Source organism: Gordonia liuliyuniae, from assembly GCF_021739025.1.
Lineage (GTDB): Bacteria > Actinomycetota > Actinomycetes > Mycobacteriales > Mycobacteriaceae > Gordonia > Gordonia liuliyuniae.
In genome coordinates, this window is sequence record NZ_JAKKOT010000008.1 from 1 (window position 1) to 55,187 (window position 55,187).

Consider the following 55,187-nt stretch of genomic DNA (forward strand, 5'->3'; position numbering starts at 1 on the left):
GCCCTCCAGCGCCGATGGTACTGCACCCTAACCAGTGTGGGAGAGTAGGACACCGCCGAACTAAACCCGAGTTAGAGCCCCCAACACCACGTGTTGGGGGCTCTAACCCTATCTCGGCGCTTACCTCCACCTCGGCGCTACCTCTATCCATATGCCTGGAGGCGGTGGCACGACGAGAGGCCCGCCTTCCGGCGGGCCTCTCGTGTTTGTGAGTGTCGACGCGGGTCAGGTGAGAGCTGACAGCGCCGCCAGTCGTTCGTGCGCCTGGGTCATGATCGACTGCATCAGGTCGGCGCACGACGGTAGATCGTCGATCATGCCGACGACCTGACCCGACGCGAGGACGCCCGCGTCCGTGTTTCCCTCGACGAGGCCGGCCTTCAACAACATCGGCGTATTTCCTGCCATGATGATCTGCTGCCAGGTCCGCTCGCCGGACTTGCGCATCGACACACCGTCGCGGAGCATCGTCGTCCAGCGCATGCCGGTCATCTGCTTGAACTCGTTGGCGTTGCGGGCTGCGGCGACCAACGCTTTGGCCCGGGACCCGCTCTCAAGTGCATCCACCAGCTGGGTGCGGAGCACACGGTGCGGCATACCGTCGACCTTGGTGGAGACGACCGTGTCGTTCAACGTGCGTTCCAAGTACTCCTGCTTGACGCTGTCCGGAACAGCCGAGTCGGACGTCAGCAGGAAACGCGTGCCCATCGCGACCCCGTCTGCGCCGTAGCCCAGTGCCGCGACGAGACCGCGCCCGTCGAAGAACCCACCCGCCGCGATGACCGGTATCGACGTGTTTCCGGCGCCGCCGAGAGCATCGACGACGGACGGCAGCAGAAGCGTCGTCGCGACCGGCCCCGTGTGGCCGCCGCCTTCGCCACCCTGCACGATGACCGCGTCGGCGCCCCACGACGCGACCTTGACCGCGTGCTTGGCTGCGCCGATCGATGGCACCACGACGAGACCGTGGTCCTTGAGCTTGGCGATGAGCTCCTGTTTCGGAGCGAGAGCGAACGACGCGACCTTGACGCCTTCACGAATCAACAGGTCTACTCGCTCTGCGGCGTCGGTGGCGTCTGCACGGAGATTGACCCCGAACGGCCTGTCGGTCAACGACTTCGTCTTCTTGATCGCGAACTCGAGCTCGTCGTAGGTCATCGTCGCCGACGCGAGGATTCCGAGCCCGCCGGCGTTCGCGGTCGCCGCGGTCAGCGACGGCCCCGACACCCAGCCCATACCGGTCTGCACGATCGGGTACTGGACGCCGACCATCTCGGTGAAGCGGGTGCTCAAGGTCGGAGCGGTCACGACTTCACCTCGCGGTCACGGGCGCATTTCGGATCGATGACCTCGCGGATGATCTGGAGTTGCTCGGTGGTGGGCTCTGCGGTGACCGGCGCGGAGTCCAGTTCCGCGACGGGGAAGCTCGTGTTCTCGGTGACTTCGTCGGCCGTGACGCCGGGGTGCAGCGAGAGGGCGCGCATCGTGTGCTCGGGGCCGCCGAAGTCGAAGACTCCGAGGTTGGTGACCACGCGGTGGATGTTCAGCGAATCGAATGCAGGGTTGGCGCTGTCGACCTTATCGAAACCGACCCCGCACACGATGTCGACGGCGTCGACGAACACGCGCTTCGAGTGACGAGCGACCCAGTAGCTGGTCGGATGACCGAGCGTGTTGCCCGGTGCTCCGCGTAGGCCGAACATCTGTCGGGTCGGCTTCTGGAGCGGGCCGAACGCCGACAGGTTCTGATTGCCGAAACGGTCGATCTGGTTGGCCCCCATGACGACGTGGCGGCGTCCGCCGCCGATGACGTCGAAGACCTTCCGGAACGGCATCCAACCCTCCGCCGGTCCCGTCTTCCCGACCGCGGGGGTGTCCGCGAGGATGACGGCTTCACCGTCGGTGATGAGAAGATCGGGTTCGGTCGTCAACCGGGCCAGACGCGCACCGATCAACGGAGTCGTGGCCATCGGTGACGCCATGATCTCACCGGCACCGGTGAAGATGTCGGCGCACGAGGTGACGCAGTACTCGGCGCGGGTGATGTCGGTGATGCTCACTTGTTCTCCTCTTGCTCGGCGTGCCAGCGGCTCACTTCGTTCTGGTACGTCGCCTCGTCGACGTCGAGGAAGCGCTTGCGGAACGCCGTCCACGGCTCGTCGTCGGCGGCGGACTCGGCGTAGAAGCGCTGGAACGACTCGTCCCGCCCGTACTCTCCGGCGAAGGTGAAGTGGGCGCCGTTCGGGGCATGCACCACGCGGTCGACGTCCATCCGATTCAGCAGCAGACGCTCGTTGGGCACCTCGGCGACCAACTCTTCGGTCGAGACGATGCGGTCGGTCTCCAAGTAGCGGCGTTGCGCGGCAGCCATGTACATGTCGTCGAAGTACGGGTCGATTCCGGTGTAGCCTGCGTTGCCGTGCGCATCGGCGACGTCGAGGTGCACGAACGCGGCGTCCAAAGTCAGCGCGGGCATCGCGACCAACGTCTGAATGCGGCCGTCCGCGTCCGGGTACGGCGATTCGACGGTCTTGAGTTCGCCCTCCCAGAAGTCGAAGACCGCCGATCCGAGCCCGGCTCGGATCGGCATGAACGGCAGCCGGGCGGCCGCGGCCTGCAGGCCGCACTTGACCATGCCCTCGTCCATCTCGCGCGATTCGATCGCGCCCGCGGTGCGGGCCTTCGCGAACCACGGGTCGTAGAACGGTGCCGAATCGAGGGAGACGAAACCGTAGTAGGCGCGGCGGACCTTGTTCGCCGCGCAGAGCAGTCCGAGATCGGCTCCTCCGTACGTGACGATCGTGAGATCCTTGACTTCACTGCGTGCGAGCGCCCGGACCAGAGCCATCGGCTTACGCCGAGAACCCCATCCGCCGATGCCGATGGTCATTCCATCGCTGAGCTCAGCGACGACGTCGTCGAGTGAGCTCGTCTTGTCTCGAAAACCCATTCCTCAGTTCCCTTTCGGCTTGCCGGTGTCGACGAACGCATCGCGATGCTCGTCGGCCACGCCGGCCAGATTCAGTTCGTAGGTGTACCGCTGTTCGAGCAGGTAGCTGGTTTTCACATCGACCGGGTCGATGCCGTTGATCGCGGCCTTCGCGGCCCGGATCACCCGGGTGTCCTTGGCCGCGATCATGTCGGCGACTTCGAGCGCCGCGTCGAGCAGTTCATCGCGGGGGACGGCCCGATACACGGAGCCGAAGTGGACGAGTTGCTGCGCCGTGACGTTCTGCGCGGTGTAGTACAGCGTGCGCATCATGTGCTGTGGAACCAGACGGGAGAGGTGGGTGGCCGCCCCGAGCGCTCCGCGGTCGACCTCGGGAAGCCCGAACACCGCGTCGTCGGACGCGACGATCACATCGGCGTTGCCGACGAGACCGATGCCGCCGCCCACACAGAAGCCGTTGACCGCGACGATCACCGGGACCGCGCAGTCGTAGACGGCGGAGAACGCGGCCGCGCACCCCTTGTTGGCGGCGACGAGAGCGTCGAATCCCGACGTGGCCTGCATCTCCTTGATGTCGACGCCCGCGTTGAATCCCCGGCCTTCGGCGCGGAGGATCACGACGGTCGTCTCCGGATCGTCGCCGGCAGCGAGGATCTCGTCCGCCAGTTGGAACCAGGCAGCGCTCGGCAGCGCGTTGACCGGCGGGAAGTCGACGGTGACGGTGACGATGCCTGACTCGGTGCGGTTGGTGGTGATCGGCACACCTGCTCCTTACGTTCCGCAGTACCCAAGCAAATGCTTGCTTGTCCGGTAGACTAGCACCCATGAGTGAAACATTGCATGTGCCTGCCGATCTGGGGATCGCCGGCTCGACGATCCTGGTGACCGGAGGCGCTCGAGGTGTCGGAGCGGGAATCTCGGACGTGTTGGAGAGCCTGGGTGCGACGGTCGTGGTCTGTGCCCGCCGTGAGCCGGACGAGGCGGTCGACGGCCGCAGTTTCTATTCGTGCGACGTCCGTGACTCCGACGCGGTCGCGCAGATGATGGCGCAGATCGTCGACGAGCACGGCCGGATCGACGGGCTGGTCAACAATGCGGGCGGATCGCCGTTCGCCCTCGCTGCCGAGGCGTCGGATCGCTTCACACAGAAGATCCTCGAACTGAACCTTCTGGCCCCGATGATCGTCGCGCGCGCGGCGCGTACGGCGATGACCGCGCGCGGCGAGGGCGGCGCGATCGTCAACGTGTCGAGCGTCAGCGGACACCGGCCGTCGCCGGGAACCGCGGCCTACGGCGCGGCGAAGGCCGGCCTGGACAACCTGACGCGATCGTTGGCCGTCGAATGGGCGCCGTCCGTCCGGGTCAACTCGGTCGTCTGCGGGCCGGTCCAGACCGAACTGTCTCACCTGCACTACGGCGACGACGCTGGCCTCGACGCCGTCGGTCAGACCATCCCGATGGGACGGCTGGCGCTTCCGGCCGATGTGGGACGCGCGGTCGCGTTCCTTCTGTCGCCATTGGCGTCGTACGTCACCGGATCGACCCTCACGGTCGACGGTGGCGGTGAGAAGCCCGCGTTCCTCGCGGCGGCGAACGCCGCCAACGCGACGTGACCGAGATCGATGTGACTGGACCTCTGAGAAGAAAGTGATGGAACAAGTGAGCAAGACGAATGAAGGCCGCGTCGTCATCGTGACCGGCGCAGGCCAGGGGATCGGACGCGCGCACGCGTTGGCGTTCGCCGCCGACGGGGCGAAGGTCGTCGTGAACGACTACGCGGCCGACTCGGCCTCGGCGGTGGTCGACGAGATCGTCGCGGCAGGCGGCGAGGCCGTCGTAGCGGCAGGCGACGTCGCCGACTGGGAGACCGGTGCGGCGATCGTGCAGACCGCGGTCGACTCGTTCGGGCGCCTCGACGCGCTCGTCAACAACGCGGGCTTCCTCCGTGACCGCATGCTGGTGTCGTTCAGCGAAGAGGAATGGGACTCAGTGGTGCGCGTGCACCTCAAGGGGCATTTCGTGATGCTCCGCCACGCGGCCGCCTACTGGCGCGGTGAAGCGAAGGCCGGTCGGACTCCGCGTGCGTGCATCGTCAACACCTCGTCGGGTGCGGGAATCTTCGGGTCGGTCGGCCAGGGCAACTATGCGGCAGCGAAGGCGGCGATCGCCGAACTGACGATTCAGGCCGCCGCCGAACTCGGCGGATACGGGATCGTCGTGAACGCGATCGCGCCCTCGGCCCGGACTCAGATGACGATGGGCGCGGGCGATGCGATGGCCGCGCAGATGGCCGCACCCGACGACGGTTCGTTCGACGCGATGGATCCGGCCAACATCTCGCCGCTCGTCGTATGGCTGGCATCCGCCGAAGCCGGCGATGTCACCGGGCGGCTCTTCGAGGTGGAGGGCGGCACAGTCACGGTGCTCGACGCCTGGCAGCGCGCCGCCAGCACCGACAAGGGCGCCCGCTGGGAGCCGAGTGAACTCGGCCCGGTGGTGCGCGGGCTCCTCGCCGACTCGCCCGAGCAGGTCAAGGCGTACGGGGCGCGCTGAGCCAGGCGTGATGCCCGACTAGGGGCCGAACCTCAGGCGGTCGCGCCGGGGGCTCGGACAACCATCGGAACGCCGGGGAAGTACGCGGCGATCTCCGAGCGTGAACGGCGGAGTGCGGCGACGCCGTATCCGTGCTTCCGGTTCTCGGGCCGGATCCAGATGCGGACGTCCACTTCGCCGCCCGTGAGTTCACCGAAGACGATGCCGACCTTCTCGTCGTTCTCGACAGCGACCAGCCAGACCGCGTCCTCGTTGTCGACGCGGCCGACTCCCTGGGCGATCTCGTCGCCGATCTCGCCTGCAGGGGCACCCGAGCCGTCACCTGCGACGCCCTGCTCGGCGGTGCGCTCGGCGAAGATGTCGGCGTCGTCGTCCGCGGAGAAGGGGCGCAGGTCGAGCGTCTCGCCGGTGCTGGCCGGCCGTTCGGCAAGGGTGAATGTGATGGCCTTGTTGAGGTCGTCGAGTTCGCCCTGGTTCTTGCGGCGTTCGGCCTTGGTCAATTGATGCAGGGACATGTTGAGGACGGCTTCGGCTCCGAGCTTCGATTTGCCGAGCAGCTCGGCGATCGCGGTGGCGGCGGAGTCGCGGTCGTCGGCATCGACGATCGTGTCCAGAACCTCGTGTCGCCGCTCGAGAGCGGTGAGCAGTGCGTCAGTGATGTCACGGCGGGTGGTGGCCTGGTCCAAATCAGTCATGAACCGATCGTGGCACGACTTTCCGGTTACCGGCAGGTCTACCGATCGGTAATCTTCTGCGCCCGTTCCTACCGTGCGCGACAACGGGTTTCACGGAGCCCCTTCCACAAATCTAGAACACGTTCTAGTGTTGTCGTATGAGTGGAGATGAGACTGTCCTGTCCGCCGAACGACTGCTGCACAACCCAGTGCACCTCGGTGATCTGATGGTCGCGGCGCTCAAGCGTCACGCGAACAGCCCGGTGCTGCAGATCGGTGGAACTGAACTGACCGGCCGCGAGATGGCCGATGCCATCACGCGTTATGTGCAGGCGTGCGAAGGTCTGGGGTCGGGCACCGGGACGGCCGTCGGATTGCTCGCCCTGAATCGTCCCGAAGTGTTGTTCGTCGTCGGTGCCGGCCAGACCCAGGGGTGGCGCCGGACGGCGTTGCATCCGCTCGGTTCGGCCGACGACCACGCGTACGTCTTGTCCGACGCCGGTGTCAGCACGCTGATCATCGACCCGGTTCCGATGTTCGTCGAGCGGGCCGTCACGTTGCTGGAGAAGGTCGACTGCCTCACCCAGGTCCTCACGCTCGGTCCGGTGCCGCCCGAGTTGGCCGACGTCGGAGTCGACCTGATCGCGGCCGCCGACCGCTGTGCGCCGCGGCCGCTGTCGGCGAAGGTGCTCGACCCCGAGCATGTCGTCTCGATCACGTACACCGGCGGCACGACAGGCAAGCCGAAGGGCGTGATCGGCACCGCGCGCGCGATGTCGACGATGACGCAGATCCAGCTCGCCGAGTGGGAATGGCCCGAGCGTCCCCGCTTTCTCATGTGCACGCCGCTCTCGCACGCGGGCGCGGCGTTCTTCGTGCCGACGCTGATCAAGGGCGGCACCATGCTGGTGCTCGGCAAGTTCGATCCGGCAGAAGTGCTCGAGACCATCGAACGCGAGAGGATCACCGCGACCATGCTGGTTCCGTCGATGATCTACGCGCTCATGGACCACCCGGACTCACGTACGCGTGACCTGTCGTCGCTGGAGACCGTCTACTACGGTGCGTCCGCGATCAACCCGGTCCGGCTCGCCGAGGCGATCGACCGGTTCGGGCCGATCTTCGCGCAGTACTACGGCCAGTCCGAGTCGCCGATGGTGATCTCCTACCTCCGAAAGGACGAGCACGACGCGGCCAGGCTCGGCAGTTGCGGCAGGCCGTCGGCGTTCCTGCGGACCAAACTCGCCGGACCGGACGGCGAGCCCGTCGCCCAGGGCGAACCCGGAGAGATCTGCGTGTCCGGGCCGCTCCTGGCCGGTGGCTATCTCGGGCTGCCCGAGCAGACCGCCGAGACGTTCGCGGACGGATGGCTGCATACCGGCGACGTCGCGCGGGAGGACGAGGACGGATTCTGGTTCATCGTCGACCGCACCAAGGACATGATCGTGACCGGTGGGTTCAACGTGTTTCCCCGTGAGGTCGAGGACGTCGTCGCCGAGCATCCGGCCGTCGCTCAGGTCGGTGTGATCGGGGTGCCCGACGAGAAGTGGGGCGAAGCGGTCACCGCCGTCGTCGTGCTGCGGTCCGACACCGGTGAGTCCGACGACACCAGGGATCGGATCATCGAGGAGATCCAAGCGTCGGTCAAGGAGCGCAAGGGCGGCGTACAGTCGCCGAAGCGAGTCGTCTTCGTCGATTCGCTGCCGCTCACGGCTCTCGGTAAGCCGGACAAGAAAGCTCTGCGCGCTCAGTTCTGGGAGGGTCTCGAGCGCTCAGTGGGGTGATCGCGAGATCACAAGAAGAATCGTGTTGCACAACGGTCGCCTCACGGCCGTTGTGCAACACGATTCGTCTGTCAGGCGGGGTCGCAGATGACGACCGGGATGGTTCGCTCCGTCCAGGCCGCGTAGGTGTCGAAATCCGCATAGAGTTCGACGAGGCTCGGCCACAGCTTGGTCCGCTCGGCATCGTCCGCGATCCGGGCCGCGTAGTCTCCCTCGTCCGAATCGATCTGGATCCTCACCGACGGGTCGGCCTTCAGATTGTGGTACCAGGCGGGATTCGCAGGCAGGCCGCCCTGCGACGCGACGAGCACGATGGACTCGCCGTGTCGCAGGTACAGCAGCGGAACGGTGCGCGCCTCGCCGGACTTGCGTCCAGTGGTCGTCAAGAGGCAGACCGGCACGGGTTTGCGCATGGCTGCACCGACCCTCCACCGGTTGCCCAGGCGTCCGCCGGTCAGTCGATACAGCCTCGTGTTCAGCCGCGACCCGTACTTGATGACTCGCCCGACGGCCGACGAATCGAGTTGCGACGGCCGGTTGTTCGGATCCATCGGGTCAGATCCGCTCGAGGATGGTCGCCGTCGACAAGGCGCCTCCCGCGCACATCGTGACCAGAGCGTGCTGAGAGTCGGTGCGCTCGAGTTCGTGCAACGCGGTCGTGATCAGCCGCGAACCGGTGCTGCCCACCGGGTGGCCGAGTGCGATCGCGCCGCCGTTGACGTTCACCTTGTCCATGTCTGCGCCGTGCACCTGCGCCCAGCTGAGTACCACGGATGCGAACGCCTCATTGATCTCGACGACGTCGATGTCGCTCAGGCTCATCCCGGTCTTGGCGAGCACACGCTCGGTGGACTGCACCGGACCGTCCAGATGGTAGTACGGCTCGGCCCCGACGAGTGCCTGGCTCTTGATGCGCGCGCGCGGACGAAGGCCGAGTTCGCGCGCCTTGTCCTCGTCCATGATCAGCACGGCAGCGGCACCGTCGGAGACCTGCGACGAAGTCCCGGCCGTGTGGATGCCGCCCTCGATGACAGGTTTGAGTCCCGCAAGCGACTCCAGCGTCGTGTCGCGCAGGCCCTGGTCACGGTTCACGTCGAGGGTCTGCCCGGTCAGCTCGCCCTCGCGGGTGCGTTCGGGCGCCTTGACCGAGAGGACCTCGCGGTCGAAGCGGCCCTCCTCCCACGCGCGCTTCGCGTTTGCCTGCGACCGCACACCGAGCGCGTCGACGTCGGCGCGGGTGATGCCGCGCCGCTTCGCGATGCGTTCGGCCGCCTCGAACTGGTTGGGCATGTCGATGTCCCACGACTCGGGCCGGCGGGGTCCCGCGTCGGTGCCGACGTTCGCGCCGAGGGGCACATGAGACATCGCCTCGATGCCGCACGCGATGCCGATGTCGATCGCGCCCGACGAGATCAGTCCCGCCACAAGATGGTTCGCTTGCTGCGCGGACCCGCACTGGCAGTCGATGGTGGTCGCGCCGGTCTGCCACGGCAGTCCCGCGTGCAGCCATGCGGTGCGTGTGACGTTGTTGCTCTGTTCGCCGACCTGCATCACCGCGCCGCCGACCACCTGCTCGACGAGAGTCGGATCGATGCCTGCCCGTTCGAGCACCCCTACCTGGGCGGCGCCCAGGATCTCGGCCGCGTGCAGACCCGACAGCCACCCGTTCCGCTTGCCGATCGGCGTGCGAGCCGCTTCGACGATTACCGGTACACCCATGCCACAGTCCTCTCGATGATAATTTTCATTGAAACTAGAACAAGTTCTTGTTCACGTCTATCCAGTGTGGCAGAGTGTGATCTACGACAAATTGTAACGGGTTCTCGTTTTGAGACGAAGCCCGCGACCTTTGAAATGAGGTGATGACGTGACCCAAGCGCAGAGCGTTGAGGCAGGTGCGTCGCAGGAATCTGCGGGCAGTTGCCCGTTCATGCATCAGGAGGGCTGGGATTTCACGAGCCCAGACCTGTTGGTGCATGGAATCCCGATGAAGGAGTTCGCCGAACTCCGCAAGACCGCTCCTGTCTGGTGGAACGCACAGCTCCCCGGCAAGGGTGGCGGCTTCCATGACGGCGGCTACTGGGTGGTGTCGAAGCTCGACGACATCCGTGAGATCTCGAAGAACGCCGACGACTGGTCGGCGAACGAGAACGGCGTCATCATGCGGTTCGAAGACGACATGAACCAGGAGCAGCTCGACGTCACCAAGGCGCTCCTGATCAACCACGATCCGCCGGAGCACACGCGTATGCGCAAGATCGTCTCGCGGGCGTTCACCCCGAAGGCGGTCCACGCTCTGGAGGAGAAGCTCGACGAGGCGGCACGCCGCATCGTCTCCGAGGCCGCCGCAGCGGGCAAGGGCGACTTCGTCGAACAGGTCGCCGTCGACCTGCCTCTGCTCGCGATCGCCGACCTGCTCGGCGTCCCCGAGGAGGATCGCGCCAAACTGTTCCACTGGTCCAACGCGATGATGAACTACGACGACCCGGACTTCGAGCCGGACCCGCTGACCGCCAACATGGAGATCCTCGGCTATGGGTACAACATCGCCGAACAGCGTCGTAAGTGCCCGGCCGACGACATCATCACCACGCTCACCGAAGCCGACATCGACGGCCAGGCCCTTGACGAGACCGAGTTCGGGTTCTTCTTCATCCTGCTAACCGTCGCGGGCAACGAGACCACCCGGAACGCGATCTCGCACGGCATGAACGCCTTCCTCGACAACCCCGACCAGTGGGAACTGTTCAAGAAGGAGCGGCCTGCAACGGCCGTCGACGAGATCGTCCGCTGGGCGACTCCCGTCAACTGCTTCCAGCGGACCGCCAAGCGAGACACCACTATCGGCGGCGTCGAGATCAAGCAGGGGCAGCGGGTCGGCATGTTCTACGGCTCAGCCAACTACGACGAAGACATCTTCGACGACCCGTACTCGTTCAACATCATGCGCGACCCCAACCCGCACGTCGGATTCGGCGGAAACGGCACGCACTTCTGCATCGGCGCCAACCTGGCCCGCATGGAGATCAATCTGATGTTCAACGCCATTGCGGACCTCGTGCCGGACATCACCAAGCTGGGCGCCCCCGACCGTCTCCGCCACGGCTGGATCAACGGCATCAAGGAACTTCAGGTCGACTACGGAACGAAGTGAGGGACGATGGCTGACGAGGTACCGTCGTATCTCGACCTCGACCGGGAGAATCATCCGGCAGTACTCGCCGGACGGCGTTCCCGCGACGCTGTGCAAGCGCGCGACAAACAAGCGTGGCTCGCCAACTTCGCTGCCGACGCCGTAGTCGAAGACCCGGTCGGTCCATCGATGTTCGACGAAGAGGGTGTCGGACACCGCGGAGCCGAAGGGCTGTCCGCATTCTGGGACAAGACCATCGGTACCACGGAGAAGCTCGACTTCGTGTTCGACAAAGAGATCATCTGCGGCAACGAAGTGGCGTATGTGGGCAAGATCGTCACCCACATCGCAGGGCACATCTCCGAAGCGAACGGGGTCTTCACGTACAAGGCCGACAGCAACGGCGACCTGGTGGCGTTGCGGGCATTCTGGGAGGTCGGGGAGACGGTGGCATCTCTCCGCCCCGCGTGAGATCCGCTCTACGACAACGAGCCCGGCGACCTTCCAGGTCGCCGGGCTCGTTGTCGTTGGTCTACTTCTTGAAGCGTTTGGCGACGTGAGAGTCGACAGAGGCCACGCCCTGGTCGGCGATGGCGATGGCGATCAAGCCCGCGATGAGGGCGAGGGGGAGTTCGTAGCCGCCGTCAGACGCCCAGAATCCGGCATCGATGTGGGCGATGAAGATCGCTCCGATCATGTCGAAGATCAACAGCAGCGCGACGAGCGGGACGGCGATGCCCGCGATCAAGGCGATACCGCCCGCGAACTCGAGGATCGCGGCGACCCAGGCCGACAGGGTCGGAGCCGGAGCGCCCATCATCTCGAAGCCCGCGGACGTCGCGTCCATGCCGTTGACGAACAACTTCTGGCAGCCGTGCGCGAGAAAGATGATGCCGAGAATGATGCGGGCGACGGTCGTCGACAAGCCCTGCGCGTGCTTGAGCGGGTTCATGTGCGGCTCCTGGAGGATGGGCGTTCGGCGTAGAACGCTCGGGTGAACGGACTACATGATCGAACCACTTACCTTTCGTAAGTGCAAGCGGGGGCGTACATTGATGCTGTGTCCGAATCCTCCGTGCTGCCCTACGACGTGTTCGCCAAGAAGTGCCCGTCGCGGCAGGTCTTCGAGCACGTCACCGGCAAGTGGGGCGCGCTCGTGCTCGGAACGCTCGGCACCGGCCCGCAGCGTTTCGGCGAGATCCGGGCGCAGGTCGAGGGCATCAGCGACCGAATGCTCACCCAGACCCTGCGCACTCTGTGCGACGACGGACTCGCCGTGCGGGCCACGGCGTCGCCCGCACACCCCGTCTACCAACTGACCGACGCGGGGCAAGTCGTCGCCGACGCCGTTCGGACGCTGATCGTCGCGGTAGAAGCCGCGATGACCAGCGGTGCGGGCGCCTAGAAGCCCAGACGAGAAGAGCCCAGACGAGAAGAGCGGAGGCGAGACCAGGTCTGCGCTCCGCTCTCCTCGTATGAAGGGGCCTTACGGCTTGTCGGACCCCACGACCCACATCGAGAAGTACTGCGAACCGCCACCGTAGGCGTGGCCGAACGCCTTGCGGGCGTCCGGGACCTGGTGGTCTCCAGCCTTGCCCATCACCTGGATCGCGGCCTCGGCGCAGCGAATCATGCCAGAGGCGCCGATCGGGTTGGACGAGAGCACGCCGCCGGAGGCATTGACCGGCAGCTTGCCGCCGATCGCGGTCTCGCCTGCCTCGGTGAGCTTCCAGCCCTCGTATTCGGGCATGAAGCCGAGGTTCTCCAGCCACATCGGCTCGAACCAGGAGAACGGGACGTAGATTTCGGCGGTGTCGATCTCCTCGAGCGGATTCGTGATGCCTGCGGCCTTCCAGAGTGCCGCGGACGCGTCGCGACCTGCCTCCGGACTCACAACGTTGCGGTGCGAGTACGAGAGCGGTTCGGTGCGCATCGCCGTCGCATGAATCCACGCGACCGGGCGGCCGTCGGCGACGGCGTCGTCGGCCGCGGCCTCGTCGCCGATCACGACTGCGCAGGCCCCGTCCGACGACGGACACGTCTCGTCGAACCGGATCGGATCCCACAGCATCTGCGAGGCGAGGACCTTGTCGACGGTGATGTCGGGCTGCTGCAAGTGCGCCAACGGGTTGCGTGAGCCGTTGAGACGATCCTTGGTAGCGACCATCGCGCCGATGTGGTCCGGCGCCTGCGAGTTGTTGATGTATGCGCGGACGTGTGGAGCGAAGAATCCACCCGCGCCCGCTCCGACCGGCATCGTGAACGGAACCGGGATCGACAGCGCCCACATGGCGTTCGACTCGGACTGCTTCTCCCACGACAGCGCCAACACTCGTCGGTGCACGCCGCTGGTGACCAGCGATGACCCGACGACGGCTGTGGACGCGCCGACCGATCCGGCGGTGTGCACGCGGATGAGTCGCTTCCCGACGGCTCCGATCGCCTCGGCCATCGCGAGTTCGGGCATCATCGACCCCTCGAACAGGTCGGGAGCCTTGCCGATGACGATCGCGTCGATGTCGTCCAGACTGACTTGTGCGTCGTCGAGCGCCCGGTCGATCGCTTCGCGGCACATCCCGGCCATCGTGACGTCGTGTCGTTTGGCGACGTACTTCGTCTGCCCCGTGCCCAGCACGGCGGCGCGATTGCGGCCCATCAGTTCTCGCCTTCCAATGTGAGCACCATGTTCTGTTGCAGCAGTGGCCCGCTCGTCGCGTGCGCCAGCGCTGTGCGCGCCTGCCCGGTGAGGATCGAGTGCGCGGCGTAGCCGATGCGCTGCAGTCCTGCGGAGAACAGTGCGTGGCCGCCCATCACTCCGCCGGACGGGTTGATCTGCGTGTCCTCGCCGATGCCGAGTTCGCGGCGCACGATCAGCTCCTGATGCGTGTACGGCGCGTGGATCTCGGCGACGTCGACGTTGCGGTCGCGGTCGCCGAATGCGGTGTCTGCCGCCAGCTTCGTGGACGGGGACCGAGTCAGGTCGCGCGAGCCGAAGTTGGGGGTGTCGATGCGGTGATCCCACCCGGTGACCCACGCGGGATTCTCGACGAGCTCACGTGCGCGTTCCTCGCTGGCGAGGACGACTGCGGCTCCGGCGTCGGCGTACGGGGCGATGTCGCTCTGGCGCAGCGGATCACGGACGTAGTCGGCGGCCAGTAGATCGTCGACCGACGACCCGCCCGCGCGTGCCGCGACGGCGGCCATGTCCGCTTCGGTCCATGCACCGGAGTCGATCCCGGCGCGGGCTTGGAGGCCGGCGAGCGACGGCGCGTCCGGCCAGAGGGGCGCCACCGTGTACGGGTCGGTCTGGAGCGCGAGGACCTGGTCCATGTCGCCTGCGGACGACTTGCCGAAACCGTAGGCGAGCGCGATGTCGACCTCGCCGGTCGCGATCTTGACCCAGGCCTCGTACAGGGCCCACGCCGCGTCCATCTCGACGTGCGACTCGTGGATCGGGGGGACTGCGCCGATGGCGTCGATCGCCGAGATGAACGAGAACGCTCGTCCGGCGAGATAATCGGACGACCCGCTGCACCAGAAATCGACGTCGGTGCGGGTGAGGCCGAGGTCGGCGTACACCTTCTGGAAGCAGGGGATCAGCATCTCGACGCCGTTTGTGGTGCCGGTGCTTTCGGGGACGTTCGCGCTGTGGGCGAACCCGACCACGGCGATCCGCGGAAGACTCGTGCTCATGTGTCGACTCCTCTCTCTGGTCACAGGTGGTTTCGGTACGACTCGAAGTCGGCGTCGGCCTCGCCGCTCGGAGCGAAATGGCTGACGTTGCGCAGGGTGTGGTCCCATTCGGCTTCCGGCCGCCAGACCGCCTTGACGCGCATGCCCATTCGAACGTCCTCGGCGGGGGTGTCGAGGATCAGATGCAGGAACGGGATGTCGGAGCCGTCGAGGAGGATGTAGGCGGCGACGTACGGGGGTTTGATCTGCTGCCCGAGGAATGGCACGTTGACGATGCAGAACGTCGTGATGGTGCCGGTGTCGGCGAGTTCGACGCGCTCGACCGTTCGCGAACCGTCGGCGGGGCTCACGACGCGCGGCGGGAAGTAGACTTCGCCGGTCTCGACCCGGCCGCCGTACAGCTTGCCCGCCTTGAGTCCCTCCAAGTACCAGGACTCGTTCTCGGTGGCGACGTGCACGACGGTCATGCCGATCGGGGTGGTGATGACGACGTTGCCTGTCTCGTCGGCGATCGACTCCCCGTCGGCCGGGGACGCCGCGACGGGGGTGTCGCCGAGCGCGAAGTGATCGATGTCGTCGATCCGTCCGGTGCGGACCTCGCGCCAGACGGCGTGTACCCGGGCGCCGGTGCTCACCTGGTCGGGGGAGTCGGCCGCGACCGCGTGCAGCATCGCGGTGTCGGCGCCGTCGAGGCGGACCAACGCCCATGCGAACGGTTCGTCGAGTGGTTGGGTCTGGGCCGGATGCGGCTGCCACGACCAGGTCTCGATCGTGCCGACCGACGCGACCTCGACGATGTCGGTCGTGGCGGCGCCGGTGGTCGGGTCGTACTCGGCGGGTGGCACCGTCACCCGGCCGTCGGATCCGCGGCTGCCGACGATGCGGCCGTCGCGCAACGCGAGGGCGAACTGGGACAGCACGGGGCCGAGGGACCGCGTGTAGTCGAAGGAATTGGTCAGGTCCGCGGAGAGGATTGGCGACTCCGGAACGGGCACCGACACTTCGGGGCTCGAATGTTGGGCACTAATAGTCACCCATCAAATAGAACACGTTCTAGTATTGACGGCAAGGGTTCTGACGAAAGGTGCGCGAATGAGACTCGGACTACAGCTCGGCTATTGGGGAGCCGGTCCCATCGAGAACGCTGCCGAACTCGTGGTCGCAGCCGAGCGTGCGGGCTTCGACTCCGTGTTCACTGCGGAGTCGTGGGGCTCGGACTGCTACACCCCGCTGGCCTGGTGGGGTTCACAGACTTCGCGTGTGCGGCTCGGCACCGCGGTGGCCCAACTGTCGGCGCGGCCTCCGACGTCGTTGGCGATGGCCGCGTTGACGATCGACCACCTCTCCGGCGGACGCCATGTGATCGGCCTCGGCGTCTCGGGTCCGCAGGTGGTCGAAGGCTGGTACGGCCAGCCCTTTGGGAAGCCCCTCGCCCGCACGCGCGAGTACGTTCGCGTAGTGCGTGAGGTTCTGGCCCGGGAAGCGCCGGTGACCAGTGACGGGCCGCATTATCGGCTCCCGCTCGTCGGCGGGGACGGCGTCACCGGTCTGGGCAAGGCGTTGAAGCCGATCACGCACCCGCTGCGCGCCGACATCCCGATCTGGTTGGGCGCCGAGGGGCCGCGCAACGTCGCGCAGACCGCCGAGATCGCCGACGGGTGGCTCGCAGTCTTCTACACGCCGCGTCTGGCCGACATGTTCAACGGCTGGCTCGACGAAGGGTTCGCGCGGGCGGGCGCTCGCCGGAGGAGGGGAGACTTCGAGATCGCCGCCAACGCGCAGTGCGTCATCACCGACGACGTCCCGGCCGCCATCGAACGGTACCGGCCGTCGACCGCGCTGTACGTCGGCGGCATGGGTGCGGCGGAGAAGAACTTCCACGCAGATCTATACCGCCGCATGGGATACGGCGATGTCGTCGACGAGGTCGGTCGTCTGTTCCGATCCGGCCGGAAGGCCGAGGCGGTGGCCGCGGTGCCCGACGAGATGGTCCGCGAGACCATGCTCGTCGGCACCCGGGAGGAGGTCCGAGACCAGATTCGCGTGTGGGAGGCCGCAGGCGTCACGACCCTGATGGTCACCGCCCGGGACGTGGACACGATCGGCGAGCTGGCCTTGCTCGTCTGACCCGTCAGCGGGGCTCCGGCGGCGAGATCACCTCCCGTGCGGTCGCGGCGACCGAATCACGCAGCCACCGCCGTGGCGTCCCGCCGGGCAGATGCCTGCGCACTGCCCCGTATGGCAGATCGACCAACGCGTACATCGCGCGGTCGAACTGTTCTCGGCCCGCCTCGCCGAAGTGGCGCCGAGTCCAGTCGGCCAGTGCGGCCCGCGCTGCGGCGTTGTGCTCACGAAGTTCATCGATGACGGGTTGTGTTGCACGGCGGCCGATCTCGCCCTCGTTGAAGGTCAGCAGCAGTCGTGCCCTGTCGGGGTTCGCGGCGCACCAATCGAAGATGTACGCGATCGCATCGTCGGCTGCGGCAGTGGTGTCGTCGTGTGCCAGGGCGTCGACAAGGCCCGACTGGAACTCGACGATCGTGCGGAGCCAGAGTCGTGCGAGGATCTCGTCGCTGCCCGCGAAACGGTGGTACACCGAGCCGGACGGTGCCCCGCTGGCTCGCGCGACGGCGGTGGCGGTGACTGCGGCCGGGCCGTCGTCGAGTGCGATCTGCATGGCGGTGTCGAGCAGGTCGTCGGTGGAGAACTTCGGGCGGCGCCCCATTTCAGCCTCTCCGCTCGGTCAGGAGGTCGGCTCGGTGGCCAGGACGGTGCCCTGTGCGACCGCGCACAGCTTCACTGTGCCTTCGTCATCGACCATTTCGATGCGGCAGCGGGTCGTCGCCTTGCGGCGACTCGAGTGGACGAGTTCGGCCGTCGACCGTACGACCGCGCCGTCACGGCCTGCTGATACGTAATCGATGCTGAATCCGCTGGTCAGTACGTTCGGGCCGAGACCGAGCGCGGCCGCGTACGTGAGGCTGTTGTCGGCGAGGTAGGCCAGCACGCCTCCGTGGATGAGGCCGAACTGCTGGCGCAAGCGATCGTTCACCGGCACCTCGAGGACGGCGATGCCGTCCCCGAAGGATGCCAACCGTGCGTCGAGCAGTGCGCTGAACGGTTGGGCCTCGAGGACCTGACGGGCGAGTTCGAACTCCATGTAATAGAGGTTTGTCTCTAATAATTCTGGAGTCAAGGGTCGATGCTCAGCCGGCGGGGGCCGACCTCGTGGGTCTCGCTATCATTCGCCGGTGAACTGGGGCTTCTCCTTGTTGGCGAACGCACGCGGTCCGATCTTCGCGTCGGCCGATTTGAAGACGGACGCACCGAGATCGGCGTCGATCTTGAATGCCTCCTCCTCGTGCAGTCCTTCGGAGTCGCGGATGGTCTTGAGGATCGCCTGGACGGCGAGCGGTCCGTTCGCCGCGATCTGCTCGGCGATCTCGAGGGCCTTCTCGAGTGCGGTGCCGTCGGGCACCACGTAGCCGACCAGTCCGTACCGTTCGGCTTCGGTCGCGGTGATGTGGCGGCCGGTCAGCAGGATGTCGGCGGCGACGGTGTACGGGATCTGTCGGACCAGGCGCACTGCGCTGCCGCCCAGCGGGAACAGGCCCCACTTGGCTTCTGACACACCGAACTTCGCGCTCTCGGCGGCCACTCGAATGTCGGTGCCCTGCAGGATCTCGGTGCCCCCTGCGATAGCGGGGCCCTCGACCGCGGCGATCAGCGGTTTGGTGAGGCGGCGGCCCTTGAGGAGTGCGGGCAGCCGTGTCAGGTCCCAGCCGCCTTCGGCGAACTTGTCGCCGGGGGCCTTCTTGTTCATCGACTTGAGGTCGGCGCCCGCGCAGAAGTAGCCGCCCGCGCCGGTCAGAATCGCGACGCGGATGTCCGGATCGGCGTCCACCTGATCCCACGCCTGCTCCATGATCGACATCATCTCCGTGGAGAGCGCATTGCGTGCCTCGGGACGGTTCATTGTGACGATCAGGACGTGGCCGCGTTTCTCGACGAGGCACTCCGGTGCGGCGGTGTCGACTGTGCTCTGTTCGGGCATGTTTCCTCCGGTCTGGCGAATCCCTTGCCACGAACAGTAACACGTTCTAGTTTTGACGTATGGCCTTCACAATAGCCGACCTCATCGAGCATGCGGTCGACCTGATGCCCGACCGAATCGCTCTCGAATCGGGAGACGAGAGTCGGACCTACGCGCAGATGGAGGAGCGATCCAACGCGATCGCTCACACACTCGCCGAACTCGGCGTTCGACCGGGTGACAGAGTGGGTCTGTACAGCAGGAACACCATCGAGTCCGTCGAGGCCATGATCGCGATCTTCAAGATTCGCGCGGTCATGGTCAACGTCAACTACCGGTACGTGGAATCCGAGCTGGAACACATCATCGCCGACTCCGGGATGAAGGTCCTCATTCACGAGGAGCGGTACACCGGCCGGGTGTGCAACGTGTTATCGAAATCGGCATTCGACGTCACGGCTCGGATAGTGATCTCGACCCCGTTCGACCAGCAGGCGGCCGCGGTCGACCAGCCAGGTACACCGGCGCCCGGTGTCGCCGTCGTCGACTACGAGGACGCGATCGCCGACTCGTCGCACGAGCGAGACTTCGATCAACGCAGCGACGACGATCTCTACATCGTCTACACCGGCGGGACCACCGGAAAGCCGAAAGGCGTCGTCTGGCGTCAAGAGGACGTGTGGCGCGTCCTCGGCGGCGGCATCGACTGGTACACGGGCACACCCGTCGCCGACGAGTGGGAGCACGCCAAGACCGGAGCCGAAGGCGGACAACTCGTCCGCTTCCCGATCCCACCGTTCATCCACGGCGGCAGCCAGTGGGCCATCTTCCAATCGTTGTTCGCCGGCGGAAAGTCCGTCGTCTATCCGGACTTCGACCCCGCAGCCGTGTGGGAGGCCGTCGACAAGCACAAGGTGAACGTCATCTTCATCACCGGCGACGCCATGGGGCGACCGATGATCGAAGCGCTCGAAGCCGGTGAGTACGACACCTCGTCGATCGTGTCCGTGGCCTCGTCGGCCGCGCTGTTCTCGCCCGCGGTCAAAGAGCGGTACCTGGAGAAGTTCCCGAACGCGGTCGTTGTCGATGCCATCGGCTCCTCCGAGACCGGATTCGGCGGGATGGGCATGGCGGTCAAGGGCCAGAGCCGAGTGGGAGCGCCCACCGTGAAAGCGGACCCGAATACCCACGTGCTGCGTGCGGACGGCACCCGGATCCAGCCGGGCGACGACGAGACCGGCCGGCTCGCCCGCAGCGGCCACATTCCGCTGCGCTATCACAATGCGCCGGCCAAGAGCGCCGAGACGTTCGTCGAGTACGACGGAGTTAGGTACTCGCTGCCCGGCGACTTCGCGCGCCTCGAGCCGGACGGGACCATCACCATGCTCGGTCGCGGGTCGATGTCGATCAACACGGGCGGCGAGAAGGTGTTCCCGGAAGAGGTCGAGGCCGCGTTGAAGTCGCATCCCGACGTCTTCGACGTGAGTGTCGTCGGCGTGCCCGACGAGCGGTTCGGCCAACGTGTCGCCGCCGTCGTGGCCGCTCGCAACGGCGCGCGGCCGACGCTGCCTGAGCTAGGCGAGGTCGTCCGCGTCGTCCTGGCCGGATACAAGGCTCCGCGCAGCATCTGGTTCGTCGACGAGTTGAAGCGTTCACCCGCCGGGAAGCCGGACTACCGCTGGGCGGCAGACGTCGCGTCCTCGCGCGAGCCAGACGAATCCCTCTAAACCCTGCAGACGCAGCCCAAGAACGGACAAGGACAGAAATGAAGACGGATCTCAGTGAGAAGTTCGGTATCGAATACCCGATCTTCGGGTTCACTCCGAGTCAGCATGTAGCCGCCGCGATCAGCCGCGCAGGTGGCCTCGGGGTGCTCGGGTGCGTGCGGTTCAACGAAGCCGACGAGCTCGACGAAGTCCTCGAATGGATGCACGAGAACACCGATGGCAAGCCGTTCGGTGTCGATGTCGTGATGCCTGCCAAGATCCCGACCGAAGGCTCCAAAGTCGACCTGGACTCGATGATTCCGCCCGAGCATCGCGCGTTCGTGGAGCGGACGCTCGACGATCTCGGGGTGCCGCCCCTCCCCGGCGGGGGCGACCGCGTCAACACGGGGGTTCTCGGCTGGTTGCACTCGGTCGCGCGCTCGCACGTCGACATCGCGATGGAGCACGCCCGTAAGTACGGACAGATCAAGTTGATCGCGAACGCGCTCGGGTCGCCGCCGGACGACGTCATCGCGATCGCGCACGACAACGGTGTGCAGGTCGCGGCGCTGGCGGGTGCGAAGGAGCATGCACTCAGTCATGTGAACGCGGGCGTCGACATCGTGATCGCGCAGGGCTACGAGGGCGGCGGCCACACCGGGGAGGTCACGTCGATGATCCTGTGGCCCGACCTCGTCGACGCGCTCGGTGATCGGGCGCCGGTCCTCGCTGCGGGCGGCGTCGGCAGCGGGAGGCAGATGGCCGCTGCCATCGCGCTCGGCGCGCAGGGCGTGTGGATGGGCACCTACTGGCTGACGGCGGCCGAGTACGACTTGGGTGCGACCGGCGACGGCCCGTCGACGGTTCAACAGGCGCTGCTCGCCGCGACCTCGCGCGACACCGTTCGACGTCGCATCTACTCGGGGAAGCCCGCACGTCTCCTCAAGACCAAGTGGACCGATGCGTGGGACGCGGCGAACGCGCCCGAGCCGCTGCCGATGCCGCTGCAGAACCTGCTCGTGGGAGAGGCGCACGCCCGCATCTCTCTCGCCGACGATCCCGGTGTCGTCGCGATGCCCGCCGGCCAGATCGTCGGGCGGTGCAATGCGATCACACCGGTCGACGAACTGATCGACGGGCTGGTCTCCGAGTACAAGGAGGCGGCGGCTAGGATCGCGGCGACGCTGTCCGACGGTTGAGCGAACTCGACTACTGCATGCCGTAGCGGCGCCTGAACCGCTCGACGCGGCCCTCCGAGTCCATGACGCGCTGCGCGCCTGTCCAGAACGGGTGCGAATCGCTCGTCACATCGACGACGATGAGCGGATGGCTGTTTCCATCCGACCAGTCGACGGTGTTCTCGGAGGTCGCCGTCGACCGCGTCAGGAACTCTTTGCCGGTCGCCGCGTCACGGAAGACGACCGGGTGGTAATCGGGGTGGATTCCGGATTTCATAGTTGCTCTCCTTCTGGTCTCGACTCCGCTCGAGAGGCGGATGACGATTCGGTTCGGTCGGTCGGGGATTCCATGTCGTCGCACGGGTCGCGGTGGGCGTGCCCGAACGGCGAGGGCAGTGACGTGATGTAGGCCTGGCCGCGTGCGAGTTCGTCGTCGGTCACCAGCGCATCTGCGAGTGCGCGACGAACGTCGCCAGGATCGGCGCGGTGGCACAGGACGGTCAGCGCGGTGTGTCGGTCGCCGTGCTCACGATCCCATCGCAGCGAGGCCAGGACCCGGTGCTCGGGGTCGATGTTCGAATGGTCGTCGACGCACGCCAACCAGGTGCCGACGTGCCGGATCGACAGTCCGCCGCCCGCTGACTCGAGCCACATGACGTCGTCCGGGTCGGACGCGAACCACATCCGTCCGCGGGCGGTCACCACGCCCTCGAGCAGTACGTCGAGGCTGTCGTGGAGCCGTTCGGGATGGAACGGGCGGTCGGCCTCGAACGACACGAGCTGTACGCCGCAGTCCTCGTCGAGGTCGGGTCCGCCGGCGAGCAACGGGTCGAAAGGCTGCGTCGGACGACCATGCGGCGTGCCCGGGGTCATGGCGTCGATCGATCCGTCGACGACCGCCCGTGTGAGCGCCTGCTGGCTGTTGAGTGTGCGCATGCCCGCCGCAGGTGCGAGCCGCAGCAGCACGGCGTGCAGACGCGCGAGATCGTATGCGCTCTCGACTCCGTCGGCGCCGTCGATGACGATCGCGTCCGCGAAGCGGACCTGTGCGACGGCGATCTGGGACAGCGTCCGCTCATCGTCGGGTTCGGTCGCACCCTCCTCGATCACACCCGCTTCGGCGAGTGTCGCGTCGCCGGTCGCGTCGTCGAGCCAACTCCTCGCGTCGATCCCGCACAGCGTCGCAGATATCTCTACGTCCGCAGACGCCGGGCCGGGGGCGACGTCGGGCGCCTCGACGACGGTACTGCCGATCTCGACGGCCAACCGCTCGGGTTCGACCATGGGATCGAGCAGGACGACGATCTGTCGAACGTCGGGGTCGCGGTGCAGGGTGCGCAACATCGGCAGCAGATCCAAGCGCAGCGTGCACGACACACAACCGTGCTCGAGATCGATGTCGTCGATGCTGAGCGTGTCGACGCCGTCGAGCGACATGCGGTGCTCGACGCGTGTCACTCGCCCCGCGGCGACGTCACGCAAGTCGTGCGAGACGACCGTCGTACCTGCGCTCAACATCGTGTAGGCGATGCGTGCGCTGATGGTCCGGTCCAGGCCTGCGACCAGCGTCACCGGGGTGCGGTGCGTCGCGTCGGACATGTGGACTCCTTCGTCTCGATCCCGTACTAATGAACACGATTTCCGTTTGAATAATTCCGACTGTAGCGTGGCGAACGCATTTAATGCGAATCGTTTTCGATAAGAAGGAGTGCATGTGTCCGCCGAATGCCAAGTCACCGGGAGGGTTCCCGGGTTCGGGAAGCAGGTCTCGCACTCGCATCGACGCACGTCACGGCAGTGGCGGCCGAACATCCAGCGCAAGACGTACTGGGTTCCGTCGCTCGGACGGCGCGTCACGCTGCGAGTGTCCGCGGCCGGAATCAAGACGATCGACCGCGATGGGATCGACGCCGTCGTCGCACGCGTCAAAGCTGCGGGGCACTAGATGAGCAAGAGCACCGACATACGGCCCATCGTGAAGCTCAAGTCCACTGCCGGGACCGGCTACACGTATGTGACTCGCAAGAACCGTCGGAACGACCCGGACCGACTCGTGTTGCGCAAGTACGACCCGGTGGTCCGCCGCCACGTCGAATTCAAGGAGGAGCGCTGATGGCCAAGAAGTCCAAGATCGTGAAGGAGCAACGACGCCGCGGAGTCTCCCGTGTTCGATTCCGGTCCATGGCCCACCGCGGCGAACTCCCCGGCATCACGAAGGCGAGCTGGTGATGGCGAAACCGAAGAAGCCGAACAGGACTGGTAATCCGAACAGGGTTGGAGTCAAGCGTCGCACGGCCGATCCGACTCTGACGTTCGACTACAAAGACACCGCGACGCTGCGCCGCTTCCTCACTGAACGCGGCCGCATCCGTGCGCGTGCCCTCACCGGGCTGACACCGCAGCAGCAACGGCAGCTCGCGACGGCCGTCCGGAATGCGCGGGAGATGGCTCTGCTCCCATTCTGATCGAGCGGTGCGACGCGGCTCGTCAGGCGTGCCAGGTCGGATCGCCCAGCGATGTGACCAGGGCTGAACGGGCGGTCTTGAAGGTCGCGGTCTGCGGGAGGGTGGCGACGAGCCAGACGCGGGTCGGCCGCTGTTTGGGGCTGAGATCGGTCTGAGCGTCGAGGAACGACTCGAACTCGGCACGGTCGAGTCCGTCGGCGACGAGGACGGCTCCGACGGCGTCGCCGATCTCCGTGGGGACACCGATCACGACGGCATCGCAGACGCACGGATGCCTGCGGAGGATCGTTTCGATCGGACGCGTGCCGAGATTCTCGCCGTCGACGCGCAGCCAGTCGCCGATGCGTCCGGCGAAGTGAACGTAGTCGGCGTCGTCCACCCAGCCGAGGTCTCCGGTGCGGTACACGCCGCCGCGCATGCGTTCGGCGGTCGCCGCATCGTCACCGTAGTAGCCGTCGAACAGGCCGGGCCCCGACGTGTTCACGATCTCGCCGACCACGCCGGGGGCGACCGGGTCGAGCGTGTCGGGGTCGACCACCGCGACCGGAGCGGTCAGCGGGCCGAGCGCATCGTCCGGGGTGTCCGGTGTCCGCGAGATCGAGACACCGGATTCCGTCGACCCGAAGCCGTCGACGACGCGCGCACCGAAACGGCGCGCGAACTCGGCGCGGTCGACGGCCGACGCCTCGTTGCCGTACATGATGCGCAGCGACGTCGTCGCGTCGTCGGGGCGCTCGGCAGTGGCGAGAATGTAGTGCAGCGGCTGGCCGACATAGTTGGCGAAGGTGACACAGTAGCGGCGGACGTCGTCGCCGAACCCGCGTGCGGAGAAGCGCGGCGCTATCGCGAGCGAGCATCGCGCCGCCGCGGCGACCGACCATCCGGCGATCAGTGCGTTCGAGTGGAACATCGGCATCGACACATAGGCGACGTCCTCGGGGCCCATCGTGAACCGGTGGGCGAGCATGGCGCCTGGTGCCGCGAACTTCCGTTGACTGCATCGGACCGCCTTCGGGTCGCCGGTGGTGCCCGAAGTGAAGATGAGCATCACCAGGTCCTGCGGGTGGGTCTCGACCGGTACGAAGTCGTCCGGTGCGGCAGCAGCAACCGCGGACGTCCATTCGGCCGAGGACACGTCGATCACGCGGGCGTCGGGAACATCGCCCAGCAGTGGCGCGGTCTCGGGAGAGACCAGGATCAGTTGGCAGTCGGCACGCACCGCGTCCGCGACGAGAGGCTCGCCTCGTCGCGTCGAGTTGAGGCCGACGAGTACGAATCCGCCGAGCGCGGCCGCGGCGAACAGCCTCGAGAAGTCGATGCCGTTGCCCAGCAGGACGCCGACGTGGCGCGGCCGCTCATCGTCGAGCATCGAATCGGCGACCGCGGCGTACCGGCGGGCGTCGGCGAGATGGTCACGCCATGACGTGAACTCGCCGTGAAACCAGACGCCCTGGTCGTCGACCTCCGCCAACGGCGCGAGCAACCGGCCGAGCGTGACCGCATCGGTGACCGTCGGCGCAGTCACCGCGCGGCCAGCATTGCGCCGAGCTCGCCGAGAACCACCGGAGCAGCGCCGTAGGTGAACTCGTTCTGCTTGGCGCGCAGGAAGAATCGGTGCACAGGGTGGGAGGTGTCGAGTCCGACGCCGCCATGCACGTGCACCGTCGTATGTGCGACGCGGTGGCCCGCGTCCGCGGTCCAGAAGGCTGCCGTGTCGACCGCTGCGGTCGCCTCGGCGTCGTCCGTCTCGGCTGCGCCGGACAGCAGCCACGCGGCCTGGGTGACGGTCAACGAGAGTGCCTGCACGTCGATGTAGTCGTCGGCCAGGCGTTGCGCGACCGCCTGGAACGAACCGATCTTGCGTCCGAACTGTTCGCGTTCGCGGGCGTACTCGGCGGTCGCGGCGAGTGCACCCGCCACCACACCAGCCTGGTCTGCCGCCAGCCCGAGGCGCAGCAGGTCCCGAGCACGCGCCGCGGTGGTCGAACCACCGTCGAGGACGGTGCCTGCCGCGCCGTCGAAGACCACCGTGTACACCGGGGTCAGACCGCTCGTCGGGGTCTCGGTGACAGTGACGCCTGCCGTGCCGTCGACCACGACCACGACCGTGCCGTCCGCGCCCGCCGCGGTCACCAGGAGAGCATCGGCGGCCTCCGCGTACGGCACGTTGAGCTTGGTTCCGGTCACCGCGCCATCCGCGGACACGGTGGTCGACGGTGCGAGCAGGTCGAAGCCCAGATCCTCTTCGACGGCCGCTGAGATCACCGCGTCGCCGGTGACCGCCTTGCCGAGCAGATCGCGCACGGCGTCGCCGCCGTACGCGGCCAGCAGCGGCACCGCTGCCACCGCGTGCTGCGGGTACGGCACCCGGGCCAGGGCGCGGCCGAGAGCGGTGGCGACCGCGGTGGTCTCCATCGTCGTCAGATCGGCTCCGCCGTCTCCGACGAGGTCGGACGGCGCCGCCAGTCCGAGCAGGCCCGCATTCGCGATCTCACGCCACAGGTCGGCGTCGATCGCCGCGTGAGCGGTCTCGAGTTCTGCGGTGCGCTCGCCGGTCGCGAGTCGTGTGGTGATGTCGGTGGTGAGGCCGGTCAGGTCGCTCGCGGCCTCGGTGAGAGTGAAGTCCATGTCGATGTTCCTTTGAGGGTCAGCGTCGGGCGGGCGGAAGGCCGAGGGCGAGCATGCCGATGATGTCGCGTTGGATCTCGTTGGTTCCGCCGCCGAACGTGAGGATCAGCGACGTCCGCGCGAAGCGTTCCAGGCGGCCTTGCAGATGTGCGCCGACCGAGCCCTGGCGCAGAGTCGCCGCCGGGCCGGTCACCTCCATCAGCAGGCGGTACGCCTCGGTGGCGAACTCCGTGCCGAACACCTTCGTTGCCGATGCGTCCGCGGGCGAGGGCGAGCCGCCCTGCGCGGCGATCGAAGCGATCTTCCAGTTGACGAGCTTGAGGAACTCGACCTTCGCATGCACGCGCGCCAGGTTCGACTGAACCCAACTGACGTCGATGAGCTTGCCGCCGCCGTACGGTTGCTGCCGCGCGAACGCCAGGGTCTCGTTGAGCGCGGTCTGGATCGGAGCGGCGCTGCACAGTGCGACCCGCTCGTGGTTGAGCTGGTTGGTGATGAGCGACCAGCCTCCGCCTTCCTCGCCGACGATCGAACTCGTCGGAACGCGCACGTCCTGGTAGTAGGTAGCGCTCGTGTCGACACCGGACATCGTGTGGACCGGGGTGTACGAGAACCCCTGTGCCGCAGTCGGGACCACCAGCATCGAGATGCTCTTGTGCTTGCTCGGGCGCTTCCCCGACTCGCTGTCCGCGTTCGCATCGGCGCCCGAATCGGTTCGGCAGGCCAGCCACACGTAGTCGGCGTAGGGAATGAGGCTCGTCCACATCTTCTGGCCGTTGATGACGTACTCGTCACCGTCGCGCACCGCGGTGGTGCGCAGTGACGCGAGATCGGTGCCCGCGCCCGGCTCCGAGTATCCGATCGAGAAGTGCAGTTCCCCCGCAGCGATCTTCGGCAGGAAGAACTCCTTCTGCTCGGGCGTCCCGTAGTGCATGATCGTCGGCGCCACCGAATTGATCGTGAGGAACGGGACCGGCGCACCCGCGATCGCCGCTTCGTCGGTGAAGATCAACTGGTCCATCATCGACCGGTTCGCGCCGCCGAACTCGGTCGGCCAGCCGAGCGCGAGCCACCCGTCGGCGCCCATCTGGCGGACGACGTCGCGGTAGGCGTCTCCTTCGCCGATCTCCCCGTCTCCGCCGGTCAGGGCCGCACGGCGTTCCGGAGTCATGAGGTCGCTAAAGTAGGAGCGCAACTCGCGGCGCAGCTCCTCCTGCTCGGCTGTGTACGCGATGCGCATGGGTAGTTCTCCTGCGATCCTCGAGACGCTTGCGCGCCGGTATGGTTGGCTACTTCTGTAACACGTTCTAACGTGAAAGTGCCGAGCCCGTCAACCAGCGGGCAGGGGACCTCGAGGAGGATGCAATGCGAGTCAAGTGCGATTTCGACCTGTGCGAGTCGAACGCGGTGTGTGTGGGCATGGCGCCCGACGTGTTCGACCTGGACGATCAGGATTACCTGGTGATTCTCGATGAGGATCTGCCTGAGTCCCGAGCGGAGGAGATGCGGCAGGTTGTCGCGTCGTGTCCGCGCTCGGCGCTGTCGATCGAGTGATCGAAGTCCGGTCTGCGTCAAGGTATTTCAAGAGATGCTGGCCGATTTGTTAGAACATGTTCTAGTGTGAGTCGCGGTGTAAGACGATCGGCGCCGTCAGGCGCGACGCGGAGAAGGGTTTGCAGAGTGGGCGGAACGTTAGAGGGCAAGGTGGCTGTCGTCACCGGTGCCGGAGGTGGTCTCGGGCGGGCCGAAGCCATCGGGTTGGCGGCGGACGGGGCGACGGTCATCGTCAATGACCTCGACCGCGCACTGGATGCGAGCGACGTCTTCGACGTCATCTCGTCGGCGGGCGGCTCGGCCGTCCGTGTGGCGGGTGATATCTCCGACGCGGCGACAGCGCGGGAGATCATGCGTACCGCCACTGAGGATCTCGGTGGGCTCGACGTCGTGATGAGCAATGCCGGGATCACGCGCGACACGATGCTCTTCAATATGTCCGACGACGAGTGGGACCTCGTACTGAACGTCCATCTGCGCGGTCACTTCCTGCTCAACCGGAACGCAGCCGCGCATTGGCGTGCGACGTCGAAGGCCGCGGGTGCGCCCGTCTACGGGCGACTCGTCAACACGTCATCGGAGGCTGGTCTTCTCGGCCCGGCCGGCCAGGCGAACTACGGTGCGGCTAAAGCGGGTATCACCGCGTTGACTCTGTCGGCCTCGCGGGCGCTGTCGCGGTACGGGGTCACGGCCAACGCGATCTGCCCGCGCGCGCGTACCGCCATGACGGCGAGCGTCTTCGGTGACGCGCCAGACGGGGGAGTCGATCCGCTGTCGCCCGAGCATGTCGTCGCACTGGTGCGATACCTTGCGAGCCCGGAAGCGCAGAACGTCTCAGGACAGGTCTTCGTCGTCTACGGACCGAAAGTCACTCTGATGGCCGCGCCGACGATCCGCGAAGTGTTCGAGGCCGACGGTGACGAGTGGACTCCCGAGGCGCTCGCCGGATCGTTGTCGCCGTACTTCGCCTCGCCCGCAGGGAAAGAGACATTCTCGGCGTCCGAGTTGATGGATTAGGGCGGATAGTCCGGTGAATCGTCGATGTCGAATAGTGCCACTGAAGTGTCGGCCGCCCATGATAGGTTGCCTTCACCGGTGGGAGGAGGGGACTTGCTAACCAGGCTGGCTGCTCCGATGAACGGCGTCGGCGACTTCGTGGCACTGGCTGTCGAAGCTGCTAGAGAGCTCTTCCGCCGACCATTCCAATTCCGCGAGACGGTCGAGCAGTCGTGGGCGATCGCCCGGGTCTCGTTGGTGCCGACACTTCTTGTTGCCATCCCGTTCACCGTTCTTGTCAGTTTCACGTTGAACATCCTGCTTCGCGAAATCGGGGCCCAAGACTTGTCCGGCGCGGGCGCAGCACTCGGCACCATCACGCAGATCGGGCCGATCGTGACGGTGCTCATCGTTGCCGGCGCCGGCGCCACCGCGATCTGCGCCGACCTCGGTGCGCGGACCATTCGCGAAGAGATCGACGCGATGCGCGTACTCGGCATCAATCCGATCCACCGGCTCGTCGTGCCACGTGTGGTCGCTTCGACCGGTGTCGCGCTGCTGCTCAACGGCCTGGTCTGCACGATCGGCATCGCGGGCGGCTTCGTGTTCTCGGTGTATCTGCAAGACGTGAACCCGGGTGCGTTCATCGCCAACTTGACTCTGCTCACCGGACTCGGCGAACTCGTCATCTCAATGATCAAAGCCGCGCTGTTCGGCCTGTTCGCGGGCCTCGTGGGCTGCTATCGCGGACTGAATGTGAAGGGCGGAGCCAAGGGTGTCGGCGACGCGGTGAACGAGACGGTCGTCTACTCGTTCATGGCGTTGTTCGTCGTCAACGTGGTTGTGACCGCGGTCGGACTGAAAGTGACGATGGGCTGAGATGGTACTTCCGGGAACTACACGACTCCTCACCGCTCGTGTCGCGATCAAGCGTGCGGGCGAGGACTGGAACAAGATCGGCGACCAGGCCCTCTTCTACTGGGATTCGATCATCTCGATCCCGCGGGCACTGCGCCTGTATAAGAAGGAGACGCTGCGCCTGATCGCCGAGATCTCGATGGGCACCGGCGCGCTCGCCATGATCGGCGGCACCGTCGTCGTCGTCGGCTTCCTGACGCTGTTCACCGGCGGCACCATCGCCGTCCAGGGCTACAGCTCGCTCGCCAACATTGGCGTGGAGGCGTTGACCGGCTTCTTCTCCGCGTTCATCAACGTCCGCATCGCGGTTCCCGTGATCGCGGGCATCGGGTTGGCGGCGACCATCGGCGCCGGTGCCACAGCGCAGCTGGGCGCGATGAGAGTGAGCGAGGAGATCGACGCGCTGGAAGTGATGGCCATATCGTCCATCCCGTTCCTGGTCAGTACGCGAATCGTCGCGGGCCTCGTCGCGATCATCCCGCTCTACTCGCTCGCCGCCCTCGCGTCGTTCATCGCGAGCCGGTTCGCGACCGTGTTCCTGTACGGACAGTCCGGCGGCGTCTACGACCACTACTTCTCGACGTTCTTGATCCCGTCGGACATCCTCTGGTCGTTCGTACAGGCCATCTGTATGGCGGTCGCGGTCATGCTGATCCACACGTACTACGGCTTCAACGCGTCCGGCGGCCCCGTCGGTGTCGGCGTAGCTGTGGGCAACGCGGTCCGGGCGTCGCTGGTCGTGGTCGTCGTCATCACCCTCCTCACGTCGCTCGCCATCTACGGCTCCGACGGCAACTTCAACTTGGCCGGGTGAGTGGACATGGCCTATAAAGCTCGTGGAAACGGTGTGCGCAAGCTAGCCGCGACGATCATGGTCGGTTCTCTCGTCGTCATCGTCGCGCTCGCCGCCGGACAGTTCCTCGGCTGGTTCCAGGACACGAAATCGGTGACGTTGTTCGCGCCGCGCGCCGGGCTCGTGATGAACCCCGACGCTAAAGTGAAACTTCGGGGCGTCACCGTGGGGCGCGTCGCGAGTGTCCGAGAGGTCGGCGACCAGGCCGAGCTCAAACTCGACATGGACGCGGGGCAGTTGTCGTCGATTCCCGCGAACGTTCGCGCCGACATCAAATCGAACACCGTCTTCGGGGCCAAAGCGGTCAACCTGGTGGTTCCCGCGGACGGCGCGCGCGGCGCCCTCACCGCAGGCACCGAGATCAAAGCCGACCACGTCGTGGTCGAACTCAACACCGTGTACCAGCAGCTCGTCGGACTGCTCGCGAAGACCGAGCCCGACAAGATGAATGTGGTCCTCGGTGCGGTCGACGACGCTCTGTCCGGACGCGGCAAGCAGATCGGCGACGCACTCGTCCAGCTGAACCAGGTCCTCGGCAAGACCAACCAGAATCTGCCCGAACTGAACCGCCTGTTCGACGAGGCGGCCGGCGTGACGAACGTGTACGCAGACGTGATGCCCGACCTGATGCGGACCGTCGACAACGCGACCGTAGTCGGTAACACCCTGGTGGAGAATTCGTCGAACCTGGACAGTCTGCTGATCAACGTCACCGGTATGGCTCGCAGCGGCAACGGTGTGCTCAGCAAGAGCAAGAAGGATTTGATGAGCACGCTCAGCGACCTGAACCCGGTCACCAAGCTGCTCGGCTATCAGGCTCCGGGTCTGCGGTGCTTCATCACCGCAGCCAGCGATGCCGCCGATGTGGCGGTACCGTTCCTCGGCGGCCGTAACGGGATGCTCCTGCTCGACGCGGCGATCATTCCCGGCCAGGACCCGTACCGGTATCCGCAGGATCTGCCCGAAGTCGGCGGCAACGGGCCGCCGACCTGCCAGGGCGGACTCTCCGACATCACCTCCAAGGAGAAGGTCCCGTTCTACGTGATCGACAACGCCGAGCAGCCCTACCAGCCGCGCACCACTCCCAAGGTGCAGTCGGCGAAGCTTTTCGACCTGCTGTTCGGGGGTACACCTCGTGGATAAACGCGCACGCGCGTTCCGCGCGACAATCATCAAACTCGGTACGTTCGTCGTGGTCATGCTGCTGGTGATGGCCGGCCTGGTGATCGTGTTCAGCAAGTACCAGAGCGGTGGAAGCAATACGTATTCGGCGATGTTCGCGAGTGCGTCAGCGATGAAGTCGGGCAGTGCTGTGAAGATCGCGGGCATAGACGTCGGCACGGTGCAGGGCATCGACCTGACCGAGGACAACCTGGCTCATGTCGAGTTCACCGTGAACGAGAACTACCGGCTCCCCGAATCGGCGCGGGCACTCGTCCGCTACGAGAACCTCACCGGCGACCGATACCTTGAGGTTCAGCCGGGCGACGGCGACCTCAACTCGGCGATGGCCCCCGGGGGCGAGATCCCGATCGAACGGACCCAGCCGGCGCTCGACCTTGACAAACTGCTGGGTGGCTTCAAACCACTGTTCCGCACGATGAACGCAGACGAGGTCAACAAGCTCTCCTCGGCTCTCATCGCGGTGTTCCAAGGGCAGGGCGGCTCGCTCAACACACTGCTTGCGAACACGGCGTCGTTCACGAACGAGATCGCCGACCGCGACAAGCTGATCGGCAGTGTCATCGACAACTTGAACACGACGCTCGGCACGCTCGAGGCCGACCACCAGGGGCTCGACGAGAGCGTCGACCGGATGCAGCAGCTGATCAGCGGGCTGGCGGACGACAAGAGTGTGATCGGCCGGGCGATCGACGAGAGCGCCTCCGCCACCACCGGTCTCGCCGATCTGATGGGGGCGATCCGGCCCGACACGAAGAAGGCGCTGAGCGCACTCGGCACGACGTCCGGAAACGCGATGAAGGCCGAACCGTTCATCCGGGACCTGCTGTCCCGTCTGCCCGGCGACTTCAAGAAGCTGTCGAACCTCGGCAGTTACGGTTCGTGGCTGCAGATCTACTTCTGCCGGATCCGACTGCTGATGCCCGGGCCCGGCAATACCCAGTATTACTTCACCGCCATCGACGCGATGGGCGATAAGTCGCAGGGCGGGAGGTGTTCGGTATGAGTGAAGCGCAGACTCCGGATCGCCGGACCAAGCGGTCGAAGGCGTCGGTCGGCGTGATCGGTGTGCTGGTCGCCGCGATGCTCGTCATCAGCGCGCTCCAACTGGACCGCCTGCCGTTTCTGTCGCAGATCAGCACCTACGACGTGTACTTCGAGGATGCCGGCGGGCTGGGCTCCGGCGACGTGGTGATGGTCGCGGGCATCGAGGTCGGCAAGGTCGAGGGGCTGTCCCTGGAACACACCGACGAGGGCATGCGCGCGCGCATCAAGTTCCGTCTCAACGACACCGTGGTGCTCGGTGAGCGATCGCGCGCTGCGATCAAGACCGAGACGGTGCTGGGACGTCGCAACCTGACCTTGACCCCGCTCGGCGAGGGGCGCATCGAACCGGGCGAGTCGATCCCAGTGGAGGCCACCGAGTCGCCATACACGCTGACCGACGCGCTCGACGAGGCGACGAGCACCCTGCAGGAGACCGACACCGACCAGCTCAACAAGGCGCTGTCGACCATGTCGGACACGTTCGCCAAAACTCCCGACAACGTGCAGGGCGCAGTCGAGGGGGTCGGCCGACTGTCCAAGGCGATGGCCGATCGCGATAATGCGCTCAACGAACTGCTCGATCGGGCTCGCGGCGTCACCGACATCGTCGGCAAACGAAGCAAGGAGATCCGACAGATGCTCCTCGACGCCAACTCGCTGCTCGGCGAACTGCAGATGCGGCGAGCAGCGATCCGGGAACTGATCAGCGGCACCCGGGACGTCGCGGCCGAGATCACCGGGTTCGTCAACGACAACGAGGAGCAATTGAGCCCGGTCCTCGACAAGTTCAACGGTGTACTCGACATCCTCAACGACAACGAGGACAACTTCAGCAAGGCCATCGACAACCTGGGGCCGTACGCGAACATCCTCGGTGAGGCAGTCAGCTCCGGGCCGTACTTCTCGTCGCTGGTCGGCCTGCCGACGTTCGGCGACTACATGGGCACGTTCATGAAGGTGATGCAGCGCAAGTACCCGGAAGCCGCCAAGTACTTCTACGACTTCTCTGGAAACCCGATCTTCTTGAAGAACTGGAAGCAGGGGCCGAACGCGGGAGCGCCCGACATCCCGCGCGAGACGCCCAAGCGCACATATCCGACTCCGGCGGCGCCGACGACGTCGACGCCGAAGCCGAACGGAGGACGCTGACATGAGTAACACCCGTCGTGTATGGGCGATCGTCGCCGCGATCGTCGTCCTGGTCCTAATCGCGGGCGGCGTCTGGTTCGGTGTGCAGCGCGCGACCACGCGCACCGTGACCGCCTACTTCCAGACGGTGTCCAGCCTGTTCGAGGGCGACTCGGTGCGTGTCATCGGCGTCCCGATCGGAAAGGTCTCCTCCATCGAACCGCGGGAAGGTGACGTCAAGGTCGTGATGCGCTTGGACAACGACGTGCCGCTCCCGGAAGATGTGCGTGCGGTCATCGTCGCGCAGTCGTTGGTGTCGGGGCGCTTCGTCCAACTCAGCCCCGGATACTCGACGGGACCCGAGTTGAACGGCGACGCAGACATCCCGATGGAGCGGACCGCTGTCCCGATGGAATGGGACGATGTGAAGAAGCAACTGTCTGAGCTGACTGAGGCGATCGGCCCGGAGGGCGCCGACAAGGGGACTGCGGCGCGTGCCGTCGACGTGATCGGAGACAATCTCGACGGCAACGGCGCGGCCATCGCAGAGTCGATCAAGCAGATGTCCTCGGTGATGGGCACCCTGTCGGAGAACCGGGGCGACGTGTTCAGCGCGGTCAAGAGCTTGCAGAAGTTGACTGAGGAACTGTCGACGAGCCACGAGCAGATCGTGCAGTTCAACGGCCGCATGGAATCGGTGAGCCAGGTGATCGCGGGCAGCAGCCGTGCGATGGGCGACGCGATGACCAACCTCAATGAAGCCATCGGTGAACTCGAAGGCTTCCTCGGCGAGAACAGCTCGACCGTCGTCTCGACCGTGGACCGGCTGTCCCAGCTGACCGCGACCCTCAAGAAGAAGGACGAGCAGGTACAGGGGCTGCTGCATTCGGCTCCGACCCAGTTGGCGAACTTCTTCAACATCTACAACCCGTTGACCGGTGCGCTCGACGGCGTGTTCGGCCTCGGCATGGGCAACAACCTGATCTCTCTGCTGTGCGGCAGCCTGGAGGCGACCAAGCGTCCTGGTGACACCGCGGCCGACGTCGAGGAGTGTGTCGATCTCGTCGCGCCGATCATGAAGGAGGTCGTCGTCAACTTTCCTCCGTTCATGGCCAACCCGGTGATCGGTCGGGCCGCGATGCCGGACCAGATCACCTATCAGAACGCGAGTGTCCGGGCCAGAGCACGGCAGGGCGTCGTCGAACGCGACGAGATCAGCCGCAAGGCTGCTCCCGACCCGCTCGCGAATCTGCTCGTACCGTTCGGAGGCGAACGATGACGCGCTCTCGCACACGGGTCACTGCGCTCGTCGCAGGCGTCCTCCTGCTCGCCCCCGTCACCGCGTGTGGGATGGAGCCGATCTCGACGCTCTCGTCGATCGGCGCCGCGGGCACCGGCGACGGCGCCTACACGATCACCGCGCTGATTCCGACGGCGGCGGGGCTCGTCCGTAATGCGCCCGTCATGATCAAGGATGCGACAGTCGGCAGTGTCAGCGACATCGAGATCAAGGACTGGAGCGCCGAGATCACGCTGCGGCTGGAGAAGGGCGTCAAAGTCCAGACGGGTTCGCACGCGATGATCGGGATGACGAGCGTGCTCGGTTCCTCGCACATCGCGATCGTCGAGCCAGACGAGCCGACTGGCAAGTATCTCTCGGCGGGCGGACGTCTCTCGTTGCCGAACTGTCCCGAGCAGGACAACATCGCCGCGCCGAAGGGCAAGCCGGTCGCCGACATCAACTCGGCTCAGCAGGTCGATCCCTGCATGTACCCGACCACCGAGCAGGTGCTGAGTTCGCTGTCGGTCGTCCTCAACGGCGGCGGCCTCTCTCAGGTCGGCGACGTGGTGCACGAGCTGAGCCAGGTTTTCGGCGACAACGACGACGAATTGCGAACCCTGGTCCCGAGGTTGAACACTCTGGTCAAGGATTTGAACGGGCAGACCGGAAACATCATCTCGGCCATGGAGGGCATGGATCGGTTGACAGCTGCGATCAACGATCAGACTCCAACGGTGGAGCGCGCTCTCGATTCGGCGCCGGAGATCCTTCAACTCCTCGTAGACCAGCGGAAGAATCTGACGACGGCACTCGACAACGTCGGAAACCTCTCGTCGACGGTCAACAGCATCCTCGACGAGAACAGCAAGGACATCAAGACGATCGTGCCGAATCTGCGCAAGGTGCTCGAGCAGTTGGCGCAGACTGGCCCCGCGCTGACGAACTCGCTGCGGATACTGCTGACGTTCCCGTTCGTGGAAGAGAAGATTCCGCAGATCGTCAAGGGTGACTACGTCAACTCCGACCTCGTCCTCGACCTGACCTGGAGCCGACTCAACAAGACGATGGTCGCGTCGGTGACCACCGGCCCCGAAGGCGTCGTCGGCAAGCCTGCGGCGGGTGCGAAGCGGGGAACGAACCCGTTCACGTCGCCGTTGACGCCGGGGATCATGACGCCCAAGCGCAAGGATCCCGACAACCCGACGCCAGCTGAACTCAACCGGGGCACGACCAAGAAGACGCCGAGCAGCACGACGAAGAAGACGCCGAGCAGCACGACGAAGAAGAGTGGGGCCAACTGATGAAGATCACCGGCTTCGTCCGCATGCAGCTCATCATCTTCAGCATCGTCTCCATCGTCTCGCTGGTCGCTGTCGCGGTGTTCTACATCCGCATTCCGCAGATGTTCGGCCTCGGCTCGTTCGACGTGTCAGTGGCGATGCCGACGACGGGCGGGCTGTACCAGAACGCGAACGTCAGCTTCCGCGGCGTCAACGTCGGCAAGGTCAGCAGCGTGAAGCTGACCAGCGACGGTGTCGTCGCTGACCTGACGATCGACTCGGGTACCGAGATCCCGGAGAATTCGGCTGCCGCCATCCGCAGTGTGTCCGCGATCGGCGAGCAGTTCGTCGAATTCACCCCGCCGGAGGATCCGTCGGGCACCGTGTTGACGGGCGGCTCGAAGGTGAAGACCGACGACGTGCCGGTCGAGATCTCGACGATGCTCGATCAGGCCGACGCATTGCTCGCCGAGGTCGGGGACACCCGGATCCGCGAAGTCATGGACGAAGCGTTCACCGCGTTCAACGGAACCGCCGACGATCTGTCTCGACTGATGGACTCGATGGTCTTGTTCGTCGGTGCGTTCCACAAGAATATCGATGTCGCCGTCGACCTGGTGAAGCAGGCCGGCCCGCTGCTCGCGACGCAGAACCGGACCGCGTCGCAGATCCGTGGCTGGACGACCGACCTCACGACGGTCACCGACCAGTTGCGGGCCAGCAAGCCGGATATCACCGACATTCTCGCCAAGGGGCCCGGCGTCGCGAACCAAGCGCAGGACCTGTTCGACGACATGGGCCCGAGCTTCATCTCCGGCATGGCGAATCTGAAGGTCTCCGCGCAGACGCTGCGCATCTATCTGCCGAATCTGCGACAGACCGTTGTGTTGTATCCGCGTGTGTTGTCGGCGCTGATCACGGCGGTCAACACCGGTTCCAGCAGGCATGGTGCGAATGTCAGTTTCGGGCTCGGATTCCAGGATCCGCCGACGTGCACCGTCGGTTTCGTGCCGCCGTCCGAATGGCGTTTCCCCTCGGCGACGACGGCGCAGGATCTGCCGCCGGGCATGCTCTGCCGGTTGCCGCAGGACGCGCAGTCCTCGGTCCGTGGTGCTCGAAACTTTCCGTGCGTGGAGTTCCCCGGTCGTCGTGCGCCGACGCCGGAAGAGTGTCGGACGGGGTATGTGCCGTCCGATCGCGACAACGTCGCACTTCCGAACGGCTTCCCGGGGACGGATCTGCCGAAGCAGCCGGCCGGCCACGTCGTCCCCGGCACCCCTGCCGATCATGACCCGACGCCCGCCACCTACGGCACGACGTACGATCCGGAGACGGGCAAGTTCATCGGACCCGACGGTAAGCAGTACTCGACGCAGTACGGCACCGACAACAGCAACCAGAAGAAGAAATGGTACGAACTGATCACGAAGACGGTGGAGTCCTGAGGTCCCCGGGCTCAGGTCCAGACGAGGGCTCAGGTCCAGACGCGGGCCCAGGCCCAGACGACGACGCGCAGAAGGCCGCGGTCAAACGGACGAGTCCACTCGCTCGTCGGCGGAAGCCCGGCAAGAAGGACGCTGCCGAACCCGACGAGACGGCGCGCGCCGACGAGACGCAGGCAGACGCTGAGGCGTCCGAGGCCGATCCGGCGCCGAAACCGGCAGATGCCGCAGATGAACCCGCAGTGTCGGCCGATGACCGGACTCGGGGAGTCTCTTACCGGGACCGCCGTCCGTCCGTCAAGGCTCCGGTCGGGTCGGGGAGGTCATCGTCGAGCACGGTGATGATTGCCGTCGCCGGCGCGCTCGGGGTGATCGTTCTCGTCGCGGCCGTCGTCTTGAGCGCGGTCTTCGCGACGGCGTCGGCGAGTATCGACGACAAGCGTGAGCTACGTGCCGAGTACGACCAGTTCGCACAGCAGGTGGTCGTCAAACTGACCACGCTCAACAAAGACAATGCCGACGACATGCTCGACTTCATGAACAAGCACACGAGTGGTCGTGCGCTGCAGGAGATGCGCGAGTCGATGAAACAAGCGACCGACCTGATCCGGGAAGACGATATGAAGACGAAGACCACGGTCGTCGCGTCGGCAGTGGAGAAGGCCGACGAGGACACGGGGTCGGTACTCGTCGTGTTCGTGTGGGAGAGCACTGCGCCCGAAGCTCCGGACAAGCCCGTCATCGAGACGTTCCGATCGCGCATCGACATCACGCGGATCAACGACGACATGAAACTGACGAACTACGAGTGGGTGGGCTGATGAGCGGGAAGTTGCGTTTGCTTCTGGCCGGTGCCGGGGTGCTGCTCGTGGCGGCCGTCGCAGCAGCCGTCTTCACCGGTGTCCGCTACTGGACCATGAACGCCGAGGAGGATGCGCGCGAGTCCGCGCTCGCGTCCGCGCAGGAATACACCGTCACGATGTTTGGCCGCAATCCGAAGACGGTGTCGGACAACATCAACGAGACGATGGGATTCCTGACGGGTTCGGCCAAGCAGGAGATGCAGAAGAACGTCACCGAGTACAAGATCGTCGACGGCGTGAAGAAGGACAAGATCGTCGCCGTCGCCAAGGTCGAGGGCGCGGGCGTAATGGAGAACACACGCGACACGGCGAAGGTCTTGGTCTATCTGAACCTGTCGACGTCGCGGAACACGAACGAGGAAGAAGTCCAGATCGACCAGAGCCGGATCGTCTACGACATGGTCAAACGGGACGGCAAGTGGTTGATCTCGGCCATCGACATCCTCACGGACGACTCGCTGTCCTCCCGGGTGCAGCAGTCCGACGGGGCGGCCCCGTCAGGGGCGGTTCCGATTCCGGCGCCGTCCAGCCCGGCGCCCCAGACTCAGGCGCCAGAGACTCAGGCCCCAGGGACCCAGGACCCAGGGAGCCCGTGAGTCGACAGCCCACGGGCTGAGGCAGTAGGGCGGTGGGCGCACGTAGAAAAGGAGCGTATCGAGACCGATGGTCTCGATACGCTCCCGGTGTCTTCCGGCCCGGAGGTGTTCTCTGGCCGAGAGGCTAACTGCTCGTGTAGCCCATCGGCATGACGACGGCCTTGTGCTCGAGGTAGCTCTCGAGGCCTTCCTTGCCGTTCTCGCGTCCGATGCCGGACTTCTTGTAGCCGCCGAACGGCGACGCCGGGTCGATCGAGTACCAGTTGATGCCGAAGGTGCCGGTACGCACCTGTCGGGCGACGTCGAGGCCCTTGTCGATGTCCTGCGTCCACACTGAACCGGCGAGACCGTAATCGGAGTCGTTGGCGATGGCGATCGCCTCATCGACGTCGTCGTAGGCGATGACGCTGATGACCGGCCCGAAGATCTCTTCGCGAGCGATCGTCATGTCGTTGGTGACTCCGGTGAAGATCGTCGGTCCGATGAAGTTGCCTGTGGGTGCGGGGACTTCGAGGACCGCGGTGGCGCCTTCCGCTTTCCCCTTGGCGATGTACCCGGACACCTTCTCGTGCTGCTTGTCGTTGATGATCGGGCCGACCTTGGTCTCCGGATCGTCCGGCATGCCGGGGGTGAAGGTGGACGCGACGGCGACCATGGCGTCCACGATCTCGTCATGGCGCGAGCGGGGGACGAGCACGCGAGTCTGAGCGACGCACGCCTGTCCCGCGTTGAGCAGACCGGAGAAGATCAACATGGGGGCACTGGCTTCGATGTCGGCGTCGTCGAGGACGATGGCCGCCGACTTGCCGCCGAGTTCCAGCGAGTACCGCTTGAGCTGTTCGCCGCAGCGCGACGCGATCTGCTGGCCCGCCCTTGTCGATCCGGTGAACGTGATCTTGTCGACCTCCGGATGCTCGACGAGTGCCTGCCCGGTCTCGACACCGCCCGGAACGATCGAGATGACGCCTTCGGGGACGCCCGCCTCGGTGAAGATCTCGGCGAGCACGTTCGCGTTGAGCGGTGTCTCGGGTGCCGGCTTGAGGACGATGGAGCAGCCGGCGGCGAGAGCGGGGCCGAACTTGTTACAGAAAAGGAAGAGGGGAACGTTCCAGGCGATGATGGCGCCGACGACCCCGACGGGCTCGTGGATGACCCGGGTCTCGCCGAAGATCCCCGTCCGGGTCTCCTCCCACGTGTACTGGTCGGCAGCGTCCGCGTATGCCGACAGGCACGCGGTGCCCGCGAACTGCTGGATGGTCGCTACATCACCCGGGGTGGCGCCCATCTCGGCGGAGAGGAGCGTCGCCAGCTCGGTGCCGCGCTCGTTGATCAACTCGACGGCGCGCCGGATAACCGCAGCTCGTTGCGCTGGCGGAGTGTTGCGCCACACCCCGGAATCGAAGGATTCGCGGGCGGCGCGGACGGCGCTGTCGACGTCGGTCGCGTCGGAGTTCGGAACCGACCCGACCTTATCCCCCGTTGCGGGCGAGAAGACGTCGAGCACTTCCGTGGAGTGCGGGTCCACCCACTTCCCGCCGATGTACAGCTTGGTGGTCTCGATCGGGTCGGTCATGCGTGCTCCTGAGGTATCGAGGGTTTTCCTCGATACTAGAGCACGATGTAGAACACGTTCTAGAAGTTGTCGCTACGGATTGCCTCAGGCACTCGGTTTGACGTCGATCACGACGTCGAACTCGAGAAGGTCGGCACCCGTCGCGACGGGCTTCTTCTCACTCTTGTGGGCAGCACGTGCATCGCCGCCGGCCCACGCGTTGAAGCTCTCCTCGTCCTCCCACTGGGTGACGACGAAGTACCGGTCGTCGCCCTTCGTCGGACGTAGAAGCTGGAAGCCGAGGAATCCTGCGGCGCCGTCGACGGTGCCCGCGCGAGCACCGAAGCGCTTCTCGAGCTCGGCGCCTGCGCCTTCGGGGACACTGATTGCGTTGATCTTCACAATTGCCATGAACCCGAGGCTACGCGCGCACGGCGGGAAGCCGATAGGGTCGTTCGTTGTGACTCCGGACCCGACCGCCTCGTCGCCGACCTCAGACGTCGGGCTTCTCGATCACGGCGGCCTCGATGTCGCGGACGGTGGATTCGGCGCGATCGTCCTGGTGCACGGGCTGATGGGTCGCGGACGCACGTGGCGGCGACAGGTGCCGTGGCTGCGTCGATACGGCCGCGTGTTCACTTTCGACGCGGCGAACCATCAGGGGGCCGACGCGGTCGATCCCTCCGACGTGTCGACCGAGCGCTTCGTCGCCGACCTCGCCGAGACGATCACCTGGATCGACCGGGGACCCGCAGTCCTCATCGGGCACTCGATGGGCGGGCTGCATTCGTGGTGCACGGCGGCGGCGTATCCGGAACTGGTGTCGGCTCTCGTCGTCGAAGACATGGCTCCGGACTTCCGTGGTCGGACGACGGGCGCGTGGACGCCGTGGTTCAGTACGTGGCCCGACCAGTTCCCCGATGAGTCCGCCGCGGTGGAGATGTTCGGCGAGATCGCCGGCCGCTACTTCTACGAGGCGTTCGACGACGGCCGTCTGCACGGTTCGATCCCCGTGTGGGCAGACATCGCCGAAGAGTGGGGTGGCCGCCACTTCTGGGACGAATGGGATGCCGTCGAGGTGCCTGCGCTGCTGCTGGAGGCCGGTTTCTCGGTGACGCCGCCCGGGCAGATGGCCGAGATGGCCCGTCGTCGACCGGGGTCGGTGCACCTTCGGGTGGACGGTGCCGGGCATCTCCTGCACGACGACGCCCCGGGCGTCTTCCGTGGCGCCGTCGAAGCCTTCCTCAGCGAGTATGTCTAGTGCGGGCTCGTCCGGGCCGAGTCCTCAGTTCGCCTCTCCCGCAAGGCAGAACAGCCCATCGTCGGTCACTTCGACGAGTCCGTCGACCAGCAGTGAGTCGAGGGCGCGGGCCCGCTGGCCGGGATCGCGTTCCCACGCCAGGTCGAGAGCGGTGCGTTCGACCGGTCCGTGCCTGCCGCGGAGCACATCGAGCAGTCGGCCGCGCGCTTGACGATCGGTGCCTTCGAACTTCTGGACACGGCGGGCGGGGCCGTCCTGCTGCGGCTTGTCGAGCCGCACCCACTCGCACGTCGACTCCAGCGGGCAGACGTCGCAGCGCGCTTCGCGAGCAGTGCAGACGAGGGCGCCCAGTTCCATCAACGCGGCGCTGAACGTCGGCGTCTCGGGCGCGGGCGAGCCGTCGGGGGCGAGGGGGAACAACGCCTGCGTCTCGTCGAGGTCTCGACGTGCCGGATTGCCCGGATGTTGGCGGCCGTGGACGGCGCGCGCGACGACGCGACGCACGTTGACGTCCACCACGGGCACGGACTGCCCGTACGCGAAGCATGCGACGGCGCGAGCGGTGTAATCGCCGATTCCGGGCAGTGTCAGGAGGGTGTCGACGTTCTGCGGGACGATGTCGTCGAACTGTTCGGCGAGCACCTTGGAGCATTCGTGCAAGCGCATCGCACGTCGCGGATAGCCGAGCTTTCCCCAGGCTCGGACCACTTCGCCCGCCGACTCCGCGGCCATCGTCGACGGCACCGGCCAACGCTCCACCCAGCGGGTCCACGGCTCGACGACACGCGAGACAGGCGTCTGCTGCAGCATGATCTCGCTGATCAGAATCTGCCATCCGCTGATGCCGGGTTCGCGCCACGGCAACTCTCTGTGGTTGACCCCGAACCAGGTGAGCACTGTGTCCGGTGGCACAATATCAGTCATGGAAAATCTCACCCCGGCTCAAGCGTGGACAGTTCTCAAGGAAGGCAATCAGCGTTTCGTTGACAGCCAGCCCATTCACCCGAGCCAGGGTATCGCCGACCGTGAGGCACTCGTCGACGGGCAGACACCCCACGTCGTCCTGTTCGGTTGCGGCGACTCACGACTGGCCGCCGAGATCATCTTCGACCAGGGGCTCGGCGACATGTTCGTCGTCCGCACCGCGGGCCACGTCCTCGACTCGGCCGTCATGGGCACCATCGAATACGGTGCCGACCTCCTCAGCGTCCCGTTGATCGTCGTCCTCGGGCACGACCAGTGCGGAGCCGTCGGTGCGACGCTCGACGCGCTCGACAATCTCAACCTGCCCGGCGGCTACGTGCGTGACATCGTCGAGAAGGTCACGCCTAGTGTCCTCGCCGGCCGCAGCGAAGGGCTCACCGAGTACTTCGAGTTCGTCACCCGCCACGTGCAGGAGACGGTGCACGTCCTCATGCAGCGCAGCCGGATCATCGCCAACCGAGTCAACGCGGGCGAGCTCGCGATCGTCGGCCTCAGTTACCGCCTGGACGACGGGCGGGTGAACGTCGTCGAGGTGGTGGGCGACATCGGCGAGCAGCCGCAGAGCTGACGTCGCACCTCGGCGGGCGAGCACAATAGCTCGGTTCCCGCGAGAATAAACTTCCGACACGCCGACGACGTCGTCGTCCATCCCGTGGTGGCGGCGATACCGTTGCACCTGTGATCGAACCACAGGGTCCTCTGCCCCCCGAGGTGTATTGGCGACGTCGACTCGTCGCGATCGTCGGCGGGGTCGTAGCCGTCGCTGTGGTGATCGCGCTCATCGTGTGGGCGGGGAATTCGTCCGACGACGAAGGCAATCCGGCGAACGCCGCCGCGACCTCGTCGGCGTCGACGACCCCGAAGGCTCCGGCACCCGCCGAGTCGTCGACGAGTGCCGCACCGAGCAGTGAAGCGCCCAGCGGGGGCGGCGAACACGGCGCAGGCGGCGACCCCAGCGCCCCGGCGTCCGAGCCCGCACCGACCAGCGATGCGACCGCGCCGATCGAGAACCCCTGTTCGGACCAGGGGCTCTCCGTGGTTCTGTACACGGACAAGCCGACGTACACGCAGGGCGACCAGCCAGTGTTCACCATCGTGACCACCAACGGCAGCCTCGCCGCCTGCAACCGCGACGTCGGAAAGAATGCGCAGAACGTGATCGTTCGCTCGCTCGACGGAGCCCGCACTCTCTGGTCGGCCCAGGACTGCGCACCGGACAAGGCCGTCAACGTCCAGCTGCTCGCACCGGGCCAGCAGGTCAGCGACGACACGACGTGGTCGGGCACCACGAGCAGCCCCGGCTGTAAGAAGCCGCGTGTGCAGATCCCGGCAGGGGCCTACCAGGCGGTCGCCAAGGTCGGCGAGAAAGAGTCCGCGCCCATCACGTTCAACGTGGTGAAACCCGCGCAACAGTAACGACCGACGTACCCGCCGACCGACGTACTCGCAGACAGGGGGGATCTCAGTCGAAGCGCTCGAGGCTGCTCTCGGCCAGCCTCGACAGTCCTTCACGGATGTGACGAGCCCAGATGCTGCCGATGCCTTCGACCGATTCCAGGTCGGCGGCGCTGCTGGCCAACAGCGACTGCAGGGTCCCGAAGTGCCGGACCAGGCGGTCGACGTGTGCGAACTGCAGACGCGAGATCCGGGCGAGCAGACGGTAGCCGCGCGGACTCATCGACGTGTCCTGGGCCTCAAGAGTCGTCGGATAACCGAACGCTCCGGCGAGCATGGTCAGATCGAGAAGATCTGCGTCCGACAGCGATTCGACGGTCTCCAGGATCTGACGGACCTGTTCGGGCCCCGCGGGCTCGGGACTCGCGTGATAGTCGCGGACGAGCAGTTCCCGCATCGTGTCGTTGTCGCTGATCAACTCTTCCAACTGCAGCGCCACCTGGCGGCCGTTCACGCCGAGTTCGAGCACGTACTCCTCGATCTCCACGGACACTCGGCGCACCATCTCCATGCGCTGCGCGGCACTCATCGCGTCACGCAACAGCACGTAGTCTTCGATCTCGGCGCGCGAGAGTTGGGCGCTCACTTCATCCAATCTCGACTTGTACCGCTCCAACGTCGACAACGCGACGTTCGCGCGCGAGAGGATCGCGTCGGGATTCTCGACCACTCGGCGCTGACCGTCCGCGTAGACGCTCACGATGGACATCGACGCGCTCACGGCGATCACCGGCACCCTCATCTGGATCGCGGTGCGCTCGGCCGCGCGGTGCCTCGTGCCCGACTCCTCGGTCGGGATCGACGGGTCAGAGACCAGCTGGACGTTGGCCCGGACGATCCGTCGACCGTCGGCGGAGAGCACGACGGCGCCGTCCATCTTCGCGAGCTCACGCAAGCGGGTCGGCGCAAACTCGACGTCCAGGTCGAAGCCGCCGTCACAGATCCGCTCCATGTCGTCGTCGTAACCGAGGACTACGAGGGCACCCGTGCCGCCGCGCAGGATCCGCTCTAGGCCGTCACGGAGTGCCGTTCCCGGTGCGACGCGACGCAACGTCTCCCGCGTCATGTCGGCACGGACTGCATCGTTTGCCGATGTGTCGTTCATCGCACCTCGCATCTGTCGGCGGAAGTCGGCTACCGGTGGGCACCGGACCACGACTAGCGTAGCTGTGCGTGAAGCACGCTTTCGTCCCGCCCGCAGACCTCGAGCCGTTGACTCGCCACCCGAAGGCCGCGGCGCCCGGGCGTCACATCGCTCTGCACCACAGCACCTGCTTCGGGTGTGGTGACGACGTCCCGCTCGGATTGCACCTTAAGGTCATGGCGGGCGAAGGACTCACCGTCGACGCGCAGATGCCCGTCCAAGACTGGATGCAGGGCGGCCCGGGCGTCATCCACGGCGGCGTGCTGTCGGCGGCGTTCGACGAGGTGATGGGCACGTCCCCGCTTCTCGTCGGCGCGCCGGTCGTCACCGTCCACCTCGAAGTCGACTTCGCGAAACCGATCCCACTCGGTTCCGACCTTCAGTTCCACGCGCGAATCCTCGGCCGTCAGCGTCGCAAGATCTACATCGACGCGATCGCCCACCTCGGAGACCCGAACGCGCCGGTTGCCGGCGCGCACTCGGTGTTCGTCGTCATCGACGTCGAGAAGCATTTCGCGGAGCATTTCGACAAGCGCGTGGTGTTGTAAGGGGCCCGACCTGGGGCTGCGGATCAGAAGGGGGCGTCGACGGGTTGCAGGCGTCGGCGTTCGAGGGCGTCGACGGCGTCGGCGAGGTTGGACACCTTCGTGATGCGGATGCCCGTGGGCAGTTCCTCGTCTGTGCCAGCCGGAATGATCGCGTGCCGGAAACCGAGCCGCTTCGCCTCAGCGACGCGGCGCGCCGTCGACGAGACGCGACGGATCTCGCCGGCCAACCCGACCTCACCGATCGCGACCGTCGTGGATGCGACAGGGCGGTCCGACGCCGATGAGCCGATAGCGAGGAAGATCGCCAGGTCGGCGGCGGGTTCGGTCACTTTCATGCCGCCGACAGTGGAGGCGTAGACCTCGTGTTTGCCGGTCGAGATCTTCGCATGCTTCTCCGCTACCGCCAGCATCATCGCGACGCGGGCGCCGTCGAGGCCGGATACGGCTCGGCGCGGCGACGGCATCTCGCTCTTGTTGAGCAGCGCTTGAATCTGTCCGACCATCGCGCGGCGACCGTCCATCGCTACCAGCGCCACGCTGCCCGCGACATCGGTCGGATGCTCGTGGACGAAGATGCCGGACGGATCGGACACCTCGTGGATTCCGTCGGAGCGTTGCTCGAAGCAGCCGACCTCGTCGGACGGTCCGAAGCGATTCTTGATTCCGCGCACCATGCGCAGGGACGAGTGCCTGTCGCCCTCGAAGGCGAGGACCACGTCAACCAGATGCTCCAACGAACGGGGACCGGCGACATTCCCGTCCTTCGTCACGTGACCGACCAGGATCACCGCGACGCCGCTCGTCTTCGCAAGCGAGACCAGCGCGGTGGTGACCGCACGGATCTGGGTTACGCCGCCGGTCACTCCGTCGACCCCGGTCGCGACGAGCGTCTGCACCGAATCGACGATCAGCAGGCTGGGACGGACCTCGTCGACGTGCCCGAGGACGGTCGCCAGATCGGTCTCCGCCGCGAGGAAGACGTTCTGGTGCACCGCTCCCGTGCGTTCGGCCCGCAACCGGACCTGCCCCGCTGACTCCTCGCCGGTCACGTACAGCGCGGTGCGCCCCTGGGCAGCCCACTGTTTCACGGTCTCCAACAACAGCGTCGACTTGCCGACACCCGGTTCGCCCGCGAGCAGGACGACCGACCCCGGGACGATGCCTCGCCCGAGTACCCGGTCGAATTCAGCGATGCCGATGGGCGTCGCGCTCGACGTACCCGCATCGACCTCGGTGATACGCCGTGCCGGACTTCGCGGGACGACCGATGTGGTGCCTGCGGCGGCGGGCGCCGGAGCACCCTCCTCGATGGAACCCCACTCGCCGCACTCCGGGCAACGACCGACCCACTTGGACACCTGGTGCCCGCAAGCCGTACACCGGAAGACCGCCTTCGCTTTCGCCACGCCCCGACTCTATGTGCAGCCCCTGACAATCAATACCCACGGTCAATCAATACCGACGGTCAGTCTCAGCCCGTGGATGAAGAACGAGCGCCTCCCCGAGAAGACGGGGAGGCGCTCGTGGTGGTCGAGATGGGAGGTCAGTGACCCCCGCCTTCGCCCTCGGCGTCGGCGACGACGTCGGCGCGCTGCTTGAGCCCTCCGGCATCGACCGGGGTGGTGATCGTCAGGCTCTTCTCGCCGATCTTCTTCCCGCCCAAGTCGAGCACGTCGAACTTGAACGTCAGCGGCGTGGTCAGGCCTGCGCGCACTGCCTTCGCGTTGGTCAGCGTGACGGTGAAGCGTTCGATGTCGGCGGCCTGTGCTGCCGAGGTGTCGACGTTCGCGGGAACGCCTGCGAGCAGGTTCGCGCCGGGAGCGAGCACGCGCGGATCGGCCTTGGTCCCGGCGGTCTGAGGCTTCGGGTCGGTGAGCGACACCGACGACCCATCGGGTCCGATGATTTCGACGAACTTGACCTTGCGGGTCACGCTGTCGTTGGAGATCAGGAACGAGATGTCGAACGGGCCGCCGTCGGCGAACGTCTTGTCAGTGTTCTCGACCGGGTACACGATCTGCGCGTTGCGCACCGTGATCTGCCCATTGCGCAGTTCATCGCCGTCGAGCACGTCCGGGTCGAGAGCCACTGAACCGCCCGCGCCGTTCACTGCGGGCAGCTGGTTGGTGGTCTGCGAGATCTTGCCTGCGCCGCAGGCCGTGGAGCCGAGGGCGATCGCGGCGCCGAGCGCACCGACGACGGCAGCCTTGGCCAGACGGCCGGTGGTCCGATTGAGCACTGACACCTTTTCCTCCGGGTGGTCGTCGCGCTGTCCGCCGGATGCGAACGCTCACTACGCAGCGTAGTGGTGCCGACCCGGAAAAGTTCCCCCGGGTCCGCAGATAATCTTCCGAATTATAGCGCGACCGCCGCGAATAGGTGTTGACCTGCACCGTTGGAAAAGCTGTCAGTGGGTGGGTGTTACACTGGTAACACTCGGAAGGGGCATGGAACATTGAATTTCAAAGTTGGCGACACCGTTGTGTACCCCCATCATGGTGCTGCTCGGATTGACGACATCGTCGTTCGGACCATCAAGGGTGAAGAAGTAGAATACCTGGTCCTGAAAGTCGCAGATGGCGACATGACGGTGCAGATCCCCTCCAGCAAGCTCGACTACGTCGGAGTTCGTGACGTAGTGGGCGAGGAGGGGCTCGGTGAGGTATTCCAGGTTCTGCGTGCTCCGAACGTCGAAGAGCCCACGAACTGGGCCCGTCGTTTCAAGGCGAACCAGGAGAAGTTGAACTCCGGCGACATCATCAAGGTCGCGGAGATCGTCCGTGACCTGTGGCGTCGTGAACAGGATCGCGGATTGTCGGCAGGTGAGAAGCGGATGCTGACCCGTGCGCGACGCGTACTGGTCGACGAACTCTCGCTCGCTCGGAACACCGACGACAAGAAGGCGGACAGCATCCTCGACGAGATCTTGGCTGCAGCGTCCTGACAGAGCACGGGCGGCCACGCGTGGCCGCATTGATTCCCGCCGCAGGCATGGGCACCCGCTTGGGTGAAGACCAGCCCAAGGCGTTCGTAGAGGTCGGCGGAGTGACGCTGCTGGAACGCAGCGTCGCCGCCGCCCGCGAATCCGGGGCGGTCGACGACATCGTCGTCGCCGTCCCCGAAGCACTCGTAGACAGCGCGCAACGGCTCGTCCCGGATGCGCGTGTAGTGGTGGGCGGGACGCAGCGCAGCGATTCGGTACGGGCTGCGCTCGCGGTCGCCGACGCCGAATTGATTCTCGTACACGACGCGGCCCGCGCGTTGACCCCGCCTGCGCTGTTCGCTGCGGTCGCAGCGGAATTGCACAGTGGGGCGCGCGCAGTAGTGCCCGGCACACCGGTCGCCGACACGCTCAAACGGGTCGATTCCGGCGACTGCGTTGTCGACACTCCCGATCGAAACGTGTTGCGCGCCATCCAGACCCCGCAGGGGTTCACCGCAGACGTGCTGCGGGCCGCGCACGCGGAGTCCGCCGACGCGACCGACGACGCCGGACTCGTCGAAGCCGCGGGCGTCACCGTGAAGGTGATTCCCGGCGACGCGATGGCGTTCAAGGTCACCACACCGTTCGACCTGCGGTTGGCGCGGCTGCTCGCCTGAGTGGCGGGCACGAGCAGGGGAACTGACACGAGACAGCAGTTGGCAGAAGAACGAAGAGGAGGCGCAACTCATGCGCGTGGGTATCGGCACCGACGTCCACCCGATAGAACCGGGCCGTGACTGTTGGATGGTCGGGCTCCTCTTCGACGATGCGGACGGCTGCTCCGGTCACTCCGACGGTGACGTCGGCGTCCATGCGCTGTGTGACGCGTTGCTTTCGGCGGGCGGACTCGGAGACCTCGGCGTCGTGTTCGGCGTCGACCGACCCGAATGGGAGCACGTGACCGGCGCCGTCATGCTCACCCACGTCGCGTCCCTGCTCGACGACGCAGGTTTCACTCCGATCAACGCCGCCGTCCAGGTCATCGGGAATCGGCCTAAGATCGGTCCGCGTCGGGCGCAGGCACAGGACGTGCTGTCGGGACTGCTCGGCGCACCCGTGTCCGTATCGGCGACGACCACAGACGGTCTCGGCCTCACCGGCCGGGGCGAGGGTGTCGCCGCAGTGGCCACGGCCCTGCTGGGCCTCAAGTAGAATTTCAGGCCGTGACGCTCAACCTGTACGACACCGCATCGCGCGAGGTCCGCGAATTCGTTCCCCTGCAACCTGGGACGGTCGGCGTGTACCTGTGTGGCGCCACGGTGCAGGGCGTTCCGCACATCGGTCACGTCCGCAGCGGTATCGCATTCGACGTCCTGCGCCGCTGGCTCGCTTACCGCGGCTATGACGTGCTCTTCGTCCGCAATGTCACCGACATCGACGACAAGATCCTCCGCAAAGCCGCCGACGCGGGTCGCCCCTGGTGGGAGTGGGCGGCGACCCATGAGCGAGCGTTCACCAAGGCGTACACCGCGCTCGGCGTCCTGCCGCCGTCCGTGGAACCGCGGGCGACCGGCTTCATCACCCAGATGGTCGAGTACATGCAGCGGCTGATCGACCGCGGCCACGCGTACGTTGCAGACGGCAACGTCTACTTCGACGTGCAGAGCCTTCCCGAGTACGGCAGCCTGTCCGGACACAAACTCGACGACGTCCATCAGGGCGAGAGCGCGGGGACCGGTAAACGCGATCCGCGTGACTTCACGCTGTGGAAGGCGGCCAAGCCTGAGGAGCCGTCGTGGCCGACGCCGTGGGGCGACGGTAGGCCGGGCTGGCATCTGGAGTGCTCGGCGATGGCCACGTCACTACTCGGTAGCGAGTTCGACATCCATTGTGGCGGTATGGATCTGGTGTTCCCACATCACGAGAACGAGATCGCTCAGAGCCATGGTGCCGGCGACGCGTTCGCTCGATACTGGCTGCACAACGGCTGGGTGACGATGAGTGGCGAGAAGATGAGCAAATCACTCGGCAACGTCGTCGCGATCCCTGCGATGCTGGAGAAGGTACGCGCCGTGGAACTGCGCTACTACCTCGGCAGCGCGCACTACCGTTCGATGCTCGAGTACTCCGACGGCGCGCTGTCGGAGGCCGCGGCGGGTTACCGACGCATCGAGTCGTTCGTGCACCGGGTGGCTGAGCGCGTCGGCGATGTCGCGGTCGGCGAGGTGTCGACGGACTTCGCGGCGGCCCTCGACGACGATCTCGCCGTGCCCGCCGCGCTCGCCGCCGTCCACAACGCCGTCCGCGAAGGCAACACCGCTCTCGAATCCGGTGACTCGGCTACCGCGCTGGCGATCGCGGAGAAGGTGCGAGCGATGACCGCGATCCTCGGCACTGACCCGCTCGACGAGCATTGGACGTCGGACGGGACAGACGACGCGTCGACCGCGGCACTGGACGTGCTGATCGGCGCCGAACTGGAACGCCGTGCCGCTGCACGCGCCGCGAAGGACTGGGCGGTCGCCGACGAAGTACGCGACCGACTCGCGGAGGCAGGCGTCGACGTGACCGATACCCCCGACGGCGCCCAGTGGGCGCTCAAGACGAAGGACTAGCAGATGGCCGGCAACTCGCAACGCAAGGGAGCTGTCCGGAAGTCGGGCAGCAAGAAGGGGCAGACCACCGGTTCCGGTGGCCAGCGTCGCCGTGGACTCGAAGGCCGCGGTGCGACCCCGAAAGCCGAGGACCGCGTCTACCACGCGAAACACAAGAAGGCGAAGGTCGCGGCGAAGGCGTCGAGCGGGCGCCCGCGCAACACGCGCAAGTCGGACGATGGCGGACCCGAGTACGTGCTCGGCCGCAATCCGGTCGTCGAATGCCTCCGCGCAGACGTTCCGGCGACGGCGCTCTACGTGCAGCTCGGCGTCGAAGCCGACGATCGTGTACGCGAGGCCGTGCACACCGCGGGCGACCGCGGCATCTCGATCCTCGAAGTCGGCAGGGGCGAACTCGACCGGATGTCGCCGAACGGCCTGCACCAGGGCCTCGCGCTGCAGGTGCCCGAATACCGGTACGCGCACCCGGACGATCTGATGGCCGACGCGCGGGCGTCGTCGACGCAGCCGCTGCTCGTGGCTCTCGACAACATCACCGATCCGCGCAACCTGGGTGCGGTGATCCGCTCGGTGGCCGCCTTCGGCGGGCACGGGGTGTTGATCCCGCAGCGTCGCAGTGCTGGCGTGACGGCTGTCGCGTGGCGGACGAGTGCGGGCGCAGCCGCGCGGCTGCCCGTGGCTCAGGCGCCGAATCTGACGCGCACGCTGGTCGACTGGGCCAAGTCGGGGGCGCAGATCGTCGGGCTCGACGCGGGCGGTGACGTCAGCCTCGACGAGTACGACGGCACCGGACCGGTGGTCGTCGTGGTCGGATCCGAAGGCAAGGGTCTGTCGCGGCTGGTCCGTGAGACCTGCGACTCGATCCTGTCAGTTCCGATGGCAGGCGACGTCGAGAGTCTCAACGCGTCGGTCGCCGCCGGGGTCGTGCTCGGCGAGTTCGCGCGGCAACGTCGTCTCAGCGCGTAGGTCTCAGCGCGTAGGTCTCGGCCGCACCGGCGACGGCAGCACCGTCACGGCCATCCCTCGACGGCGGGCACGTCGCCGTCGTCGACGGCTCTCGCGAACTGCGCGTGGTCGGCGTCGTTCTGATCGGCGTACGCGAACGCGAACGCAGCAAACGATTCGCCTGCCTTCGGCGACGATCCGAGGTAGTCGTCGATGGCCTTCGGGTCGCCGCCGCGTGAGTGCGCGCGAGCCAGGACGTGTCCGCACGCGGTGGCGAACTGCGCCAGACGCGGCGCGATGATCTCCCCTTTGGGGATCACCTTGCCGTCGCGGAACTGGCGGACGTAGAAGTCCATCGGCTGCTCGGCCTGTTCGTGGGCGGAGATCGACGTCCACCCGACGAACACGTCGGTGGCGCTCTGGATCAACCGCTGGCCGTGAATCACGCGTGATCCGTGGTTGTCGTACGGGCTCGGGTCGAGGAACTGCTCGTACACCGACGGCCCGGCCTGCTTCACCTGCAGGAAGATCGGGTCGCCGGTGCGGCGTTCCTCGCTGAGGGTCAGAAACACGCGCATGCCGACGCTGCCGACCCCCACTACCTGCTGGACTGCGTCGACCAGGTCGTACCGCGACCACAACGACGAGATGTGGTCGGGGACGGACTCCTGGTACTGGCGGATGATCGATTCGAGCTCGCCGTGATGGTTCGCGAGGGCGTGCGTACGGTACGGCGGATCTTCGACGATCCGCCGCTCGCCGTCGACGACGTCGGTCAACTTCTGGTAGACGCCCCTGCTCGATCGTTTCGCGGCTCGTTTCTCGATGATCGCGTCGAGGCGGTGGTCGTCGTCGATCGCCGTGTAATCGACGAGCTGCCCGGCGTTGACGGAGTCGTACCAGATGTCGAGCTCGGGCCAGGTCGCATACTTCTTGATCTGTTCGCGGTACCCGGAGTATCCGGCGGCGACGGCGGTATGCGCGCTGTCGGCGACGCCGTTTGCTCTGGCCAGGACCACCAGGCTGGTCAAGAATCGTTTGACGTCCCACTCGAAGGGGCCCTGCAGAGTCTCGTCGAAGTCGCGGAGGTCGAACGCGAGGTTGCGTTCCGGTGTGTTCCAGAGGCCGAAGTTGAGGACGTGCGCGTCGCCGCACAGCTGCACCATGATCCCGGTGTGCGCCGCAGACGCGAGATCGGCGGCCATCACCGCTGCCGCCCCGCGGTAGTAGGTCCACCCGGTCGCGGCCATCCGGCCGTGCCGCAGGGGGAGGAGTCCCGCGTCGCGGATGGTGTTCTGCGCGAGGACGGTCGCGAGCGGGTCATGGCCGCGCTGTGCCGGATCCCAACGGCCGAGAGCGCGGCGCCCGACCGTCTTCCGTTGGGCCGCACCGTCGATCGTGACGATCTTGCCCGGTCTCGACGCGAAGGCGGTCTCGCCTTGCCACAGGTTCATGCGACCATCATCTCGCGTCCGCGCGCACACCGGGCATCGATGAGGTGATCGCCGGTGAATCGACGAAGACGACACGGCCGAATGACAATCACGTCACACGATTCTGGAAATTCAGCGTTTGTTCATTAACCTGTAAGCCGTGTTGCAAGAACTTCAGCCGGGGTTCTTCGATCGTGTGCGTCGCCTGACGTCGCGACGTGTCGAACTCGGTACGCGCGGATGGTCTCTCGTCGTGCTCGCGCTCGTCGCATTCGTCCTGGTCATCGAGATCGTCGCGCAGGTGTACGACATCCGGGGACCGGTCGATCTGCTGGCGCACGACTTCGTCGGTCGCCCGGGCATCGGTGAGATCAAGTTGGCGGGTCTGG

At 66.1% G+C, this 55,187-nt stretch carries 60 protein-coding genes and 1 pseudogene (1 of these 61 running past the window's edge); 35 read left to right on the plus strand and 26 right to left on the minus strand.

What is annotated here, in order from left to right; translation table 11 throughout:
• Positions 1-225: 225 nt before the first annotated feature.
• From L5G28_RS17210 to L5G28_RS17225, 4 genes are read right to left on the minus strand one after another with little or no spacing between them, the layout of a single operon-like run.
• On the minus strand, positions 226-1,308 hold the full coding sequence (locus tag L5G28_RS17210; protein WP_308191991.1) for an NAD(P)H-dependent flavin oxidoreductase: 1,083 nt from the start codon (positions 1,306-1,308) through the stop codon (positions 226-228).
• On the minus strand, positions 1,305-2,060 hold the full coding sequence (locus L5G28_RS17215) for a CoA-transferase subunit beta (protein WP_237002604.1): 756 nt from the start codon (positions 2,058-2,060) through the stop codon (positions 1,305-1,307). The genes L5G28_RS17210 and L5G28_RS17215 overlap by 4 nt, the downstream gene beginning before the upstream one ends.
• Positions 2,057-2,950, minus strand: coding sequence for a CoA transferase subunit A (locus L5G28_RS17220; RefSeq protein WP_237002605.1), 894 nt, complete (start codon positions 2,948-2,950; stop codon positions 2,057-2,059). Before L5G28_RS17220 ends, L5G28_RS17215 begins: the two co-directional genes overlap by 4 nt.
• A 3-nt stretch (positions 2,951-2,953) precedes the next feature.
• Positions 2,954-3,712, minus strand: coding sequence for an enoyl-CoA hydratase family protein (locus L5G28_RS17225; protein WP_236998807.1), 759 nt, complete (start codon positions 3,710-3,712; stop codon positions 2,954-2,956).
• 62 nt (positions 3,713-3,774) lie between these two features.
• On the opposite strand from L5G28_RS17225, the gene L5G28_RS17230 reads away from it, so the two are divergent.
• Together L5G28_RS17230 and L5G28_RS17235 are read left to right on the plus strand one after the other, a co-directional pair.
• Positions 3,775-4,563 (plus strand): SDR family oxidoreductase, encoded by a 789-nt coding sequence (locus tag L5G28_RS17230; protein ID WP_237002606.1) that lies wholly within the window; start codon positions 3,775-3,777, stop codon positions 4,561-4,563.
• Positions 4,564-4,600: 37 nt separating this feature from the next.
• Positions 4,601-5,503: an SDR family oxidoreductase gene (locus tag L5G28_RS17235; RefSeq protein WP_237002607.1), complete on the plus strand. Its 903-nt coding sequence runs from the start codon at positions 4,601-4,603 to the stop codon at positions 5,501-5,503.
• Positions 5,504-5,535: 32 nt separating this feature from the next.
• Here the strand turns inward: L5G28_RS17235 and L5G28_RS17240 are convergent, their stop codons facing one another.
• Entirely contained in the window at positions 5,536-6,198 is a 663-nt protein-coding gene (locus tag L5G28_RS17240) for a GNAT family N-acetyltransferase (RefSeq protein ID WP_236998810.1), read from the minus strand.
• Positions 6,199-6,335: 137 nt separating this feature from the next.
• Here L5G28_RS17240 and fadD8 point away from each other — a divergent pair, with 137 nt between their 5' ends.
• On the plus strand, positions 6,336-7,961 hold the full coding sequence (gene fadD8 / locus L5G28_RS17245; protein ID WP_237002608.1) for a fatty-acid--CoA ligase FadD8: 1,626 nt from the start codon (positions 6,336-6,338) through the stop codon (positions 7,959-7,961).
• A gap of 71 nt (positions 7,962-8,032) precedes the next feature.
• Here fadD8 and L5G28_RS17250 read toward each other — a convergent pair whose 3' ends face one another.
• Together L5G28_RS17250 and L5G28_RS17255 are read right to left on the minus strand one after the other, a co-directional pair.
• The gene (locus L5G28_RS17250; protein WP_237002609.1) at positions 8,033-8,512 is read right to left on the minus strand and encodes a nitroreductase family deazaflavin-dependent oxidoreductase; all 480 of its coding nucleotides are present in this window, start codon (positions 8,510-8,512) and stop codon (positions 8,033-8,035) included.
• 4 nt (positions 8,513-8,516) lie between these two features.
• Positions 8,517-9,680, minus strand: a complete 1,164-nt coding sequence (locus tag L5G28_RS17255) for a steroid 3-ketoacyl-CoA thiolase (RefSeq protein ID WP_237002610.1) — start codon at positions 9,678-9,680, stop codon at positions 8,517-8,519.
• 148 nt (positions 9,681-9,828) lie between these two features.
• On the opposite strand from L5G28_RS17255, the gene L5G28_RS17260 reads away from it, so the two are divergent.
• Together L5G28_RS17260 and L5G28_RS17265 are read left to right on the plus strand one after the other, a co-directional pair.
• The gene (locus tag L5G28_RS17260) at positions 9,829-11,115 is read left to right on the plus strand and encodes a cytochrome P450 (RefSeq protein ID WP_372477252.1); all 1,287 of its coding nucleotides are present in this window, start codon (positions 9,829-9,831) and stop codon (positions 11,113-11,115) included.
• A 6-nt stretch (positions 11,116-11,121) separates the two neighbouring features.
• Positions 11,122-11,565 (plus strand): nuclear transport factor 2 family protein, encoded by a 444-nt coding sequence (locus L5G28_RS17265; protein ID WP_237002611.1) that lies wholly within the window; start codon positions 11,122-11,124, stop codon positions 11,563-11,565.
• 61 nt (positions 11,566-11,626) lie between these two features.
• On the opposite strand, the gene L5G28_RS17270 is transcribed toward L5G28_RS17265, so the two are convergent.
• The gene (locus L5G28_RS17270) at positions 11,627-12,046 is read right to left on the minus strand and encodes a DoxX family protein (protein WP_237002612.1); all 420 of its coding nucleotides are present in this window, start codon (positions 12,044-12,046) and stop codon (positions 11,627-11,629) included.
• Positions 12,047-12,154: 108 nt separating this feature from the next.
• Between L5G28_RS17270 and L5G28_RS17275 the strand changes: the two genes are divergently transcribed.
• Entirely contained in the window at positions 12,155-12,499 is a 345-nt protein-coding gene (locus tag L5G28_RS17275) for a winged helix-turn-helix transcriptional regulator (RefSeq protein WP_308191992.1), read from the plus strand.
• An 81-nt stretch (positions 12,500-12,580) separates the two neighbouring features.
• Here the strand turns inward: L5G28_RS17275 and L5G28_RS17280 are convergent, their stop codons facing one another.
• Genes L5G28_RS17280 through L5G28_RS17290 form a run of 3 tightly spaced genes read right to left on the minus strand, consistent with a single transcriptional unit; the run spans position 12,581 to position 15,821 of the window.
• Positions 12,581-13,750, minus strand: coding sequence for a thiolase family protein (locus L5G28_RS17280; protein WP_237002613.1), 1,170 nt, complete (start codon positions 13,748-13,750; stop codon positions 12,581-12,583).
• The gene (locus L5G28_RS17285; RefSeq protein WP_236998817.1) at positions 13,750-14,787 is read right to left on the minus strand and encodes a thiolase family protein; all 1,038 of its coding nucleotides are present in this window, start codon (positions 14,785-14,787) and stop codon (positions 13,750-13,752) included. Before L5G28_RS17285 ends, L5G28_RS17280 begins: the two co-directional genes overlap by 1 nt.
• 20 nt (positions 14,788-14,807) lie before the next feature.
• On the minus strand, positions 14,808-15,821 hold the full coding sequence (locus tag L5G28_RS17290; protein ID WP_237002614.1) for a Zn-ribbon domain-containing OB-fold protein: 1,014 nt from the start codon (positions 15,819-15,821) through the stop codon (positions 14,808-14,810).
• Between the two features lie 58 nt (positions 15,822-15,879).
• Between L5G28_RS17290 and L5G28_RS17295 the strand changes: the two genes are divergently transcribed.
• Entirely contained in the window at positions 15,880-16,914 is a 1,035-nt protein-coding gene (locus L5G28_RS17295) for an LLM class F420-dependent oxidoreductase (protein WP_237002615.1), read from the plus strand.
• A gap of 4 nt (positions 16,915-16,918) precedes the next feature.
• Here L5G28_RS17295 and L5G28_RS17300 read toward each other — a convergent pair whose 3' ends face one another.
• The 3 genes from L5G28_RS17300 to L5G28_RS17310 form a co-directional block, all read right to left on the minus strand.
• Entirely contained in the window at positions 16,919-17,512 is a 594-nt protein-coding gene (locus tag L5G28_RS17300) for a TetR/AcrR family transcriptional regulator (protein WP_237002616.1), read from the minus strand.
• 18 nt (positions 17,513-17,530) lie between these two features.
• Positions 17,531-17,947: a PaaI family thioesterase gene (locus L5G28_RS17305; protein ID WP_237002617.1), complete on the minus strand. Its 417-nt coding sequence runs from the start codon at positions 17,945-17,947 to the stop codon at positions 17,531-17,533.
• An 81-nt stretch (positions 17,948-18,028) separates the two neighbouring features.
• Positions 18,029-18,841: a crotonase/enoyl-CoA hydratase family protein gene (locus tag L5G28_RS17310; protein ID WP_237002618.1), complete on the minus strand. Its 813-nt coding sequence runs from the start codon at positions 18,839-18,841 to the stop codon at positions 18,029-18,031.
• A 59-nt stretch (positions 18,842-18,900) separates the two neighbouring features.
• Here L5G28_RS17310 and L5G28_RS17315 point away from each other — a divergent pair, with 59 nt between their 5' ends.
• Positions 18,901-20,547, plus strand: coding sequence for an acyl-CoA synthetase (locus L5G28_RS17315; protein ID WP_237002619.1), 1,647 nt, complete (start codon positions 18,901-18,903; stop codon positions 20,545-20,547).
• A gap of 38 nt (positions 20,548-20,585) precedes the next feature.
• Positions 20,586-21,725, plus strand: coding sequence for an NAD(P)H-dependent flavin oxidoreductase (locus L5G28_RS17320; protein WP_237002620.1), 1,140 nt, complete (start codon positions 20,586-20,588; stop codon positions 21,723-21,725).
• Positions 21,726-21,735: 10 nt separating this feature from the next.
• Here the strand turns inward: L5G28_RS17320 and L5G28_RS17325 are convergent, their stop codons facing one another.
• Both L5G28_RS17325 and mrf read right to left on the minus strand, forming a co-directional pair.
• Positions 21,736-21,981 carry a type B 50S ribosomal protein L31 gene (locus L5G28_RS17325; protein WP_237002621.1) on the minus strand — a complete coding sequence of 82 codons (246 nt, stop codon included), beginning with the start codon at positions 21,979-21,981 and terminating at the stop codon, positions 21,736-21,738.
• On the minus strand, positions 21,978-23,303 hold the full coding sequence (gene mrf / locus L5G28_RS17330; protein ID WP_237002622.1) for a ribosome hibernation factor-recruiting GTPase MRF: 1,326 nt from the start codon (positions 23,301-23,303) through the stop codon (positions 21,978-21,980). The genes L5G28_RS17325 and mrf overlap by 4 nt, the downstream gene beginning before the upstream one ends.
• A gap of 115 nt (positions 23,304-23,418) precedes the next feature.
• Between mrf and rpmB the strand changes: the two genes are divergently transcribed.
• The 4 genes and pseudogenes from rpmB to rpsR all read left to right on the plus strand — a co-directional run bounded on the left by rpmB (position 23,419) and on the right by rpsR (position 24,169).
• Positions 23,419-23,649 (plus strand): 50S ribosomal protein L28, encoded by a 231-nt coding sequence (gene rpmB / locus L5G28_RS17335; RefSeq protein WP_237002623.1) that lies wholly within the window; start codon positions 23,419-23,421, stop codon positions 23,647-23,649.
• Positions 23,650-23,817, plus strand: a complete 168-nt coding sequence (rpmG, locus tag L5G28_RS17340) for a 50S ribosomal protein L33 (protein WP_236998828.1) — start codon at positions 23,650-23,652, stop codon at positions 23,815-23,817.
• Between the two features lie 32 nt (positions 23,818-23,849).
• A pseudogene (locus L5G28_RS17345) lies at positions 23,850-23,933 on the plus strand (30S ribosomal protein S14); the annotation flags it as partial.
• Positions 23,933-24,169 carry a 30S ribosomal protein S18 gene (gene rpsR / locus L5G28_RS17350; RefSeq protein ID WP_237002624.1) on the plus strand — a complete coding sequence of 79 codons (237 nt, stop codon included), beginning with the start codon at positions 23,933-23,935 and terminating at the stop codon, positions 24,167-24,169. The pseudogene L5G28_RS17345 and the gene rpsR, both read left to right, overlap by 1 nt.
• 22 nt (positions 24,170-24,191) lie before the next feature.
• Here rpsR and L5G28_RS17355 read toward each other — a convergent pair whose 3' ends face one another.
• Genes L5G28_RS17355 through L5G28_RS17365 form a run of 3 tightly spaced genes read right to left on the minus strand, consistent with a single transcriptional unit; the run spans position 24,192 to position 28,037 of the window.
• Positions 24,192-25,694, minus strand: coding sequence for an AMP-binding protein (locus tag L5G28_RS17355; protein WP_237002625.1), 1,503 nt, complete (start codon positions 25,692-25,694; stop codon positions 24,192-24,194).
• Complete coding sequence (locus L5G28_RS17360) at positions 25,691-26,797, minus strand: acyl-CoA dehydrogenase family protein (RefSeq protein ID WP_237002626.1); 1,107 nt, start codon at positions 26,795-26,797, stop codon at positions 25,691-25,693. Before L5G28_RS17360 ends, L5G28_RS17355 begins: the two co-directional genes overlap by 4 nt.
• A 19-nt stretch (positions 26,798-26,816) precedes the next feature.
• Positions 26,817-28,037, minus strand: a complete 1,221-nt coding sequence (locus L5G28_RS17365; protein WP_237002627.1) for an acyl-CoA dehydrogenase family protein — start codon at positions 28,035-28,037, stop codon at positions 26,817-26,819.
• Between the two features lie 125 nt (positions 28,038-28,162).
• Here L5G28_RS17365 and L5G28_RS17370 point away from each other — a divergent pair, with 125 nt between their 5' ends.
• The 12 genes from L5G28_RS17370 to L5G28_RS17425 all read left to right on the plus strand — a co-directional run bounded on the left by L5G28_RS17370 (position 28,163) and on the right by L5G28_RS17425 (position 39,938).
• Positions 28,163-28,351 carry a ferredoxin gene (locus tag L5G28_RS17370; protein ID WP_237002628.1) on the plus strand — a complete coding sequence of 63 codons (189 nt, stop codon included), beginning with the start codon at positions 28,163-28,165 and terminating at the stop codon, positions 28,349-28,351.
• A gap of 126 nt (positions 28,352-28,477) precedes the next feature.
• Positions 28,478-29,368 carry a 3-oxoacyl-ACP reductase gene (locus L5G28_RS17375; RefSeq protein ID WP_237002629.1) on the plus strand — a complete coding sequence of 297 codons (891 nt, stop codon included), beginning with the start codon at positions 28,478-28,480 and terminating at the stop codon, positions 29,366-29,368.
• Between the two features lie 93 nt (positions 29,369-29,461).
• A complete protein-coding gene (locus L5G28_RS17380) occupies positions 29,462-30,226 on the plus strand; it encodes an MlaE family ABC transporter permease (protein ID WP_237002630.1) in 765 nt (254 codons plus the stop codon).
• A gap of 1 nt (position 30,227) precedes the next feature.
• A complete protein-coding gene (locus tag L5G28_RS17385) occupies positions 30,228-31,079 on the plus strand; it encodes an MlaE family ABC transporter permease (RefSeq protein ID WP_236998837.1) in 852 nt (283 codons plus the stop codon).
• Between the two features lie 6 nt (positions 31,080-31,085).
• The gene (locus L5G28_RS17390) at positions 31,086-32,261 is read left to right on the plus strand and encodes an MCE family protein (protein ID WP_237002631.1); all 1,176 of its coding nucleotides are present in this window, start codon (positions 31,086-31,088) and stop codon (positions 32,259-32,261) included.
• Positions 32,254-33,306, plus strand: a complete 1,053-nt coding sequence (locus tag L5G28_RS17395) for an MCE family protein (protein ID WP_237002632.1) — start codon at positions 32,254-32,256, stop codon at positions 33,304-33,306. Before L5G28_RS17390 ends, L5G28_RS17395 begins: the two co-directional genes overlap by 8 nt.
• A complete protein-coding gene (locus tag L5G28_RS17400) occupies positions 33,303-34,496 on the plus strand; it encodes an MCE family protein (RefSeq protein ID WP_237002633.1) in 1,194 nt (397 codons plus the stop codon). The genes L5G28_RS17395 and L5G28_RS17400 overlap by 4 nt, the downstream gene beginning before the upstream one ends.
• 1 nt (position 34,497) lies before the next feature.
• Positions 34,498-35,754, plus strand: a complete 1,257-nt coding sequence (locus L5G28_RS17405; RefSeq protein WP_237002634.1) for an MCE family protein — start codon at positions 34,498-34,500, stop codon at positions 35,752-35,754.
• Entirely contained in the window at positions 35,751-37,058 is a 1,308-nt protein-coding gene (locus tag L5G28_RS17410) for an MlaD family protein (RefSeq protein ID WP_237002635.1), read from the plus strand. The genes L5G28_RS17405 and L5G28_RS17410 overlap by 4 nt, the downstream gene beginning before the upstream one ends.
• The gene (locus L5G28_RS17415; protein WP_237002636.1) at positions 37,058-38,482 is read left to right on the plus strand and encodes an MCE family protein; all 1,425 of its coding nucleotides are present in this window, start codon (positions 37,058-37,060) and stop codon (positions 38,480-38,482) included. Before L5G28_RS17410 ends, L5G28_RS17415 begins: the two co-directional genes overlap by 1 nt.
• On the plus strand, positions 38,446-39,300 hold the full coding sequence (locus tag L5G28_RS17420; protein ID WP_237002637.1) for an Rv1363c family protein: 855 nt from the start codon (positions 38,446-38,448) through the stop codon (positions 39,298-39,300). The genes L5G28_RS17415 and L5G28_RS17420 overlap by 37 nt, the downstream gene beginning before the upstream one ends.
• Complete coding sequence (locus tag L5G28_RS17425) at positions 39,300-39,938, plus strand: hypothetical protein (RefSeq protein ID WP_237002638.1); 639 nt, start codon at positions 39,300-39,302, stop codon at positions 39,936-39,938. Before L5G28_RS17420 ends, L5G28_RS17425 begins: the two co-directional genes overlap by 1 nt.
• 124 nt (positions 39,939-40,062) lie before the next feature.
• On the opposite strand, the gene L5G28_RS17430 is transcribed toward L5G28_RS17425, so the two are convergent.
• Together L5G28_RS17430 and L5G28_RS17435 are read right to left on the minus strand one after the other, a co-directional pair.
• On the minus strand, positions 40,063-41,511 hold the full coding sequence (locus tag L5G28_RS17430; RefSeq protein WP_237002639.1) for an aldehyde dehydrogenase: 1,449 nt from the start codon (positions 41,509-41,511) through the stop codon (positions 40,063-40,065).
• Between the two features lie 84 nt (positions 41,512-41,595).
• Entirely contained in the window at positions 41,596-41,901 is a 306-nt protein-coding gene (locus L5G28_RS17435; RefSeq protein ID WP_236998847.1) for an antibiotic biosynthesis monooxygenase family protein, read from the minus strand.
• A 49-nt stretch (positions 41,902-41,950) separates the two neighbouring features.
• Between L5G28_RS17435 and L5G28_RS17440 the strand changes: the two genes are divergently transcribed.
• On the plus strand, positions 41,951-42,751 hold the full coding sequence (locus L5G28_RS17440; RefSeq protein ID WP_237002640.1) for an alpha/beta fold hydrolase: 801 nt from the start codon (positions 41,951-41,953) through the stop codon (positions 42,749-42,751).
• 24 nt (positions 42,752-42,775) lie between these two features.
• Here the strand turns inward: L5G28_RS17440 and L5G28_RS17445 are convergent, their stop codons facing one another.
• Entirely contained in the window at positions 42,776-43,675 is a 900-nt protein-coding gene (locus L5G28_RS17445) for an HhH-GPD family protein (RefSeq protein WP_237002641.1), read from the minus strand.
• Between L5G28_RS17445 and L5G28_RS17450 the strand changes: the two genes are divergently transcribed.
• Together L5G28_RS17450 and L5G28_RS17455 are read left to right on the plus strand one after the other, a co-directional pair.
• Entirely contained in the window at positions 43,674-44,303 is a 630-nt protein-coding gene (locus tag L5G28_RS17450; RefSeq protein ID WP_237002642.1) for a carbonic anhydrase, read from the plus strand. The genes L5G28_RS17445 and L5G28_RS17450 overlap by 2 nt on opposite strands.
• A 110-nt stretch (positions 44,304-44,413) precedes the next feature.
• A complete protein-coding gene (locus tag L5G28_RS17455) occupies positions 44,414-45,151 on the plus strand; it encodes a hypothetical protein (RefSeq protein WP_237002643.1) in 738 nt (245 codons plus the stop codon).
• Positions 45,152-45,197: 46 nt separating this feature from the next.
• Here the strand turns inward: L5G28_RS17455 and disA are convergent, their stop codons facing one another.
• Positions 45,198-46,295 (minus strand): DNA integrity scanning diadenylate cyclase DisA, encoded by a 1,098-nt coding sequence (gene disA, locus L5G28_RS17460; protein ID WP_236998852.1) that lies wholly within the window; start codon positions 46,293-46,295, stop codon positions 45,198-45,200.
• 68 nt (positions 46,296-46,363) lie between these two features.
• Here disA and L5G28_RS17465 point away from each other — a divergent pair, with 68 nt between their 5' ends.
• A complete protein-coding gene (locus tag L5G28_RS17465) occupies positions 46,364-46,882 on the plus strand; it encodes a PaaI family thioesterase (RefSeq protein ID WP_237002644.1) in 519 nt (172 codons plus the stop codon).
• 23 nt (positions 46,883-46,905) lie between these two features.
• Here L5G28_RS17465 and radA read toward each other — a convergent pair whose 3' ends face one another.
• Together radA and L5G28_RS17475 are read right to left on the minus strand one after the other, a co-directional pair.
• Entirely contained in the window at positions 46,906-48,288 is a 1,383-nt protein-coding gene (gene radA, locus L5G28_RS17470; protein ID WP_237002645.1) for a DNA repair protein RadA, read from the minus strand.
• Between the two features lie 137 nt (positions 48,289-48,425).
• On the minus strand, positions 48,426-49,127 hold the full coding sequence (locus L5G28_RS17475; protein ID WP_237002646.1) for a copper-binding protein: 702 nt from the start codon (positions 49,125-49,127) through the stop codon (positions 48,426-48,428).
• A gap of 210 nt (positions 49,128-49,337) precedes the next feature.
• Between L5G28_RS17475 and L5G28_RS17480 the strand changes: the two genes are divergently transcribed.
• From L5G28_RS17480 to rlmB, 5 genes are all read left to right on the plus strand, one after another.
• On the plus strand, positions 49,338-49,826 hold the full coding sequence (locus tag L5G28_RS17480) for a CarD family transcriptional regulator (RefSeq protein WP_236998856.1): 489 nt from the start codon (positions 49,338-49,340) through the stop codon (positions 49,824-49,826).
• Between the two features lie 20 nt (positions 49,827-49,846).
• Positions 49,847-50,482 (plus strand): 2-C-methyl-D-erythritol 4-phosphate cytidylyltransferase, encoded by a 636-nt coding sequence (gene ispD / locus L5G28_RS17485; protein ID WP_308191993.1) that lies wholly within the window; start codon positions 49,847-49,849, stop codon positions 50,480-50,482.
• Between the two features lie 70 nt (positions 50,483-50,552).
• Positions 50,553-51,017, plus strand: coding sequence for a 2-C-methyl-D-erythritol 2,4-cyclodiphosphate synthase (gene ispF, locus L5G28_RS17490; RefSeq protein ID WP_237002647.1), 465 nt, complete (start codon positions 50,553-50,555; stop codon positions 51,015-51,017).
• A gap of 11 nt (positions 51,018-51,028) precedes the next feature.
• Complete coding sequence (gene cysS / locus L5G28_RS17495; protein ID WP_237002648.1) at positions 51,029-52,420, plus strand: cysteine--tRNA ligase; 1,392 nt, start codon at positions 51,029-51,031, stop codon at positions 52,418-52,420.
• Between the two features lie 3 nt (positions 52,421-52,423).
• Entirely contained in the window at positions 52,424-53,386 is a 963-nt protein-coding gene (gene rlmB / locus L5G28_RS17500; RefSeq protein ID WP_237002649.1) for a 23S rRNA (guanosine(2251)-2'-O)-methyltransferase RlmB, read from the plus strand.
• 44 nt (positions 53,387-53,430) lie between these two features.
• Here the strand turns inward: rlmB and L5G28_RS17505 are convergent, their stop codons facing one another.
• Positions 53,431-54,819: a DUF2252 domain-containing protein gene (locus L5G28_RS17505; protein ID WP_237002650.1), complete on the minus strand. Its 1,389-nt coding sequence runs from the start codon at positions 54,817-54,819 to the stop codon at positions 53,431-53,433.
• 139 nt (positions 54,820-54,958) lie between these two features.
• Here L5G28_RS17505 and L5G28_RS17510 point away from each other — a divergent pair, with 139 nt between their 5' ends.
• Positions 54,959-55,187, plus strand: the 5' portion of a protein-coding gene (locus L5G28_RS17510; protein ID WP_237002651.1) for a phosphatase PAP2 family protein. It continues 1,127 nt past the right edge of the window; 229 of the gene's 1,356 nt are visible here — the first part of the coding sequence; it begins with the start codon at positions 54,959-54,961; its stop codon lies beyond the right edge, outside the window.

Excerpts from the sequence above, each read along its gene's own strand:
- L5G28_RS17220 (WP_237002605.1), bottom strand. The coding sequence starts at position 2,950 with ATGGGTTTTCGAGACAAGACGAGCTCACTCGACGACGTCGTCGCTGAG.
- L5G28_RS17230 (WP_237002606.1), top strand. The coding sequence starts at position 3,775 with ATGAGTGAAACATTGCATGTGCCTGCCGATCTGGGGATCGCCGGCTCG.
- L5G28_RS17235 (WP_237002607.1), top strand. The coding sequence starts at position 4,601 with ATGGAACAAGTGAGCAAGACGAATGAAGGCCGCGTCGTCATCGTGACC.
- L5G28_RS17240 (WP_236998810.1), bottom strand. The coding sequence starts at position 6,198 with ATGACTGATTTGGACCAGGCCACCACCCGCCGTGACATCACTGACGCA.
- fadD8 (WP_237002608.1), top strand. The coding sequence starts at position 6,336 with ATGAGTGGAGATGAGACTGTCCTGTCCGCCGAACGACTGCTGCACAAC.
- L5G28_RS17250 (WP_237002609.1), bottom strand. The coding sequence starts at position 8,512 with ATGGATCCGAACAACCGGCCGTCGCAACTCGATTCGTCGGCCGTCGGG.
- L5G28_RS17255 (WP_237002610.1), bottom strand. The coding sequence starts at position 9,680 with ATGGGTGTACCGGTAATCGTCGAAGCGGCTCGCACGCCGATCGGCAAG.
- L5G28_RS17265 (WP_237002611.1), top strand. The coding sequence starts at position 11,122 with ATGGCTGACGAGGTACCGTCGTATCTCGACCTCGACCGGGAGAATCAT.
- L5G28_RS17270 (WP_237002612.1), bottom strand. The coding sequence starts at position 12,046 with ATGAACCCGCTCAAGCACGCGCAGGGCTTGTCGACGACCGTCGCCCGC.
- L5G28_RS17280 (WP_237002613.1), bottom strand. The coding sequence starts at position 13,750 with ATGGGCCGCAATCGCGCCGCCGTGCTGGGCACGGGGCAGACGAAGTAC.
- L5G28_RS17285 (WP_236998817.1), bottom strand. The coding sequence starts at position 14,787 with ATGAGCACGAGTCTTCCGCGGATCGCCGTGGTCGGGTTCGCCCACAGC.
- L5G28_RS17295 (WP_237002615.1), top strand. The coding sequence starts at position 15,880 with ATGAGACTCGGACTACAGCTCGGCTATTGGGGAGCCGGTCCCATCGAG.
- L5G28_RS17300 (WP_237002616.1), bottom strand. The coding sequence starts at position 17,512 with ATGGGGCGCCGCCCGAAGTTCTCCACCGACGACCTGCTCGACACCGCC.
- L5G28_RS17305 (WP_237002617.1), bottom strand. The coding sequence starts at position 17,947 with ATGGAGTTCGAACTCGCCCGTCAGGTCCTCGAGGCCCAACCGTTCAGC.
- L5G28_RS17310 (WP_237002618.1), bottom strand. The coding sequence starts at position 18,841 with ATGCCCGAACAGAGCACAGTCGACACCGCCGCACCGGAGTGCCTCGTC.
- L5G28_RS17315 (WP_237002619.1), top strand. The coding sequence starts at position 18,901 with ATGGCCTTCACAATAGCCGACCTCATCGAGCATGCGGTCGACCTGATG.
- L5G28_RS17320 (WP_237002620.1), top strand. The coding sequence starts at position 20,586 with ATGAAGACGGATCTCAGTGAGAAGTTCGGTATCGAATACCCGATCTTC.
- L5G28_RS17325 (WP_237002621.1), bottom strand. The coding sequence starts at position 21,981 with ATGAAATCCGGAATCCACCCCGATTACCACCCGGTCGTCTTCCGTGAC.
- mrf (WP_237002622.1), bottom strand. The coding sequence starts at position 23,303 with ATGTCCGACGCGACGCACCGCACCCCGGTGACGCTGGTCGCAGGCCTG.
- rpmG (WP_236998828.1), top strand. The coding sequence starts at position 23,650 with ATGAGCAAGAGCACCGACATACGGCCCATCGTGAAGCTCAAGTCCACT.
- rpsR (WP_237002624.1), top strand. The coding sequence starts at position 23,933 with ATGGCGAAACCGAAGAAGCCGAACAGGACTGGTAATCCGAACAGGGTT.
- L5G28_RS17360 (WP_237002626.1), bottom strand. The coding sequence starts at position 26,797 with ATGGACTTCACTCTCACCGAGGCCGCGAGCGACCTGACCGGCCTCACC.
- L5G28_RS17365 (WP_237002627.1), bottom strand. The coding sequence starts at position 28,037 with ATGCGCATCGCGTACACAGCCGAGCAGGAGGAGCTGCGCCGCGAGTTG.
- L5G28_RS17370 (WP_237002628.1), top strand. The coding sequence starts at position 28,163 with ATGCGAGTCAAGTGCGATTTCGACCTGTGCGAGTCGAACGCGGTGTGT.
- L5G28_RS17385 (WP_236998837.1), top strand. The coding sequence starts at position 30,228 with ATGGTACTTCCGGGAACTACACGACTCCTCACCGCTCGTGTCGCGATC.
- L5G28_RS17390 (WP_237002631.1), top strand. The coding sequence starts at position 31,086 with ATGGCCTATAAAGCTCGTGGAAACGGTGTGCGCAAGCTAGCCGCGACG.
- L5G28_RS17400 (WP_237002633.1), top strand. The coding sequence starts at position 33,303 with ATGAGTGAAGCGCAGACTCCGGATCGCCGGACCAAGCGGTCGAAGGCG.
- L5G28_RS17405 (WP_237002634.1), top strand. The coding sequence starts at position 34,498 with ATGAGTAACACCCGTCGTGTATGGGCGATCGTCGCCGCGATCGTCGTC.
- L5G28_RS17410 (WP_237002635.1), top strand. The coding sequence starts at position 35,751 with ATGACGCGCTCTCGCACACGGGTCACTGCGCTCGTCGCAGGCGTCCTC.
- L5G28_RS17415 (WP_237002636.1), top strand. The coding sequence starts at position 37,058 with ATGAAGATCACCGGCTTCGTCCGCATGCAGCTCATCATCTTCAGCATC.
- L5G28_RS17420 (WP_237002637.1), top strand. The coding sequence starts at position 38,446 with ATGGTACGAACTGATCACGAAGACGGTGGAGTCCTGAGGTCCCCGGGC.
- L5G28_RS17425 (WP_237002638.1), top strand. The coding sequence starts at position 39,300 with ATGAGCGGGAAGTTGCGTTTGCTTCTGGCCGGTGCCGGGGTGCTGCTC.
- L5G28_RS17430 (WP_237002639.1), bottom strand. The coding sequence starts at position 41,511 with ATGACCGACCCGATCGAGACCACCAAGCTGTACATCGGCGGGAAGTGG.
- L5G28_RS17435 (WP_236998847.1), bottom strand. The coding sequence starts at position 41,901 with ATGGCAATTGTGAAGATCAACGCAATCAGTGTCCCCGAAGGCGCAGGC.
- L5G28_RS17450 (WP_237002642.1), top strand. The coding sequence starts at position 43,674 with ATGGAAAATCTCACCCCGGCTCAAGCGTGGACAGTTCTCAAGGAAGGC.
- L5G28_RS17445 (WP_237002641.1), bottom strand. The coding sequence starts at position 43,675 with ATGACTGATATTGTGCCACCGGACACAGTGCTCACCTGGTTCGGGGTC.
- disA (WP_236998852.1), bottom strand. The coding sequence starts at position 46,295 with ATGAACGACACATCGGCAAACGATGCAGTCCGTGCCGACATGACGCGG.
- ispF (WP_237002647.1), top strand. The coding sequence starts at position 50,553 with ATGCGCGTGGGTATCGGCACCGACGTCCACCCGATAGAACCGGGCCGT.
- rlmB (WP_237002649.1), top strand. The coding sequence starts at position 52,424 with ATGGCCGGCAACTCGCAACGCAAGGGAGCTGTCCGGAAGTCGGGCAGC.
- L5G28_RS17505 (WP_237002650.1), bottom strand. The coding sequence starts at position 54,819 with ATGAACCTGTGGCAAGGCGAGACCGCCTTCGCGTCGAGACCGGGCAAG.